We start from the raw sequence: 55686 nt of genomic DNA, 5'->3' as shown, positions 1-55686 counted from the left end.
TCTCGACATCCGCGCGCGCGGCCATCGATCCTGCCAGCAGCGGGATCAGCACCGGCACCAGTTCCACTGCCGCATCGCCCTTCTGGCTGCGGATCAGCTGCGCCTGCTGCAACAGCAGCGCGCGCTGCCGGGTGATCGGCACATTGTCCAGCACCGGGCCGGGAACGCGCCTGGCCTCCAGCCAGTCGCCCAGCGCCTTGGTCGGCCCCGCCAGCATCGACGGACCGCCTTCCGCGGTCGAACAGCGCAGTTCCAGCCGCGTCACGAACCGGAACAGCGCCGGGATCTTATTCACGTCATCGGGCCGCCACGACCAGTCCCGCACCGCCCGCGCGAACGCCAGCGCCGACGGGCCGGGGCGCGATCCATAGACCGGCCGGGCATAGGAAACGGCACCACTGTCGCTGATGCCGAACTCCACCACGGCATAATCCTCGGGCTGGATGCCATCCTCGCCACAGCGCGGCAGCGCCATGTCCGCGCCCTGGGTGAAGTCCTGCTGCGGCATGCGCCCGGCACCGGTATAGACCAGATAATTGCGCGCCGTGTCGCGATGGCCGGCCAGCATGGCGGCGATCGACGCATCCGACCGGGTCACCAGATCATCGAAATCGACCCTGGTGGTCAGCCCGCCCTGCTGCTTCACCGCCCGTGCGAACAGTTTTTCCGCCGGGTCGAACTGGCCCAGATTGAGCAGCGCCCGCCCCCGGATCAGGTCGATATGCGCCAGCGACGCCTTGTCGAACATCTTGGGGTCCGCCACCGCAATGGCATTGGCCGCTTCGGCGGCCTTCAGCGCTTCGGCCGGATCGACGAACGTACCGGCCTGCGCCTGCCCCAGCAGCGCCTGGATGCGCGCCGCCGGTCCTTCCGCTTCGGCCAGCGCCGCGCTGAAATGGGCCAGCGCGCCGACATAGTCGAGGTCGCCCATCGACACGCGGCCAAGCGTATAGGCAGCACGATAGCGGTCGATCGACAGGCTGGCATCATCCCTGGGCAGGGCCGGCGCCGCCTGGTTCAGCAGGTCGCGCGCCTCGGCCCAGCGCGACAGTTCCGCCAGTACCATCGCCTTGCGCACCCGCACGATCGCCAGGCTGCGCGGATTGCGCACCACCCGGCCTTCGAGCGCGGTGAGGATTTCAAGCGCGCGGGGATAATCCGCCGCCTCGGTGGCTTGCGTCGATTGCTCGAACAATTGCTGGATCGTGCCAGTTGCGGGCGCGGGCGTTGCGGGCGTTGCGGGCGCCTTATCCTGCATCGCATGCCCGATTGCGGGCATGGCCGCCATCGCCATCAGCAAAGCCAGATATCTGTTACGCAAACCGAATCCCCCACGACCGCAGACCGGTTATTGCGATAACCTCGCAACAGGGGAAATGCCAGAGGGCCTGTAAGCCGGGTTCTGTCCACCCCCAAAGGGGGATAGGCGACCATTCCTCTAGGGGACGGATTGCTCCGTCCCTCAAGCAACCAACCCGGGCGGTCTCAGTCGAAACAGACCTAGCAGTCAAGCTGCGCGCCGCCCCTATTCGGTTTTGCTCCCGGTGGGGTTTACCGTGCCGTCTTGCGTTGCCGCAGACGCGGTGCGCTCTTACCGCACCCTTTCAATTTCACTGGGCCGAAGCCTTAGTGACCTGCTTTCTGTTGCACTGTCCCTTGGATCACTCCAGCCGGCCGTTAGCCGGCACCGTCATTTCGTGGAGCCCGGACTTTCCTCGCCGTGGAAGTTACCCGCCACGCCGCGGCCGCCCGGCCCTCTGGCACAGGCGCCTATAGGCGCAAAAATCGGGTCAGTCATCCCCTGTCGGCTTGGGCAGCAGCAGGGCGAGCAAAATCGCCCGGCATTCGCCGTCGATGACGCCGTCGATCAGTTCCGGGCGGAAGCGCCGCTGGAAGGCGACGACCGCTGGTTCCGGCTCGGCAATGTCATAGCCGAAGCGTTCCAGCGCCAGCATGAAGCCGCTGTCGGTCCAGTGCGGGTCCATCAGATTCTTGGTCGGTCGCGGCAGCGCCAGCCGCAGCCGCGCCAGTTGCCCCCAGGGGAAAAGTTCGCCCGGATCCTGCTTGCGCGCGGGCGCGATGTCGCTGTGCCCGACGATATTGCCGCGCGTGATCCGGTGGCGCTGGACGATGTCATGCACCAGCGGGATCAGCGACCCCATCTGCGCCTCTGGGAAAGGGCGATAGCCCCATTCATGCCCCGGATTGACGATCTCGATGCCGATGCTGGCGCTGTTCACATCGTCGATGCCGCGCCAGTGCGACCGGCCGGCATGCCAGGCGCGCTTGTCCTCGGCCACCATGCGGATGATCTGCCCATCCTCGGTCACGACATAATGGGCCGACACCTTGGATTCGGCATTGGCCAGCCAGTTGATGGCGCTCGCCGCGTCCGGCATGCCGGTATAATGGAGCACCAGCATGGTGATCGGCAGGCTGCGCTCGTCATAATTGGGCGACGGCGTCTCGATCATGGGGATGTCGGTCATCGCAAAGGGCCCGTCACCACGAAAAGTCCAGTCTCACGCCCTGTTCCGCCCTGCGTCGCGCCGCGTCATGCAGCCACGAACGGAATCATGGCCGAGACCGGCGCGGCAATCAAGCGTGGTAAATGGTCTCCGGACGATTAGCCCGCACGCCGGGCCGAATTGCCGGCATCGGTCGAAGGCCCCCGCCGCGCATAGCTGCCGCGAAATTCGGGATGCGGCACGAATTCCTCGCTCTGGCCGATCACCGTCTCGCCCGCGCCCAGCAACAGCACCGACCGGTCATGGCTGTGCCGGGCCAGCAGGTCGAACACGCTCTGGCGCCGTTCGGGCGAGAAATAGAGCAGCACATTGCGGCACAGCAGCAGGTCATAGGCGCCGGTCGGCACCCGCGCGGCAAACAGATTATCCTGACGGAAATCGATCATCCGCCGCAGCTCCGGGTTCGCCCGCCAGTCATCGCCCGCCGGCTCGAACCATTTGATCAGGTCGCCGATCGGCAGGCCGCGCTGCACGTCCATCTGCGAGAAAATGCCGCTGCGCGCCTGGTCGATCGCTGCGCTCGAAATATCGGTCGCCAATATCTCGATCCGCCAGCCCGCCCAGCGCGCCGCCTCGTTGCAGAAGCGGATCGCCAGCGAATAGGCTTCCTGCCCGGTCGAACAGCCCGCGCTCCAGATCCGCAGCACCCGGTCGCCCCGCGCCTCCTGGATACGCGGCAATATCTGCCGGTGGATGAGGTCGAAAATCTGCAGATCGCGGAAGAAGCTGCTTTCGTTGTTCAGCAGGGCGTTCACCACATCCTCGTCCAGGCGCGGATTGCGGCTGCGCAGCAGCTTGCCGGCCAGTTCGTCGATATCCTGCAGGCCATGGCCGCGCAGCACCGGTTTGAGCGCCGTCTCCATGCGCCAGGCCCGCCCCTCGGACAGAACCTGGCCGGTCCGCGCTTCCAGCAGACCTGTCAAAATCCGGGCAGCGCCCGATCCCATCCTGGAAGGGGGCAAAGCCATCAGTCGTTCATCTTTCCGCGTCGTGCGACAAAATCCATGATCGCATGGGGTTCCATCAGGGCACAGGTCAGCCCTGCCCCCGCGACCGATCCCGGCATCCCCCATACCACGCTGCTTGGCTCATCCTGGGCGACGATCCAGCCGCCCGCTGCCACGATATCCCGCGCCCCGGCCGTGCCGTCGCGGCCCATGCCGGTCAGCACGATCCCCGCCGCGCCCGCGCCATAGACATCGGCCATGGCGGCGAACATCGGATCGACACCCGGCAGATTGCCCGACGGCGTCCGTTCCGGGTCCAGCACCACGCTCACCCGGCCATGTAGCCCGCGCCGCAACAGCAGGTTGGCATCGCCCGGCGCAACATAGACGGTGTCGGGCGCCAGCTGGTCGCCGGCCTGCGCCACCTTGACCCGCAGGCTGGTCATGCGCGCCAGTTGCTGCGCGAAATAGACGGTGAAGCTGACCGGCAGATGCTGGGTCAGCAGGATCGGCACGCCCAGCGGCGCGGTCAGGCCGCTGAACAACTGGCTGAGCGCATGGATGCCCCCGGTCGACGCGCCGATGCCCAGGCAGGCGAGAGGTTCGACCGCTGCGCTGGGCGCATGGGCGGGCGGAACCATGGTCGATCGCTGCGTCGGTGCCGTCGGCGCTTCGCCGCCGAACAGCCGGCCGAGCCGATCGATCAATGCCTGTGGGAATTGCTCGCCAAAGCTGCCGCTGCCCGGCTTGGAGAGAATATCGCTCGCGCCCAGCGCCAGCGCCTCGACCGCCGCCGCACTGCCCTCCTCGCAGCGGCCCGACAGGATCGCCACCTTGCCCTGCGGGTTCGATCGCAGGATCGCGGGCAGCGCGGCCAGGCCGCTCTGCCCCGGCAGCTCGATGTCGAGCAGCACCAGGTCGACGCTATGTTCGGCCAGATAGCGCAGCGCATTTTCCGCGCTGTTGGTCTTGTGGACGACGGTAAAGCCGGGATCGGCGTTGAGGATGCGCTCGATCACCGTGCGCACCACCACCGAATCGTCAACCACCAGCGTGCGCACCGCAGGAGCGGTGTGGCTGTCGAGGCTGACCATGGTCGGCACGAAGGCGGTCATTGACGGGCTTTCAGAACGAAGAGGCTGGAAAAGACGGCGATATCCTCGAAGGGAGGGACCGGGCCTAGATGACCCCGACGATCGCCAGCTTGCTCTCCAGCGTCTCGCGGTCGAACGGCTTCATCACATATTCGTCGGCACCGGCCTCGACCGCCGCCTTGATATGGCTGATGCCGTTTTCCGTGGTGCAGAAGATGATCTTGGGCCGGGCCTCCATCTTGGTGGCCGACAGCGCCTGCAGAAATTCCATCCCGCTCATCACCGGCATGTTCCAGTCGAGCAGCACCACGTCGGGCAGGCTGGCCTCGCACTGGGTCAGGGCATCCTGCCCGTCCACCGCTTCGGTCACGGTCAGGTCCAGCGATTCCAATATGTGGCGTGCCACTTTGCGGATGACCTTGGAATCATCGACGACCAGGCAGTTCTTCATGAAGCGTCCCTTTGATTTTTACGTGCCGGGAGGAGAGGCGTAAACGCGAAAGGCGAGGAAATGGTAAACGACGCGGCCAAGCGATCAGGCCGCCTGTGCCTGGGCACCGGCCTCGATGAAGCCGGCCAGCGACACCAGCAGATGGGGCACGCCCTCATGCTCCACCACGCCGCGCGCAAAGGGCATCCAGGCCGGGTCGAGCTGTCCGCGCAGCGGCAGTTCGCCCTCGGGCACACGGCAGATATCCGACACGCCATCGACCATCAGGCCATAGCTATGGCCGCTGATATTGGCGATGATCGCCAGGTCGCGCTGGTCCGCCGGGGTCGCGCGCCCATGAATCAGCGCCGCGACATCGATGATCGTCAGCACGCGGCTGCGCAGTGCGGAAAGACCCGCGACATGCACGCCCATGCCGGGCACGGGCGATATCTCGGTCAGCTTGACCACCGCCTCGACCTCACTGGCATCGACCGCGATCCGGGCGCCGGCCAGCGTCGCCAACAGATAGAGTTGCTCCATCGCTCTTCCCCTTATCCGCGCGCGCCGGACAGCGCCGCCATCAGCGCGTCCTGGTCATAGCGGTAGATGCTGGCATCCATCGGCCCGGTGGCCCGCGGCGTGGCGCGCAGATGCACCACCCGACATCCCATGATCTCGGCCACCTGGCCGACATCGCCGGCCGAATAGAGCACGATATCCTGCGCATCGACGGCGTCGCCCGGCAGGCCCAGCACCACTTCATGCCCGGCCTGGCGCAGCAGCGGCGCCAATATCTCGCGGGTCCAGCCATCCTCCGCATCGGCCAGCAGGCAACGGCCCCGGCTGTGCGGCGCGATCGACTCCTGCGGCAGGGCGGCGAACAGGGCGAAGGGGTTGATGACCTCCAGATGCTCGCCATCGACCACCGCGACACCGCTCAGCATGCCGTGCATCGCCACCATGTCCGGCACCAGCGGCATCTGGACGATGTCCAGCACCGCCGCGACCGGGTAACAGGCTTCCAGGCTGCCATCGCGCAGGCGCAGCGCGCAGACCTTGTCCTCGGCAAAGGCGTGGCGGCCGTTCACCACCGGCACCAGCCGCTCGTCCAGCCGGACGAAGGCCTGGCCGCCGGACCGGCCGAACAGCGTGGCGTCGATATCCTCGACCCGTTCGATCAGCGACAGGCGCAGCAGGCGCCGTTCGCCCGACAATTCCTCGAAACGCAGTGCCGCCACCATTTCGACGCCGGCTTCCTGCGCGGCGGCATCCGCCACCGCCCCATGGGCGCGATCGTCGATCAGGTTCGGCAGGCGCGCCGCATTGGCCAGGCCCGCCGCATCCAGCAGCAGCATCGGCTTGCCATTGTCGGGCAGGGTCATGCCGGCATAGACGCCGCTCGCCATCACCAGCGGCGATGCGGGACGGATCACCAGTTCCTCATGATTCTCGACCGCGGACACACCCATGGCAAAGGGCACGCCGGTCGCCGATCGCACCACCATCACGGCGCGCGGTCCGATCTGCTGCGGCTTGTCCATGCCCAGCACATCTTCCAGGTCGATCATCGAATGGCGGAGCGACCGGATCGTCGCGATCTTGGCGCCGCCGACATCGGCAATCTGCATCATCTCGTTATTGTCGTGCAGTATCTCGACCACCGCCGCACGCGGGATCGCGAAATGCAGGCCGCCGGCGCGCACGATCAGGCCCGGAATGATGGTCAGCGTCAGCGGCACGCGCAGCGTGATGCGCAGCCCCTGCCCCGGATGATTGTCCAGCGCGATGACGCCGCCGATCCGTTCGATATTGGCCCGCACCACGTCCATGCCGACGCCACGGCCAGACACCGCCGTCACCTTGGCGGCCGTCGTCAGCCCCGGCTGGAAGATCAGGTCCAGCTTGTCCTGCTCGGTCATCCGCGCCGCCGCATCGGGCGTCAGCCGCCCGGCAGCAATCGCCTTTTCCACCAGCCGCGCGGTGTTGATGCCGGCACCGTCATCGCTGATCTCGATCACGATCTGGTTGCCCGACTGGCGCGCTTCCAGCCGCAACCGGCCGGCCTCCGGCTTGCCCGCCGCACGCCGCCGCTCGGGCGTCTCGATGCCATGGTCGATGCTGTTCCGCACGATATGAGTGAGCGGGTCGACGACCATCTCCACCATCTCGCGGTCCATCTCGACATCGCCGCCTTCCAGGCTCAGCTCGATCCGCTTGTCGAGATCGCGGCTCAGGTCGCGCACCATGCGCGGCATCGCCGCGAACAGGCGCTCGACCCGCTGCATGCGGGTCTTGGAAATGACGTCGCGCATGTCCGCGACACAGGTGGACAACCGCTCGAACGCGCTGTCCAGTTCGGGGTCGGCCGACCGGTCGCGCAGCTTGCGCGACAATTCGTTGCGCGCCAGCACCATGTCCGACACGCCGTTCATCAGCTGGTCGATCAGCGACAGCGGCAGACGAATGGTGCGCAGCGCCTGGCCCTGGCGCACCGCCGCGACCGGCGCCGCCGGCTCTTCGGGCTCCGCTTCCTCGGCTGGCGCCGCGGTCACCTCCACCTGCGTCAGCGCACCGATCAGATATTCGTCATTCTCGTTGGGCAATGCCGCGCCACGCGCCACCGCCTCGGCCAGTTCGCCGATCCGGTCCATGATCGCCAGCACCGCGCTGACGGTCGCGGGATCGGGCTTGCGATTGCCGGCGCGAATCTCCGACAGCACATCCTCGGCCGCATGGCTCAATTTCTCGAAGCGCGGCAGATTGAGGAAGCCGCAGCTCCCCTTGACCGTATGGAAGAAACGGAAAATGGCGTCCAGCCGCTGGCTATCGCCCGGATTGGCCTCCCAGGCGACGACTTCGCCCGCCAGGGCCTCCAGCGTTTCCTGCGTTTCGGATATGAATTCCTGAAGTAACTCGTCCATTCCCACGACCTTTGGATGCGCGCGAGGGCACCATGGCCGGCCGTGGTTAAGGGGCCGTTAAAGGCGCGGGCAGGCAAAGAAAAAGGGCGCCGCAAGCGCGACGCCCCTTTGGCCCGATGGTCGGTGCCGCAGCGGATCAGTGCTGCTTCTTCTCCACCGCGTCGGCGGCAGCCTCGCCCGCCTCGCGGGTGGCGTCGGCCTTGTTCTCCAGCGCGTCGGCCGCATTTTCGGCTGCGTTTTCGGCGTTGCCCGACAGGTTGTCGGCCATCGCTTCCATGTTCGCGGCCTGGTTGTCGAGAGCGTCCGCCTGATTCTCGTAGGCATTCTCGACCTTGTTTTCCTGCTTGGAATCGCACGCGGCGAGCGAGACCATGCTGGCAAGGCCAAGGATTGCGACGAAGCTTTTCACAGCGTTTTCTCCTGTTGCGCCCCCTCAGGGCAGACATGTTCGACACGAGGTCCGGGACGATCCATGCCATCCCGAACCCTGACGCCGATCAACCGGCCGCGCCCCCAATGGTTCCCACCGGGGCCTCGGTTCGTCGCAATCGCTTATTTTTTCAGCGAGTCGCGAATCTCGCGCAGCAGCACGATATCCTCCGGCGTGACGGCCGGCGCCGGCGCTTCCTCGGGCTTGGCCAGAACCTTGTTCACCAGCTTCACCAGCAGGAAGATGATGAAAGCCAGGATGATGAAATTGACCAGCACGGTCAGGAACTGGCCCCAGCCGAACATGGCGACGCCGGCCGCCTTCAGGTCGGCATAGCTGTTGGGATTGCCCTTGAACCCCTCGGGCAGGTCGCCCAGGCGCAGGAAGTAGCCCGAAAAGTCAGCACCACCGAAAAGATAGCCGACCACCGGCATGATCAGGTCATCGGTCAGCGACTTGGTGATGGTGGCGAACGCGCCACCGATGATGACACCAACCGCCAGGTCCATGACATTGCCGCGATTGATGAACGTCTTGAATTCCGAAATCAGCCCCATGATGAACCTCTTGTCCTGCCTTCGATAAACTCTGCATGGCCCGTTGCACGCCATCCGACAACGCCCTATTTCCGTCAGCGAAACAGAGCCGAGGATGTTCCATGCTTTTCCCGCGTCGCCTCTCCCGCCTTTTGCTGCCGGTCATGGGCGCGCTTGCGCTGTCCGCCTGCGGCATCAACAGCGTCCCCACTGCCGAGGAAAATGCCAAGGCCAAATGGGCTGACGTCCAGGCGCAATATCAGCGCCGCGCCAACCTGACCGGCAACCTGGTCGCCACGGTCAAGGCCGCCGGCAAGCAGGAACAGGCGACGCTGACCGCCGTGACCGAGGCCCGCGCCAAGGCGACCTCGATCCAGATCAACGCCGCCGACCTGTCCGATCCGGCCAAGGTCGCGCAATATCAGGCCGCCCAGGCACAGCTGAGCCAGGGCCTTGGCCGCCTGCTCGCCTCGGTCGAGGCCTATCCCGACCTCAAGACCAACGAGAATTTCCTCCAGCTCCAGTCGCAGCTGGAAGGCACGGAAAACCGCATCGCCGTCTCGATCCGCGACTATAATGAAGCGGTGCAGGCCTATAATACCCGCATCCGCACCTTCCCCGACGCGATCGGCGCCAAGCTGATCCATGGCGCAAAGCCCATGGCCCCGTTCCAGGCGGTCACGCCCGGCGCGGAAGAAGCGCCCAAGGTCGACTTCGGCAACTGAGCCGATAACGATGCTGAGGCGCCTGCTGCTGGTCCTTGCGCTGCTGGTCTTCATACCGGCGGCGCAGGCACAGACCTTCCCCAAGCTGACCGGCCAGGTGGTCGATGCCGCGAATCTGCTCTCGCCGCAGCAGGAGCAGGCGCTGACCGCCAAGCTGGCCGCGCTCGACAAGCAGAGTGGGCGACAGGTGGTGGTCGCCACCGTGCCCGATCTCCAGGGCTATGAGATTGGCGACTATGCCTATCAGCTCGGCCGCAGCTGGGGCATCGGCAGCAAGGAAAAGGACGACGGCACGATCCTGCTGGTCGCCCCGAACGAGCGCAAGGTGTGGATCGCCACCGGCTATGGTGTCGAGGGTATCGTCACCGACGCGCTTGCCTCGCGCATCTATCGCACCGCCATCATCCCGCGCTTCAAGGCGGGCGACTTTCCCGGCGGCATCGATGCGGGCGTCAACGAACTCGCCACCCTGCTGACCCTGCCGCCCGAGGAGGCGAAGGCGCGCGCCGCCGCAGCCGAGGCGGAAGAGCGTAAGGGCGACAATGGCGGCGGCGCCGTCATGCTGGTCTTCTGGGTCATCGTGATCGTCATCGTCGGCATATCGATGTTCGCCAGCCGCGGCGGTCGCGGACGGCGCTATCGCGGCGGTGCCGGCCCGGTCATCATCTGGGGCCCGTCCGACAGCGGATGGGGCAGCGGCGGCGGCTCGGGCTGGGGCAGCGGCGGCGGCTGGGGCGGCGGCGATGGCGGCGGCTTCTCCGGCGGCGGCGGCAGCTTCGGCGGCGGCGGTGCGGGAGGCAGTTGGTGAAGCCGGTACAGTTCAGCGAACGCGATCATGACCTTGTCTCGGCCGCCGTGATGGAGGCCGAACAGCAGACATCGGGCGAGATCGTGCCGATCGTCGCGCGCCGGTCCGACGCCTATCATGATGTCGGCCTGCACTGGGCGATCGGCACCGTCTTCGTCGCCCTCGCCTTTTTCGCCTTCTTCCCGGACTATCTGCGCGACCTGGCCGGCCGGCTGCTGGGCGACTGGGACCATCAGGTCGCCGACTGGAAGATGTTGACCATCCTGCTGGGCGACCTGATCCTCGACTTCCTGGTGGTGCGCTACCTGCTCGCGATCATGCCGCTCCGCATGGCGCTCACCCCGCGCGCGACCAAGGCGCGCCGGGTCCGTCGCCGCGCCATATTGCTGTTCCGTGCCGCTGCCGAGGCCCGCACCGCCGGCCGCACCGGCGTCCTCATCTATCTCTCGCTCGACGAGCATCGCGCCGAAATCGTCGCCGACAAGGCGATCAATGACCGCGTCACCCCCGAAGCCTGGGGCGAGGCAATGGCGCTGCTGATCGATGCGGTGCGCGACGACCGGCCGGGCGAAGGGCTTGCCCTCGCCATCGGCCGGGTCGGCGCGATTCTGGCGCCGCACTTCCCCCGCGCCGCCGACGACATCAACGAACTGCCGGACAGACTGATCGAATTATGAGCGATAATGACTGGAATGCGCCTGAGGAAACCATGTGGACCGGGCGCTTCATCACCGCGAAGAAGCGCGGCAAATGGGAATATGTCGGCCGCGCCCGCGGCATCCGCGCCGCCGTCATCCTGGCGATCGACGAGGACGAAGACGGCCGCCATGTCCTGCTGGTCGACCAGTATCGCGTACCGCTCGGCAAGCGCTGCATCGAACTGCCCGCGGGCCTGGTCGGCGATCATGACGCTGGCGAGGACGCCAGCCTCGCCGCCAGCCGCGAACTGGAGGAGGAGACCGGCTATCTCCCCGGTCGCCTCGAATCGCTCGGCGAATTTTTCAGCTCCCCCGGCATGGTCTCGGAAAGCTTCACCCTGTTCCGCGCCCATGACTTGGTGAAGACCGGCGAGGGCGGCGGCGTCGACAGCGAGGATATCCGCGTCCACCGCGTCCCCCTCGCCACCCTGCCGGACCAGATCGCCGCCTGGCGCGAACAGGGCTTTGCCATGGACGTGAAGCTGCTCCTGCTCCTCGGCGCAGGGTTCATCGCCTGAATGCAAACATACCTCGCCCCTCCCTTCCAGGGAGGGGTTGGGGTGGGTAGCGAGCGCAGCGGGGTTCGTGGCCTAGGCGCTACGCGCCGCTGCATATTTATTCCGTTCGCCCTGAGCGAAGTCGAAGGGCATGACTGAGCGAAGGCGAAGTCATCGCCTCGCGCCGCTCGGCCGAAGGCTTCGACTTCGCTCAGCCCGAACGGTTCATTTAGCCCCCCCTCACCCCACCCGATACCAGTCCGCCACCCGGTCGAGCGCCAGCCCCAGCACCAGCTTGCCCGCGCGGCTGGGCCAGCCCAACGCCCGCTCCGCCGGTCCCAGCCCCTCGCCCGCGCACACCACGCGCCACAAGATATCGGCCAGTCCCGGCCCAGCCGCCCGCACCGCGCCGTCGAACCGCTCGCGCGCCGACAATTGCGCGGCGCTCGGATTGGGCATCGCCGCTGCGCCGCCCCGTCGCCGCTCCGCCGGTGCCCCGTCCCAGCGCATCGTCACCCGCGCGCCCAGCCCCGCCTGCTCCCAGTCGCGCCGCAGCCTCTCCCCCGCCGCCAGCTGCCGGTCGCTCACATGGCCGCGTGCATGCAGCCAGCCGAGCGGCGATTCCCCCAGATGCAGCTTCACCGCCTGCATCTTACCGGCAGGGTCTTCGATCATCTGGTCGACAAACTGGGCGGCCATGGCGGCATCTCCTGACAGGGTGGGAAAGGCCGGGGGCTTGCCACGACGGATAATCTGTAGGAAAGAGAAAACCAAATAGGTTATCAACCCGAGGACAGCCATGATCACCCGCATCCGCGAGGTCCGCAAGGCCAAGGGCCTGACGCTGGAACAGGTGGGCTTGCTCTGCGTGCCGCCCACCACCGCCCAGACCATCGGCCGGCTCGAAACCGGCACCCGCACCGTCTCGGTCAAATGGCTGAACCGGATTGCCGATGCGCTCGGCGTCACCAGCGCGGAACTGGTCGCCCTGCCCGGCCAGAGCGAAGTGCCGGTCGCCGCCCTGCTCGGGCCAGAGGGCGCGCGCGCGCCGGTCCGCGCCCTGTCCTTCCCGCCGCCCGTGCCCGCCGACGGCATGATCGGTATCCAGGTCAATGCCAGCATCGGCGACTATCGCAGCGGCGACGCCATCTGGTGCCGCCGCATCGCCCCGGCCGATTTCGCCAGCGCCTTGAACCGCGACGTGCTCTTCCCCCGCCCCGCCGGCCGCTTCCTGTTCGGCCGCCTCATCGGCCGCGAGGGCGACCGGCTCCAGATATTGCCGCTCGGCCATGGCGCCCGGCAACAGGTGCTGACCGACCCACCCTGGGGCGCGGTGGCGGTGCAACTCGTCCGACGGCTATAGCCAAGCGCCCCCGCCACGCCTAAGCCTCGCTTAACCGACATGCAGTAGGGAGGGCCCATGACACTCAACGTCCTCACGCTTTCCACGCTCTTCCCGGACATGAGCCGGCCCAATTTCGGCGTTTTCGTGGAGCGACAGGCGCGCGAACTGGCGAGCCGCCCCGACGTCAGCGTCACCGTCGTCGCCCCGATCGGCATGCCACCCTGGCCGCTGTCGCGCGCCGGCCGCTATGCCCCGCTGCGCGCCCTGCCACCCAAGGAAAGGTGGAAGGATCTGACCGTCTATCGGCCGACCTTCCCGATCATCCCGAAATTCGGCGGCCGCACCAACGTCCTCACCATGACCCGCGCCATCCTGCCGCTGGTCAAGCGGCTGCACGCCCAGACCCCGTTCGACGTGATCGACGCCAGCTTCTTCTTCCCCGACGGCCCGGTGGCCCAGCGCCTGTCGAAGGCGCTCGGCATCCCCTATTCGGTCAAGGCGCGTGGCGCCGACATTCATCATTGGGGCACGCAGCGCGGCACGAAGAAGATGGTGAGGCGCGCTGCCGACGGCGCCGCCGGCCTGCTCGCCGTGTCGGCCGCGATGCGTCGTTCCATGGGCCGGATGGGCATCGATGCCGACAAGATCCGGGTCCATTATACCGGCGTCGATCTCGACCGCTTCGAAATCGCCGACCGCGATCAGGCCAAGGCCGCGCTCGGCTTCGAAGGGCCGCTGATCCTCTGCGTCGGCGCGCTCATCCCGCGCAAGGGCCAGGATATTCTGGTCCGCGCCCTGCCCCAGCTGCCCGGCACCACCCTGCTGCTCGCCGGTCAGGGCCAATATCGCCGGATGCTCGAAAATCTCGCGCAGGAACTGGGCGTCGAACGGCGCATCGGCTTCCTCGGCTCGGTGCCGCACGACCGGTTGCCGCGCCTCTATGCTGCCGCCGACGTGATGGCGCTGCCGTCGGAATCCGAAGGGCTCGCCAATGCCTGGGTGGAATCGCTCGCCTGCGGCACGCCGATCGTCATCACCGATGTCGGCGGCGCCCGCGAGCTGCTCGATCGCCCCGAAGCCGGCAAGATCGTCGATCGCGAACCCGAAGCTCTGGCCGAAGCGATCGCCGACATATTGGCCGACCCGCCCGAACGCGACGCCGTCCGCGCCGCCGCCCTGCGCTTCACCTGGACCGCCAATGGCGACGCCCTGCTCGATCACCTCACCGGCATAGCGCGAGGCTGAAGCTTTCCAGAATATGCCTTCGGCCCTCCGCTGGGAGGACAATATTGGGTGTTTCCTGCCATCCCCCTCCCGTAAACGGGAGGGGTAGCGAGACTTGCGCGCGCAGCGCGTTAGTCGCAGCGGGGTGGGCTATGGCAACGTCCAGCCCACCCCCTTGATGGGAGTCACGCGCCTCCCATGTTCCCCCTCCCGCCTGCGGGAGGGGGAACATGGCCGCTCTTGGTCGGTAGCAGCCCCTTCGCTTTCCTACTCTCGCCCTTTCTGTTCCACATGCGTCGATGGAACGCCGCACCCTTTCCCGCCTCCACTGCCGCCACCCACGCGACACTGTCGCGTCGCTGTCCTTTCCCTGTCGCCTCGCTGTCGCGTCGCAGGCGCGACACCGGCGCCTGATCGTCGCGCGGCCATCATCCCGCGCCGACCGACCTGACGCCAATCCGCCAAAAGACGCGCCACCACATGCCGCACAACGGTGTGAACTTTCTACTGTCGCGTCGGCGCCCCGTCGCCCGGCGATCTACCGCCTAGGACAGGGGCAGCAGGCGGGCCTTGCCGTCCGGCGTCGGGAAGCGCCCCTCGTCGAACGGCAGCTCGCCCCAGCGCCACGGGGTCAGTTCCTCATAGGCGGGGTTGGAAATCGGGGCATGACGGCGCAGGTTGAGCAGCCGCGCGCCGTCATTGCCATAGGCGGTCAGGCGCACATGCTCGCGATAGATTTCCGCCGCCCATTCATAATGGAAGGCCGCCTGCCAGCCCATGGCGCGCGCGACCTGGGTGACGATCCACCAGTCGGGCTTCGCTTCGCCGGGCAGCGGGAACAGCCGGCGCTGGCGGCTGATCAGCCGGTCCGCGCCGGTCAGCGTGCCGTCCTTCTCGACCCAACTGGCCGATGGCAGCACGACGCCGCGCCCGTCCCGCTCGGGATCGGCCCAGGGCGTGGAGCGGATCGCCAGCGGCACCACGTCCAGCGCCGCGCACAACCAGGCCGGATCAATGCCGTCGCCGCTTATGCTCAACAGCGCGCGGATGCGCCCGTCCCGCACCGCCTCGGCCAGTTGCGCGCCATCCAGCCCCGGCCCGGTCGCCATCGCCTCCGCCGACCAGAAACGGGCTATTTCGGCCATCGCCTCTGCCGTGAAGCCGCGATGCGCCGCAAGCCCCGCTGCATGGCAGCCGACCTCGCGCCCACCCATGCCATTGGCCGCGGCCGTCATGGCAAAGGGCGCCGCCCCCGGCCTGCCGATCCGCCCCGTCGCCAGATGGAAATCGATCACCGCCCGTGCCAGCCCCTCGTCCGCGCCGCCAAACAGCGTCACGATCCGCGGCACCGCGGCGATCCGGTCATAGAGCGCGCGCAGGTCCACCGGCGACAGACCACAACTGCGCGCCACCGACCACAGATCATGGCGGGTCCGCAGTTGCGCCCAGAAATCATCGGGCACGCTGACGCTGCGCGCCAGATAGTCGCCATCGGTCGCGCCGACATCATGGCAATGGCGCAGCAGTCCGGCGATCCAAGCCGCCATGCCGTCGCGCGGCACGTCGATGCGCAGGTCGGCCTCGATGCTCGTCCCCTCGCCCGGCGCCGCCAGCAGCAGCAGTTCGACGCCCTGCTCGGCCCGCGCCGCCGCGATCCGCGCGCCCAGCACCGGATGATCCTGCGCCAGATCCGCGCCGATCATCAGGATCAGCTCGGCCCGCTCGATATCCTCATAGGCGGCGGGCATCACATCCTCGCCATAGGCCGCGCGCTGCGCCAGCGCCGCGCCGTCATTCGCCGCCCAGCCCGCATCGACATGGGCCGAACCGATGAAGCCCTTCATCAGCTTGTTGGCGACATAATAATCCTCGGTCAGCAGGCCGCCGCCAACCTGCAGCGCCACGCTGTCCGCACCATGCTGGGCGACCACCGCCGACAAGCGCCGCGCGACCTGTGCGATCGCCTTCTCCCAGCGTTGCGGCCGACCGTCTATCATCGGCTGGAGCAATCGCCCTTCCAGCCCGACCTCTTCCGCGATCTCCAGCCCGCGCCCGCACAGCCGCCCGGCATTGGCCGGATGCATCCGGTCGCCCTCGACCATCAGGTCGCGATCCTCGCCGGTGATGGCCCGCAGGCCACAGCCGACGCCGCACCGGCCGCAAAGCGTGCGTATCACTGCCATGTCAAAGGGCTGCGCGGGTCCGGCCGGAACGGACGAAGGGGGGAAGGATCGGCATCACCGGCGCCTGCTTAGCGGATCAGGCGCGGCGACAAAAGCATGTGCCGACAATTGCATGGCCGCGGCGCCGGGCGCACAAGGCGTCCATGCGCTTCCTTCATCCGATTCCGCTCCTGCTGCGCGCGCTCGCGCTCCTGTCACTTTTGCTGTCACCATCCTGGGCAACTGCTCAGGACAAGCGCGGGCCACTGGTTCTTGCCGCCGCCAGCCTGCAGGAATCGATGAATGCCGCCGCCGATGCCTGGGCGCGGCAGGGCCATGCCCGCCCCGTCCTGTCCTTCGCCGCCTCCTCGGCACTGGCCCGGCAGATCAAGGCCGGTGCCCCCGCCGACCTGTTCGCCTCCGCCGACGAGGATTGGATGGACGATATCCAGAAGGCCGGCTTCGTCGCGCGCGGCAGCCGCGCCGACATGGCCGGCAACCGGCTGGTGCTGGTCGCCCCGGCCGGCAAGCCGGTGCGGCTGCGCATCGGCCGCAACATGCCGCTCGCCGCCGCGCTGAACGGCGGCCGCCTCGCCATGGCCGATCCCGACGCCGTACCGGCGGGCAAATATGGCAAGGCGGCGCTCACCGCGCTCAATGTCTGGCCCTCGATCGCGGACAAGGTCGCGCGCGGCGACAGCGTGCGCGCCGCCCTCGCCCTGGTCGAACGCGGCGCCACCCCGTTCGGCATCGTCTACGCAACCGACGCCCGAGCCTCGAAATCGGTACAGACGGTCGGGAGTTTCCCGACCGGCAGCCATCCGCCGATCCGCTATCCGGTGGCGCGGCTGACCGCCAGTCGCCACCGCGATGCGGAAGGCTTCCGCCGATTCCTGCTGTCGGCGCAGGGCCGGGCGATCCTTGGCCGTTACGGCTTCAGCGCACCCTGATCGCCGATTGTTTTTCTACGGATCGCGCACACCATCATCTCAAAGCCCCGCCCCATCTCCGGTTTTCGACGGACGGATCGAGACAAGGTCGGCTCCCAGCGCCTCCAATTCTGCACGATCGTGACTGACATAAAGAATCGGGATCGATGTGGCCGCGTGCAACTTGCGTATAAGCTCCAGTATCTGGTCCTTCAGGCCCTGGTCCAGGCCCGTCAATGGCTCATCCATCAACAAAAAATGAGGATTGGCTAGCAAGGCACGCCCAATCGCCACGCGCTGCGCCTCCCCCCCGGAGAGAGAATGTGGCCGGCGCTCAAGCAGATCGCCGATGCCTAACATGTCGACGACAGCTGGCATATCAAGCGCGCTTCTTCCACTATGCCTTCGGCCATAAATAAGGTTCCGGCGCACGCTCATGTGCGGAAAGAGGCGCAGATCCTGAAAAATATAGCCGCAATGCCTCTGCGCGATGGGCAGGTCTACGCCGACGGCGCTGTCAAACAACGTGCCCCCGGCAATCGCGACACGACCTTCATCGGGACGTAATAGACCGGCCACCATGTTGAGCAGGCTGCTCTTACCTGCCCCAGATGGACCAAATAGGCCGACGATCGCACTGGAACTGGCAATGTCTATGGCCAGATGATTGGCTCCCAGTCGGCGACGGACATGGATGTCAAAGGACATGGTCGCCCCTGCCCATGCGTCTCGCGAGCCATTCGGATGCCATCAGCGCGCCGAGCGACAGCGCAATCGAAATCAGTGCCAGCCGCAATACCGCATTTTCGCTGTCCGGCAGTTGCAGCGCGGAATAGATGGCGATCGGCAGTGTTCGGGTCTCCCCTGGTATATCGGATACAAAGGTAATGGTGGCGCCAAATTCCCCGATCGATCGAGCAAAACCCAGGATCATGCCAGCCAATATGCCCGGAACCGCGAGTGGCAACGAGATGGTGCAGAAGACCCGGATACGGCCGGCTCCGAGCGTCTGGGCGACAGCCTCCAATCGTCGATCGATTGTCTCAATAGACAGCCGGATAGCGCGCACCATCAGCGGCATCGCCATGATTGCTGCCGCGAGCGTTGCGCCCGTCCAGCGAAACAACAGACTGATGCCAAACCAGCTTTCCAGCCAATAACCAAAGACACCCTGCCGACCAAACAGAAGCAGCAGTAGCCAGCCGGTGACCACCGGTGGCACCACCAACGGCAAATGCACCAGTGCATCAAGCATCAGTTTGCCAGGAAAACGATAGCGCGCGAGCAACCATGCCAAGGCAAAAGCTATCGGCAGCATCGCGAAGACCGCTGTCAGACTGACCCGGAGCGAAAGCCCGATGATCGCCCATTCTTCAGCACTGATCGATGACAATAGCATGTAGTCACCGATTCACTTCGGCAAGATTGCGCATTCGCCGATCAATGGCGATGGTCACCAAAATTGTCCTTTAGCGTACTCCACGTAACGCCGTGCCCTTTTGCATTGTCCATCGTGGGGCCCGGCCTCTGTCTGGCCGGATAATCTGCGCAGGCGCCCGCAACAGCCGATCAACCGCGTTGCTGACGAGCATCTGCAGCCCTTCCTCGCTCAGAAGCCCTCCGCGAATGAGGCAGCGATCGACCAGAACTCGCCGAAACGCTGAATAGAGCGTCATGTCCGGCTGGCGCGGCGCCGACCAAAAATCATCAAGGCTCGACTGATGCACCACTCCTGGCACCTTGTAGACTGCGTGCCCCAGAACCACGACAGGCTTGCCGGCATTGAGCGCCAACGTGCCTACAGTGCTGTTCACCGTCACTACGCCCAACGACTTGCCCACCACTTCGGCAATGTCCCAATCGGCCAGATAGACGACACGGTCCTTTACGCCATAATGAGCGGCCAGCCGGCGAGTCAGTCGGTCCCAGGCGACAAGACCGGGGTCCAGCGGATGGCGTTTCACCACAAGAGAGACATGATCAGGCGCATGCTGCGCAAAGCTCTTGATAGCGAAACGCAGCGCAGCGCGCATGTTACCGAATGGCGAATGAACGCGAATCTGATAATCGGAGTTGAGTTGCAACGGGAGCGCGAAATAGGGCTTATCCTTGACCGTATCCCACGCCTTGAAAGACCGGCGCCCGTCACCGCGACGCATGACCAGCTTGCGACACCAGGCGACCGATTCCATCAGGAAACTATGCGGTCGGTGGGTTCGGTAGAATGGGAAATAGGGCCGCATGAATGCAGCGGCCAGACCATTGCGCATCGTGTTGCGCGCACGGGCATTGAAGGTCGAGGGCACGGGCGGCAGATTATCGATATAGTCCGGCAAGCCCCGGACCTGGTCTAGATACCATTGTGGGTCCAGCGGCAGAGTCGAATTGCCGTTAACGCCATCGTCCTGCAATGTCAGAAAATCGGGTCGAATATACCCTTCCTCCACGACATGAACATGCAAGTTGCGCAGCCGTGCCATGCCATGTGCCGAGGTATGGTAGGGACGGCAATCACCATAGAGAATCAGATCCGTAACGCCATGATTGACGATAAAATCGTCAAAGAAGAGCGGCCAGTTACGAAATGTTCCACGATAATCGGTGGCATCTCCTGGCCAATCGACCTTGTCGCCACCATTGATGTTGATCCGCAGAGCAGAATGCCCGTGCTTGCGCAACGCGTCCGCAAGCATCGAGAAATAGGGACCATGCGGCCCCTGCAGGAACAAGAATGTTTTCGACGTTGGTTCAGCCATGAAGGAACTCAGCGGACAATGTCATAAATCTTCGTAGCTTCCCCTGTAGCGCGCGCAGCCGGATGAGCCATGTCATCGGCGGCGTCGATCCACTCGCTAGGCGGTCCACCATCAGTTCGGGACCACAAGGCAAGCGCGTCACGGGATCGATGTAGCGAGGATAGAGAATGAGTGCGGCCGCGACAAGTCGATCCACGTCGAGTTGTCGCCCCCGTCGCGGAGAGGATTTGGCAAGGTCGCGAGTCAGCCCCCAACCAGCGTAGAAAGGCATGCCATGCACCGTAACGGAACAGCCGCGCATCAACGCCTCAAAGCCTGTCAGCGATGACAGGACATGCACTTCGTCCACCGCCTGCACCAACGCCATCAGGGGCGCGCCGCTGTCGATCTCGTCGGCATGTTCCAGCACGACAGCGTCGCTCAAATGCCCCTTGCGGTGGCCGGCCTGCACATCGGGGTGCGGGCGATAGATGATCCAGGCGTTCGGTTCTGCACGGCGCACTCGCGCCAGAAAGTCGAGATTGCCATCGACCCCGGCCCCGCCCAGTTGCACCGACATGTCGTCATCGACCTGCCCCACCGCCAGTACCGTGCGCCGGCCGGGCGGCAAGTCGATCATTTGGCCCGCCTCGGCACCATATTTGGTGACACCGGCATCACAGACCCGCGCGCGCAGCAGCCGCGCGCGTTCGACCAGGTTCGGCGAAAATACATGCGTGGCGAGCAAGCTTTCCAGATCGCTTGCCCCGCGCGCATTATAATAGATGCCGCATCGATCGATCACCACCGATCCGGGCGGATGCAGCGCCGCGCCAAGCCCCCGTGAACGCAAAAACCCGTCCTCGACGCGTGCCAAAGCAACGCCGGCAGCAGCCGCATCTGCTGCGATGGTCACGGGCACCCGCGATGGCCAGATCGCCAGCGCGCCCGCTTCCCGCCGTGCCCGCGCCAAGCCGCGTGCAGGTGGCAGGAAGGGCGGTGAGCGGACTCCATCCCACAGGAAATGACGCATCGCTTCCCGCTTCCAGAATGCCATGCCGCTTGCCGCCGCAATTCCTCTGTTGCCGTCCACATGCCGTCGCCAATCGGCCAGTTGCGCAATTGCATGTGCGGCATCGACCATTTCGCCACTGAAGCAATCGCGATAGCTGGCGCTGGCCAGCCGATAACGGGCCGCTTCCTTCAACTGCTCTGAAGAGAACGCCGCACCATCCGGCCCGAAGACCGCAATGCCCAACAAGCCGGCAACGATGGCCAGGTCATCGTCCACCTCGGCATGGACAGTACGCGCGTCGGCCAGCAACGCCCAGGGATCGCAGACCGAAGGCAGCCAATGCCCGACTGCTGGCGCTGGCCCACGCTTCGCGCTAACATCAGCGGGCACAACGCCGATCTGCCCGGCAACAAGACCGACGCAGATGGAGGGATCGATGCGCACGCCTTCGCGCGCGACCAGCAGCAGACCTTTTGGCCGATATCCCCAGAAATCGCCGCCCACCCGTGCCAGCCGCAACGCATCCAGTAACGCGTCGGATATGGGCGCCAAGAAGCCGCCCTGGTCATCCTGACTGATGGCCGCAACGGCGGGATCAATGCCGGGGAAAGGCGGCGACCGCAGGAACGGAACACGGTCTGCGCGACGGCAGGCTCTGACTCCCGCGTCGGCCATTTCCGCCATGTCCACATACCCCCGACGACGCCCCCCAGGCCTACCAACGCCAAGGAGGGAAATTGCATTCAACCCATTCCATGATCGCCTGAAAATTCCAGGTCAAGGAACAGTAGCAGTCACATCTTCCAATAGCTGCGCCACTATGTCGAAATAGTCACGCCAGGTCGGCGCGTGCCATCCGCCGATCCGTGCAAGCTGCGCCGCCCGCTGCGGCGAATCCGCTGCGGCATAGGCGTGGATCATCCGCATCCAGCCCATGCCATCGAGCGGATCGATATAATCGGGCGCATCCCCGCCCACCTCGCGATGGGCTGAAATGTCACTGCAGATCACCGGGACGCCGGCGCACAGCGCTTCGACCACCGGCATGCCGAACCCTTCGGCAAAGGACGGCATCAGCATCGCCCGCGCGCCCGCGACCAGATCCTGCATCTGGTTGTCGGGCAGCTCGCCCGCCTCGACCACATGGCCGCGCAGCGCCTCGCCCCGCTCCAGCATGTCGATGACATTCTCATTTTCCCAGCCGCGCCGACCGATCAGCACCAGCATCGGCGCCGCATCGCCCAGTTCGTCCACCATCCGCCGCCAGATATTGAGCAGCAGCAGATGGTTCTTCCGCGGCTCGATGGTCGACAGATAGACGAAATAGGGCCGCTCAGGGATCGCCGTGCCGGACCCGCCAAACACATCGGGCGGGTCGGCGCCGAAATGGGCGACGCATGTCTGGCGATCGGCCAGGCCGTTCGACAGATGCGGTTCCAGCGCGTCCAGCGTCGCCTGGCTATTGCCGATGATGCCGGTTGCATAAAGATCGATGCTGCGCAGCCGGCGACGATGCTCGTCTGCCCCTTGCGGCCGGGCGAACTCGGGATGGCTCAGCGGAATGACGTCATGCACCAGCGTGACGAACTTCGCGCCTTCCGCCCGCAAAATCGCCCCTACCTGCGCCGCATCGTCCAGATGATGGGGCGATGCCTGCAGATAGATGCGCGGCCCCTTGGCCTTGGGCACCGGGCGCGGGCGTGTCGCGAACATGTGGCGGATCACCGCCGCCCGCTCCTTGCGCTCGTCGGGCGAATCCACATTGCGCCATTTCGCGGCGGTGAAGGCCAGGAACTGGCGCACCGCGGCATGGTTCAGGCGGCCATAATAGCCGCCGGCGGGGTGAACGGCGGCGAAGGCCAGCCGGTCCGGCATCCGCTCCAGCAATTCGCGGGCATAGACATATTCGACCCGGTCGATGCCGGTCGGCGTCGGGTGGAAAGCGCGCGAGAGCAGACGCGAGATGTCGAGGATCACCTCGGCTCCACCCCGATCGCCGGTCAGATAGCTGTTGGCGGGCTTGGACCGCAGCGCCAGCCGCGCGCCCGGCGCCTTGAAGGGTTTGAGTGCCACGTCAGAACTGCGCGCGAATCTCTTCGGCCAGCGCCGCCAGCGCATCCTTGTCCGCCTGCGCGCCGGCGCCATGGGCGGCGAAGCCCTTGGGGTCGCCCTCCCAGCGCGGCAGGATATGGACATGCAGGTGGAAGATCGTCTGCCCCGCCGGCGCGCCGTTATACTGGGCGATCTGGATACCGTCGGGGTTCAGCGCCTTGCGGATGGCGGTGGCGACCTTCTTGGTGGTCGCCATCACCTCACCCAGCGCCTCATCCTCCATCTCCAGCAGGTTGCGGGCCTTGGACCATTTGGAAATGACCAGTGCATGGCCCCGCGTCTGCGGCATGATGTCGAGGAAGGCGAAGGTGTTCTCGTCCTCGTACAGCTTGGTCGACGGGATCTTGCCCTGCAGGATCAGGGCAAAGATATTGGCTTCGTCATAGGTGCCGTCGAGGCTCATGAAACGCCCTTAGCTGATATAATGGGCGGTCGTCTTAGCAGCGACTTCCTCCGCGGTCACGCCCGGTGCCCGTTCAATGAGCTTGAACGGGCTGTCATGGTCGGCGCGCTGGAAGACGCACAGGTCCGTGACGATCATGTCGACCACATTCTTGCCGGTCAGCGGCAGGGTGCAGGCCGGGATGAACTTGGGATCGCCATTCTTGGATGTATGCTCCATCACCACGATGATCTTCTTGACGCCCGCGACCAGGTCCATCGCGCCGCCCATGCCCTTGATCATCTTGCCGGGGATCATCCAGTTGGCGATGTCGCCATTCTCGGCCACTTCCATCGCGCCAAGGACGGTGAGGTCGATATGCCCGCCACGGATCATCGCGAAACTGTCGGACGAACTGAAATAGGCCGATTGCGGCAGCTCGCTGATCGTCTGCTTGCCGGCGTTGATCAGGTCCGCATCCTCCTCCCCCTCATAGGGGAAGGGGCCGATGCCCAGCATGCCATTTTCGCTCTGCAGCGTCACTTCGACGCCATCGGGAATATGGTTCGCCACCAGCGTCGGGATGCCGATGCCCAGATTCACATAGAAGCCGTCCTCCAGCTCCTTCGCCGCACGCGCGGCCATCTCGTCACGGGTCCAGGCCATTATCACTTCTCCCCTTGGGCGGGCGGTGCCCACCTCTTGTCGGCAGGAAAAACATCGTCGAAGCCGCCCTTGAGGCCGCTGCCATAAACGGGGTTGGGCAGGACGAACCAGCCCGCGCCCCAGAGTTTCGCGATCGCCGGGCCTTGCGTCGCGGCGCGGCGCGCCGGCACGCTCTGCCCGACATTGAACAGGTCCGTGAAATCGCCCAGCTGATCGCCGCCCAGCGCGATCACGCAATAGCTGCGCGAGATCGTCCAGCGCCGGCCATCCTTGCGCGATCCCATCGCGTCGTCGCCGGCCAGATACAGCGTCTGGCCATGCACCGCCTCGCCCAGCCCCGCCGCCTTGATCGCGCGCGCGGTCGCGTCGGCATTGGCGGCCGAGCGGTTGGTGTTGAAGATCACGGTGACACCCATCGCCCGCAGCGCGCTGAGGCCGCTGTCCGCGCCCGGCACCGGCCCGACCGCGCCTTCGCCGGTCTTTTCCCACGCATCCCAGTCGGCGGCATCATAGCCCTTGCCGGTCTTCGCATCATGATATTCGAAGCCGGTGTTCAGCATCACCGTCTCGTCGACGTCGAACACGGCGGCGAACGGCCGGTTGCCGCACGGCACATATTTGGGCGCATCCAGGCTCGCGCCTTCGGCCAGCACGACAGAATCGGCCGGCCGTGCCTTCACGACGGCAGCGGCATGAGCGACCAAAGCGGTCCAGGCCTGGCGCGACAGCGCCGCCGCCTCGCCCGATCCGTAGAGATATTGCATGCCCGCCGGCGGCACCGCCGGTCCGGTCGGAGTCACCGGCGCCGGACCCGTCGCACTTGTCGTCGCGGTGGTAGTTGCACAGGCCGCCAGCGGCGCCAGCAACAGCGCCGGCGCAAGCCGCATCATCGTCGCCATCAGGCCGCGTCCCTCTGGCGCACGGTGCGGAACTCGATCTTCTTGTCATAGGGCGCGCCGACGATCATCCGCTTGACGTAGATGCCGGGCAGATGGATCGCATCGGGGTCCAGGCTGCCGACCGGCACCACTTCCTCCACCTCGGCGATGCAGATCTTCGCCGCGGTCGCCATCGGCGCGTTGAAATTGCGCGCGGTCTTGCGGAAGATCAGGTTGCCGCTCTCGTCCGCCTTCCAGCCCTTGATGATCGCGACATCGGCAAAGATGCCGCGCTCCAATATATAGTCCTGGCCGTCGAAATTCTTGACCTCCTTGCCTTCGGCCACCGCCGTGCCGACGCCGGTCTTGGTGTAGAAGCCGGGAATGCCCGCCCCGCCCGCGCGGCAGCGCTCGGCCAGCGTCCCCTGCGGACAGAATTCCACCTCCAGCTCGCCGGCCAGATATTGCCGCTCGAACTCCTTGTTCTCGCCGACATAGGAGGAGATCATCTTCTTGACCTGGCGCGTGCGCAGCAGCTTGCCCAGCCCCTCGCCGTCGATGCCCGCATTGTTGCTGGCGATGGTCAGGTCCTTGACCCCCGAATCGCGGATCGCGTCGATCAGCCGTTCGGGGATGCCGCACAGGCCAAAGCCGCCCGCGCACAGATGCATGCCGTCGAACAGCAGCCCCTCCAGCGCAGCGGCGGCATCGGGGTAGAGCTTCTTGGCCATCGGCATCCATCCTTTTGAAATTTCAGCGCAGACTAGGCAGGCAAACCGATCAATACCAATGATTTGTTTTTTCAGTTAAACCCAAACAATGTCTATCAATCGCATCGCCTTCTACCACCTCGAAACCCTGCTCTGGATCGCGCGGCTGGGCACCTTCGCGGCGGCGGCGGCGCGCCTCAACACCACCCAGCCAGCCATTTCTGCGCGGGTGCGCGAACTGGAAAGCCATCTGGGCACCGCGCTCTTCCGGCGCGAGGGGCGGACGATGGCCCTCACGCCCGCCGGGCGCGAACTGGTGCGGGAAAGCGAACCGCTCTGGGCGCGTTTCCAGGGCGTGCTGATGGGGTGCAGCGACATATCCGGCGCGACCGGCATCATCCGCATCGGCGCGGGCGAGATTGCCGCCGCCAGCTGCCTGCCCGGCTTCGTCGCCCAGCTTGGCCGCGACCTGCCCCATGTCAGTCTGGAGGTCGACATCGCGCTCACCGCCGACCTCATCCAGCAGCTCGCTTCGGGCCATGGCGACCTCGCCTTCGCCGCCGGCCGCATCGCCCATCCGATGCTGCGTACCGCGCCGATCGGCAGCGTCGACCTGCTCTGGCTCGCCAGCCCCGCAACCGTCGCGACGATGGCAGACATCCGCCCGCCGATCTGGTCGCTTACCAACCTGTCGCCGCTCTACCGCATCATGAAGGACGCGATCGCCGCGTCGGACCTGGCCGACTGCCCGCTCAACCTGTGCAACAATGTCCGCACCATGATCGACATCGTGCTGGAAGGCGGCGGCATCGGCATCTTCCCCCGGCCGATGGCCCGCCAGCAACTGGCCGAGCGGCGCCTGGTCCCGGTGCCCGGCGCCCCGCTCATGCCCCCGGTCGACTTCCACGTCGCCGTCCGCGCCGCCGAAGCAGACCCGCTGGTGCTCGCAATCTTCGACCGAGCCAGCCGGCTGGCGTTGCGGGGTGAGGAATGAAAAACTAGGGATGGGGTCGCGGTCAACCTGATCGGTTAAATAATGGGCTTCCGCCCCTCCCTCACAACGTCATGCTGAACTTGTTTCAGCATCCATCCAGCCCAATAGTCCATTGGCCTGCTGGGACAAATGGACCCTGAAACAAGTTCAGGGTGACGATGCTGTTAGCGACAGCTTCCGCCCCTCAACCGCGCTGTCCTACACGCGTTTCTTCTGATTTATTCTGAGGGATGGAACATCCGCCCCCAAGCAACCGGCCATGCGCCGCCCAGGCGTCGCTTCCCTGTCGCCCCAATGTCGCGTCATTGTCGCGTCATTGTCGCGCCGAACGCGCGCGATCGTGACCCGATTGTCGCGCGACTGTCGCTTCGCTGTCGCGTCGCGGGCGCGTTCCTGGCGCATTGGCCCGGAATCACCTCCACGACACTGTGAACTTCGACTGTCGCGTCGAATCCCGCGCCGCGACGCCCTGGAATCAGATCAGGCCGGCAAGCGGGCTCGACGGGTCGGCATACATGCGCTTGCCCATGCGGCCGGCGCGATAGGCCATGCGGCCGGCCTCGACACCCGCCTTCATCGCCGCCGCCATCAGCACCGGGTCCTTCGCCTCGGCAATGGCTGTGTTCATCAGCACGCCGGTGCAGCCCAGCTCCATCGCCTGCGCCGCTTCAGACGCGGTGCCCACGCCCGCATCGACCAGCACGGGCAGCTTGGTGCCTTCCACGATCAGGCGGATCGTCACCTTGTTCTGGATGCCCAGGCCCGACCCGATCGGCGCGCCCAGCGGCATGATCGCGACCGCGCCGGCATCCTCCAGCCGCTTGGCCGCGATCGGATCGTCGACGCAATAGACCATCGGCTTGAAGCCTTCCTTGGCCAGCACCTCGGTCGCGCGCAGTGTTTCGACCATATCCGGGTAGAGCGTCCGCGCTTCGCCCAGCACTTCCAGCTTCACCAGTTCCCAGCCGCCCGCCTCGCGCGCCAGGCGCAGGGTGCGGATCGCCTCCTCACCGGTGAAGCAGCCGGCGGTGTTGGGCAGGTAGGTGACCTTTTTCGGGTCGATATAGTCGGTCAGCATCGGCGCGTTGGGATCGGACACATTGACGCGACGCACCGCCACGGTGACGATCTCCGCCCCCGACGCGACCAGCGCGGCGGCATTCTGCTCGAAATTCTTGTATTTGCCGGTGCCCACGATCAGGCGCGAGCGGAAGGTCTTGCCGGCCACCGTCCAGCTGTCATCGTCAACGGCGGTCACATCGCCACCACCAACAAAATGCACGATCTCCAGTTCGTCGCCATCCTCGACCTTCACATCGGCCAGAGTCGAACGCGGCACCACTTCCAGATTGCGCTCCACCGCCACCTTCTCTGGCGCGAAGCCCAGTTCGCTCGCCAACTCGGCCAAGGTCAGGCCGTCGCGGATGCGGCGATGCTCGCCATTGATGTGGATGGAGATGGTGCCGTCGATGCTCACTACATTATCCCGTTCGTGGCTGGAAACGTGTCTCGACTTGGCGCGACACGAAGGGCTAAAGATCAGCGCGCATATAGGGGCGGCGACGCCGCGCCCGCAACAGACAAGTCTCGACCGACTGGGGGATCGCCATGGCGGACACACGCAAAATCTATGTTCTGAACGGCCCGAACCTCAACATGCTCGGCACCCGCGAACCGGAAATCTACGGCTATGACACGCTGGACGACATTGCCGAGCGGATGGAGGATGCCGCACACCGCGCCCATGTCGAGATCGACTTCCGCCAGTCCAATCATGAAGGCCATCTGGTCGACTGGGTGCAGGAGGCGCATCGCGAGGGCGCCCACGCCATCATCATGAATCCCGGCGCCTATACCCACACGTCGATCGCGCTGCATGATGCGATCAAGAGCATCACCGTGCCGGTGATCGAGATCCACCTGTCCAACCCGCACACGCGCGAGGCCTTCCGCCACAAATCCTATGTCGGCATGGCCGCCAAGGGCACGATCGCGGGCTTTGGCGCCATGTCCTACATGCTGGCGCTCGAAGCAGCCCTGGAACTGTAGAACGCACAAAAGTTGCGCTTTGGCGCAAATGAGCATAGGCGCTGGCCGCCAGAACGCATTTTGAAAGACGACAAGGGTCAAGCATGAACGACAAGCATGACAAGGGCGCGATGCAGGTGGACGTCACCCTGGTGCGCGAACTGGCAGCTTTGCTGGACGACACCAACCTGACCGAGATCGAGGTCGAGGACGGCGATCGCAAGATTCGCGTGGCGCGCAAGATCGGTGGCGGCGCCCCCATCTTTGCAGCGCCCGCTGCCGTAGCGGCACCCGTCGCTGCCCCGGCTGCGGCACCGGCCGCTGCCCCCGCCGCGGCGGCCGAGCCCGCCCTGCCGGCCGGCAATGTGGTGAAGTCGCCGATCGTCGGCACCGCCTATCTTTCGGCAGAGCCGGGCGCAGCCCCCTTCGCGCGCGTCGGTGCGCAGGTGAAGGCCGGTGAAACCGTGCTGATCGTCGAGGCCATGAAGGTGATGAACGCGATTACCGCGCCCGTCGCCGGCACCGTCAAGGCCGTGCTGGTCGATAACGGCCAGCCGGTCGAATATGACCAGCCGCTGATCGTCATCGAATAAGGCCGCGATCCCATGGCCATCGAAAAACTGCTGATCGCCAACCGGGGCGAAATCGCGCTGCGCATCCACCGCGCCTGCCATGAAATGGGCATCAAGACGGTGGCGGTCCATTCGACCGCCGACGCCGATGCCATGCATGTGCGCCTCGCCGACGAGGCGATCTGCATCGGGCCGCCCGCCGCCAAGGACAGCTATCTCAACATCGCCGCGATCATCTCTGCAGCCGAGATCAGCGGCGCCGACGCGATCCATCCGGGCTATGGCTTCCTCAGCGAAAACGCCAAGTTCGCCGAGATCGTCGAGGCCCATGGTCTCGCCTTTGTCGGTCCCAAGCCCGAACATATCCGCACCATGGGCGACAAGATCGAGGCGAAGCGTACCGCTGGCGCGCTCGGCCTGCCGCTGGTGCCCGGTTCGGACGGCGCGGTCAGCGATGTCGAGGAAGCGCGCGCGATTGCCGATGCTGCCGGCTATCCGGTGATCATCAAGGCCGCGTCCGGCGGCGGCGGTCGCGGCATGAAGGTCTGCACCTCGCCCGACCAGCTCGAAACGCTGATGCAGCAGGCCGGTTCGGAAGCGAAGGCCGCGTTCGGCGACGCCACCGTCTATATCGAGAAATATCTCGGCAATCCGCGCCACATCGAAATCCAGGTATTCGGCGACGGTAATGGCAATGCCATTCACCTCGGCGAACGCGACTGCTCGCTGCAGCGCCGTCACCAGAAGGTGCTGGAAGAAGCGCCCTCGCCCGTCCTGAGCCAGGCCGAGCGCGAACGGATCGGCGGCATCTGTGCCAAGGCGATGGCCGACATGGGCTATCGCGGCGCGGGCACCATCGAGTTCCTGTGGGAAAATGGTGAATTCTACTTCATCGAGATGAACACCCGCCTGCAGGTGGAGCATCCGGTGACCGAGATGATCACCGGCCTCGACCTGGTGCGCGAACAGATCCGCGTTGCCGAAGGCAAGCCGCTGTCGGTGAACCAGGAAGATATCCGCTTCACCGGCCATGCGATCGAATGCCGCATCAACGCGGAAGATCCCAAGACCTTCGCGCCGTCGCCGGGCACCGTCACCAGCTATCATGTTCCGGGCGGCATGCATGTCCGCGTCGATAGCGGCCTGTATCAGGGCTATAAGGTGCCGCCTTACTACGACTCCATGATTGGCAAGCTGATCGTCTATGGCCGCACCCGCGAGGGCGCGATCATGCGCCTGCGCCGCGCGCTGGAGGAATATGTGATCGAAGGGATGAAGACCACCATCCCGCTGCATCAGGCGCTGCTGAAGGATCCCGAATTCCTCAACGGCGACTATACGATCAAGTGGCTCGAAGAGTGGCTTGCCCGTGAGGATGGCCAGTGAAGGCCACCATCTGGCACAATCCCAAATGCGGCACGTCGCGCAAGACACTGGCGATCCTTGAGGAAACGCCAGGCGTCGAGGTGGAGGTGGTCGAATATCTCAAGACCCCCTTCACCCGCGACAAGCTGGTCCAGCTGTTCGCCGACGCCGGGATGACCCCGGCCGAAGCGGTCCGCAAGATGGGCACCGATGCCGAGGAACGCGGCCTGCCGGACATGACGGCGGATGCGATCCTGGACGAGATGACGGCCAATCCGGCCTATGTGAACCGCCCCTTCGTCGAAACCGAAAAGGGCGTGCGCTTCTGCCGCCCCCAGGACAAGGTTCTGGAAATCCTCTGAATATCAGCCGCTTGTCACGCCCATGTCACAAGCGGCTGATTTGAGCCCTTGCTTTGACGGGGGGAAGCCGTAGCTTCCTCTCCCATGGCAAAGGAACCGGCATTGGCGACCATCGCCGTCTACAGCCTCAAGGGGGGCGTTGGCAAAACCACCTTTTCGGTCAACCTCGCCTGGGCGTCGGCGAGCATATCGAAGCGGCGCACCCTGCTCTGGGATCTCGACCCGCAGGCCGCGTCGAGCTGGCTCCTCTCCACCGATCTTGAAAGCCGCGATGCGGCCCAGGCCATCTTCAGCAAGGATGTCGAGGTCCGCAAGCTGATCCAGCCCACCACCGTGCCGGGCCTGGACCTGATCGCCGCCGACACCTCGCTGCGCAGCCTAGACCATCTATTCCGCGAGATGGACAAGAAGAAGCGGCTGGCCAAGCTGATCGACAGCCTGGGCAAGGATTATGACCGCATCATCCTCGATTGCCCGCCGGGCCTCACCGAAACCAGCGAGCAGGTGCTGCGCGCCGCCGACCTGATCGTCATCCCGGTCATCCCCTCTCCCCTGTCACAGCGCGCGATGGGCGAGGTGGCGCGCTATCTGGTGCAGCGCGGCGGCAATCATGCGCCGATCCTGCCGGTCTATTCGATGGTCGACCGCCGCCGCAGCCTGCATCGCAAGGCACTGGATGAACAGCCCGGCTGGGGTGCGATCCCTATGGCCAGCACGATCGAGCAGATGACGGTCCGCCGCAAGCCACTGGGCGCCTTCGCCCCCGCCTCCCCCCCGGCCCAGGCCTTCGGCGCGCTATGGACGATGGTCGAGCGGCAGGTTCAGCAGGGCTGAGGCCCTGCCTCAGCCAACGGCGCAGGCCTGCGCCGGCGGATCGGGGAACACGCGCGCCGCATCCTGCGGCAGCATCGGCCGGCCATAATAATAGCCCTGCACCTTCTTGCAGCCCAGCCGGCGCACCATGTCCAGTTCGGTCGCGGTTTCCACTCCTTCCGCCGTGGTCGACATGCCCAGGCTTTCCGCCAGCGTCACCACCGCCCGGATGATCGCCAGATTCTCTGGCGTGTTATGCGCCGCCCCGACGACGAAGCTGCGGTCGATCTTGATCGTGTTGAAACGGGTGCGGCTGAGATAACCGAGCGAGGAATAGCCGGTGCCGAAATCGTCGAGCGATAATTGTATGCCCATCGACTGCAACTGATCCAGTACGCGCAGCGCGCCGTCATCCTCGTGCATGAACACGCTTTCGGTGACCTCCAGCTCGAGCCGCCGCGCATCGAGCCCGCTCTGGGCCAGCGCATTGATCACCGCGGATATGAAGTTGGACTGGTGCAGCTGTTCCGCCGACACGTTGACGGCAACCCTTATATGCGCGGGCCAGCGCATCGCCTCGCGGCAGGCGGTCCGCAGCACCCATTCGCCGATCGGCCCGATCAACCGAGCCTCCTCGGCCACCGGCACGAATTTCGACGGCGGGATCGGCCCCAGTTCGGGATGGGTCCAGCGCGCCAGCGCCTCGAACCCCGTGATCACGCCTGAGGTGGCATCCACGACCGGCTGATAGAGAAGATGGAGCTGATCCTTCTCCAGCGCCTCGCGCAGCGCCTGCTCCAGCCGCTGCCGTTCCTCGGCCTTGGCATGCAATTGGGGCTCATAGGGGCAATGGACGCCGCCGCCTTCGTCCTTGGCGCGATAGAGCGCCAGATCGGCGCTGCGAATGATCGATTCGGACTGGTGCCCGTCGATCGGCGAGACGGCCGAGCCGACCGACGCCCCGACATGCAGCACATGCTGATCGATCTGATAGGGGGCCGACAGCGCGTCGATGATCGCGATCGACAGGCGCGCCACCGCCCGGTCGTCGTCGATCCGCGCGATCACCACGCCAAATTCATCGCCACCGATACGACCGCAAAAGCCGGCACCGCCACAGACAAGGCGCAGGCGCTGCGCCACCTGGCTGAGCAGCTGGTCGCCGACCTGATGGCCCAGGCTGTCATTGATCGCCTTGAACCGGTCGAGATCGAGCATCAGGAACGCGCAGCCGGGCCGGCGATTGCCGGTGTCGGCCATGGCCTGGTCCAGCGCATCGCGCAGATGGGCGCGGTTGGGCAAGCCGGTCAGCGTGTCGAACCGCGCCAGCTGGGCGATCTTGTCGGCCGATTCCCGCTGGACGGTGATATCGGACCCGACACCGCGAAAGCCCTGAAAATTGCCATTGTCATCATAGCGGGGCGAGGCCGACAGCTCGAGCCAGCGCGTGCGCCCCTGCACATCGACGGGCAACGCCAGATTGCTGAAGCTCTCCCGCCGCTTGAGATGATCCGCCAGGCTATGCAGGCTGGAGGCAAAGCGGCCGCTTTCCCATCCGGCGCCGGCCAGAACCTGGACCAGCGGCGCCCCTTCCAGCGCCTGCGGCGTCATGCCGACGCTTTCGGCGAAACGCTGGGTTACGCCGCTGATCCGGCGCAGCGCATCGGTCTGCCACAGCCAGTCGGATGCGCCCTGCTCATATTCGCGCAGCAACAGGCTGACGACCTCGGTCTGCTCGGCCAGTTGGACCGTGGTGCTGTGCTGGCGCGCGAAGGTGCGGGCATAGATGAGGCAGCCGACCAGCAGCGACAACGCATAGCTGGTGGCCAGCGCCCGCAGCGGCAACAGGGTTTCGCCGTCGAACATCGCCGACAGGCCGACGATGCAGGGGACCAGGAAAGCGATGGCGGCCAGCGGCGTCGCCGCATAGCTGATTGCGCCGCACACCATGATGCAGCTGATGAGGGTCCAGAGCGCCACCAGATGCTCGGCCCCCTCTCCCCTCGAAAAAAGCGTCATGCAGGCGGCCCAGACCAGGCCGTGCAGCAGGCCGGTCAGCGCATGACGGCGCAGGTCACGCGCCTGCGGCACGCCGCCGGCGCCGATCTTCCGGCGATGGATCAACAGGGCGCTGATGGCAACGGCACCGATCAGCGCGACGCTCCAGCCAATCATGACGGTCGCCGAAACATGACTGCCGAACACGCGCCAGAGGAACAGCAGGCCGAACACGTTCATCGCCAGACGCAGCAGCGCGACGCTGTCTGCCGACTGCAACTGGGCAGTCAGGACGCGCATATCGGCTTCATCGACGAGGCGTGCGAGCCCCATCATCGCCCTTAGCGAGCCCCGTCCCTGTCGGTCGGTTTCGGATTGCCCTTGCTCGATACCCACATGCCCGGCCTAGCAGGCAATGGTTATCAATCGGTATGCGTCGCCCGATCAGGCAGCGATATCGTAAGGACGGATCTCGCCGGTCAGATAGAGGTTGCGTGCCTTGGACCGGCTGAGCTTGCCCGAGCTGGTGCGCGGCAGGGTACGCGGCGGCACCAGTTCGACGACGCAGTTCATGCCGGTGATGGCACGGACCCGCTCGCGAATCTGGTCGCGCAGGCGCGAACGCTCCTCATTGTCGGAGGTGCGGCAATGGACCAGCACAGCCGGCGCTTCCTCGCCGCCCGGCGTGGTGATCGCGAAGGCGGCAATGTCGCCCTGCTTGAAGCCTGGCAGCTGCTCCACGGCCCATTCGATATCCTGGGGCCAGTGATTCTTGCCGTTGATGATGATCATGTCCTTGGCGCGGCCGACAATGTAGAGATAGCCATCGGACAGATAGCCCATGTCGCCCGTGTCCAGCCAGCCATCCGCCATGCAGGCCTCGGTCGCTTCGGGATCGCGGAAATAGCCGACCATCAGCGAGGGGCCGGTGGTCCAGACCTTGCCGATCTGGCGCTCGTTCATCAGGCCGCCATCCTCGTCGCGGATCTCGACGATCATGTCCTTGGCGGGCTTGCCGCAATTGACGATCGAGCGGAAACGCTGCGGACGACCTTCCGGCGCGGCACCGCCCGACAGGTCGGTTTCCTCCACCAGTTCGACGATGATGCCTTCGCCCGGCGGCATGATGGTGACCGCCAGAGTGGCTTCGGCCAGGCCATAGCTCGGCAGGAACGCCTTGGGGCTGAAGCCAGCATCGCCGAACGCATCGACGAAGCTCTGCATCACGTCGGGGCGAATCATGTCGGCGCCGTTGCCGGCCAGACGCCAGCGCGACAGGTCGAAACGGTCGGCCGCCTTGGTCTGGCTCGACATGCGACGCGCGCAGATGTCGTAGCCGAAGGTCGGCGAATAGCTGATCGAGGTACCCTCGTTACGGCTGATCAGGTCCAGCCAGGCCAGCGGACGGCGGGCGAAATCCTCGGTCTTCATATAGTCGGTCGACACCTGATTGGCGACGACCGACAGGAAGCAGCCGACCAGGCCCATGTCATGATACCAGGGCAGCCAGCTGATGCAGCGATCGCTTTCCTGCACTTCCATGCCATGGCTGTGCGCCGACAGGTTGGACAGCAGCGCATGGTGCGTCACTGCGACGCCATGGGGGAAGCGGGTCGAACCGCTCGAATATTGCAGATAGGCGATTTCCTCGCCCTTGGCCTGCGGCAGGTCGCAGGGGACCGCCTCGCGGGCGATGAAATCCTCGAAGGCGATGCTCTCGACCGACTTCTGGCGACCGGATTCGCCCGCCATGTCCTCCAGTTCCTTGGGGAAGAGGAACAGCATCGGGTCGCAGCTCGACAGCTGGACATTGAGCTGGTCGATATAGCTTTCCTTGCCGCCGAAGCTGGTCGGCAGCGGCAGCGGCACCGGCCAGGCGCCGGCATAGACGATGCCGAAGAACAGCATGGCGAAGTCGGCGCCGGTTTCGGCGACCAGGGCGACGCGGTCCTCGGGCTTCACGCCATGGGCGATCAGGCGATGGGCACAGGCGATCGCGTCCTCGCGCAGTTCGCTGAACGGATAGGGCCGCGCCAGATTGCCGCGCGCATCATGGAAATTGAGGCCGCGCTTGCCCTGCGCCGCATAGTCCAACGCTTCGCCCAACGTCTCGAAATCCGAGAAGCGGCGCGGAAGAACATCGTTGGTCGGCGTTGGTGCCATCATAATCTGCGAACCCGTCATATTGGTGTCACCCAATGTCATATCTGTCATATTCCGGCGGCCGCTATCAGTTTTGACGTCGACTTGCACCGGATAGTTTCAATCCAGCCTGTGCTTCTAGACCATAAGGCGCGGTAAAATTCCGGCCCGACTGTGGCATAAAGATGGCGCTTAGCGCATGATGGTGCACAATGCACGACCGGTCATGACCAGCAAACGCCCGCCCCCACCCCTGGATGAAGACGCATTGCGCGAATTGGCGCTGCGCTATGTCGGCCGGTTCGCGACCAGCCGCGGCAAGCTGCTCGCCTATCTGGCGCGCAAATTGCGCGAGCGGGGATGGGGCGGGGAAGCGCCGGCCGATCCCGAAGCGCTGGTCGCCCGCTTCGCGGAGCTTGGCTATGTCGACGACAGCGGCTTTGCCCTGATGAAGAGCGCGGCGCTCGGCCGGCGCGGCTATGGCGCCCGCCGGATCAACGAGACATTGCGCGCCGCCGGCATAGAGGAGGCAGATCGCAGCGCCGCCGATGCCCAGGCACAGGCCGATCGCTGGGCGGCAGCTGACCGATTCGCGCGACGCAAGCGGATCGGCCCCTATGCGATGCAGGCGCCCGATCCCAAGGGGCGGGAGAAGGCGATCGCCGCCTTCCTGCGCGCCGGCCACGACTATGCCCTGGCCCGGCGCTGGGTCGACGCAGCACCCGGTGACGTCCCCGAAGCGGAGGATTGAGGGTTAACCCTCTCCCGCACCTCCCCGAAACCCGCTAGGCAGGATCGCATGATCTTTACCCGACTGCTTCTCGCCGCCGCCCTGCCCGCGCTGCTCCTGGCCTGCTCCGCCAAGCCCGATGCCGGCGCCGATGCTGCAAATGACAGCGGCAATGTGCAGGCCGCCGCACCGCAGGGCGCACTGCTCCCTCTCGTCATCCACACGGCGAAGGGCGCGCATCGCTTCGACGTGGAAGTCGCCCGGACCGAGGCGGAGCAGGAACAGGGGCTGATGTTCCGCAAGGCGCTGGATGCCGACAAGGGCATGCTGTTCCCGATGGAGCCGCCGCGCACCGCCAGCTTCTGGATGAAGAACACGATCATCCCGCTCGACATGCTGTTCATCCATACCGACGGCACGATCGCCTTCATCGGCGCCAATGTCGCCCCCTATTCGCGCGAGCCGGTGTCCGCCGGCGTGCCGGTGGTGGCAGTGCTGGAACTGCGCGGCGGCCGCGCCGCGGAACTGGGCATCAAGGAAGGCGACCGCCTGGCCTGGGGCAAATGCGCAACAACCGACGGCAAGAGCGCGATCGACCTCGATTTCTGCCCGACAACCGCCCGTTAGGGCCATATCGTCCTTGCCCACGTCAATCCCAGCGGCTAAGCGCATCGGCCATGGGTATCCTGGCAAACATCTTCACCTGGTGGAATGGCGCCACCTTCGGCACCTGGCTCTTCACGGCCCGCAAGGGCACGAAAGTGGGCGAGGACCATCAGGGCAATGTCTATTATGAAGGCGGCGTCGATCCGAACGGCCTGACGCGCCGCTGGGTGATGTATAACGGCGCCAATGATTCGAGCCGCGTGCCGGCCGAATGGCATGGCTGGCTGCACCACTCGATCGAGGGCACGCCCGAAAGCTTCCTGCCGCCGCCGCGCATCTGGGAAAAGGAATTCACCCCCAACGCGACCGGCACCGCCAACGCCTATCGCCCCTCGGGCGCGCTCGAAAAGGGCGGCCAGCGCCAGAAGGCGACCGGCGATTACGAGGCATGGAGCCCCGACGCGGCATGATTCGGCGTCCGGCGGGGGGATTCCCGCCGATCCTGCTTGGCGCGCCGCTTTTGGGGTGTGCGCTGCTGGCGGCCTGCGGTCGCAATGATGCGCCGGAAGCGAATCAGAGCGGCCCGGTGAAGATCGAGGGCCAGCCTATCCGCAACGCGGACGAGGCCAGCCTGTCCGGCACGCCAATGGCCGAGCGCACCGCCGTCATCGGCCTGCTCAACAAGCGCAACGGCCTGACCCGCGACCTGACGATGAAGCCCGGCGAGGCGCTGCGCGTCGGCGACGCCATCGTCCGCCTGCAGGCGTGCGAGACCACGGCTCCGTGGGAAAATGTGCAGGAAACCGGCGCCTTCGTGCAGTTGGACGTGCGCAGCAGTTCCGACGGCAAGTGGCGCCGCAATTTTTCCGGCTGGCTGTTCCGCGAACGGCCCGACCGCAATGTCGTCCAGCACCCGGTCTATGACGTCTGGGTCAAGAGCTGCACGATGGAATGGCCCGAAAGCGGTCCTGCCACGGTCAAGCTGGGCGACAAGGGCAAGGTGCCTGCTGCCGCATCGCCGGCCAGCAGCGCAAACGCCAGTTCGGCCGCCACGCCCGAGCCGGCCGACAGCACCGCGTCGCCCGCTCCCAGCGGCACGTCGCCGACGGCAACGCCCAACAACTGAAGATAGTCGCGCTGGCTGATTTCCTGCGCGCCCATGCTGCGCAGATGATCGGTCATGAACTGGCAGTCGAGCAGGCTGAAGCCGCCAAAGCGCATCCGCGCCACCAGCCAGGCCAGCGCCACCTTTGACGCATCGGTGCGGCGCGACACCATGGACTCGCCGAAAAAGGCACCACCCAGCGCCACGCCATAGAGGCCGCCGACCAGTTCATCCCCGTCCCAGCATTCGATCGAATGGGCAAAGCCCAGTTCGTGGAGATGACGGTAGGCGCGCTCGATCGGGCCATTGATCCAGGTCGACGGACGATCGGGCGCGGCTTCCGCACATAGGGCGACGATGCCGGCAAAGGCGCGGTTGGCGGTGACGCGAAACCTGTCCTGCCGGATCGTCTTTGACAGCGAACGTGACAGGTGAAGGCCATGGAGCGGCAGGATCGCCCGCCTTTTGGGCTCGACCCAATAGACATCGTCGGCCTGCCGGTCATCGGACATCGGGAACACGCCGATGGCATAGGCCTGCAGCAGCAACAGCGGATCGATCGTCATCGATTCAAGAGTCTAGCCAATGTCGTACCCGCCCGCCAGCCGCGATTGACTTGATCCGTCGCCCCCCTAGTCTCCCGCGCCATGATATCCCTCCGCCTCGCAGCCCTGCCGCTGCTCCTCGCCACCGTCGCCCTCCCCTTCGCCGCCTCGGCCGCGCCCGCATCCGATCCCTATGCCGCGCGAATCGCCAAGGTGCTGAAGGCCACCCCGCTGATCGACGGCCATAATGACTGGCCCGAAGCGATGGCCGGCAAGGCCGGGGACGCCCGCTGGACCATGCCGCTCGACCGGCTCGACCCCAGCCAATATCATACCGACATCACCCGCCTGCGTGCCGGGCAGATGGGCGGGCAATTCTGGTCCGTCTGGGTGTCGGCCGACCTGCCCGAACTGCAGCAGGTGAAGGATACGGTCGAGCAGATCGAACTGGTCCACAGCCTCGCCCGCCGCTACCCGCAGGATTTCACCCTCGCCACCACCGCTGCCGAGGTCCGTGCCGCGCACAAGGCCGGACGGATTGCGTCGATGATCGGGGTCGAGGGCGGCGGCCAGATCGACGGCAGCCTGGCCGTGCTGCGCGCCTATCATGAGCTTGGCGCCGGCTATCTGACGCTGACCCACAGCCGGACCATCGCCTGGGCCGACAGCGCCACCGACAATCCCCAGCATGACGGCCTCACCCCGTTCGGCGAGGCGGTGGTGCATGAACTCAACCGCCTGGGCATGCTGGTCGACCTCGCCCATGTCAGCGAAGGCGTGATGCTGGACGCACTGAAGATCAGCAAGGCGCCGGTCATCTTCTCCCATTCCAGCGCGCGCGCGCTGTGCAACACGCCGCGCAACGTGTCCGACGCGATCCTGCAGCAGGTCGCGGCCAATGGCGGCGTGGTCATGGTCAATTTCGCGCCGCAATATGTGTCGGAGGCCCGCCGGGTCTGGAGCGCGGCGCGCAGCGCGGAAATGGCCCGCTATAACGCCCCGCCCTTTGGCGGCCTTTATATCGGTGATCCCGAGGGCGCGAAGAAGGCGCTGGCGGAATGGGAAAAGGCCAATCCCGAGCCGGTCGTCACCCTGTCGATGGTCGCCGACCATATCGACCATATCGCCAAGGTCGCGGGCGTCGACCATGTCGGCATCGGCAGCGATTTCGACGGCGTGGGATCGCTGCCCCAGGGGCTGGGCAGCGTCGCCACCTATCCCGCGCTGCTGGCCGAACTGATGCGCCGCGGCTGGAGCGATGCCGACATCGCCAAGCTGGCCGGCGAGAATGTGCTGCGTGTCATGACGGCCGCCGAGAAGGTTGCCGAGGGGATGAAAGGCGAGCCGATCGGCAATGGCACCGTCGCATCGCTGGACGGCGCCAAGCCCGCAACAAAGGAATAGAGCCTGATTCACGCCATCGCTGGAAGCGCGGAGCGCTTCCAGCTCAAACGATCAGGCTCTAACTGACAGCCGGCTCCAGCAACCGGATCGTACCCGCGTCCGCGTCGATTTCGGCGCGGGCGCCGACCGGCAGGCTGAACTGGTTGGCGATATGACCGAACAGCGCGCCCTGGAAAGCGGGGATGCCGAGCGGCGCCAGATGCTGCTGCAGCACTTCCGACAGGGTGAAGCCGCCATAGGACACGCCTGTGGCCGTGCAGCTGGTGCATTGGCCGAAGACGAAGCCGGCGAGCTTTGGCAATATGCCCGCCAGCGACAATTGGGTCAGCATCCGGTCAATGCGATATTCCGCCTCGTTGGTTTCCTCCACGAACAGGATCGCGCCGGTGAAATCGGGCAACCAGGGCGTGCCCATCAAGGCCGTCAACACGGTGAGATTGCCACCCAGCAACCGCCCGCTCGCCTTGCCGCCGCCAAAGGTGCGGATGCGGCCGCTGCGCGGCACCAGCCTATCCTCCGTCCCCACCGGATTGACATAGGTCGGCGTCGCCCCGTCAAACGCCACCGCGCGGAAGCTGTCCCAGCTGAGCTTGCCCCAGCCGCTCGCGGCATTGGGGCCGTGGATTGTGGTGAAGCCGGCGCGGGCCGCGAAGGCCAGGTGCAGCGCCGTGATATCGGAAAAGCCGGTCAACAGCTTGGGATTGGCGCGGATCGTCTTGAAGTCGAGATAGGGCAGCATGCGCGCGCAGCCCCAGCCGCCGCGCACCGCAAACACCGCCTTCACCTCCGGATCGGCATACATGGCGTTGATGTCGGCGGCGCGGTCGGCATCCTTGCCCGCCAGATAGCCATAGCGCTCGACCAGATGCGGCGCGGCCTTGGGCTTCAGCCCCATCGCCCGGATCGTCTCCTTGACCAGGTCCAGGTCGAAGGCGTCATCGGTAAAGCCCGCCGGCTCCACCAGACCGACCACATCCCCTTCACGCAGGCGCAGCGGCCGGATCAGCCCACCCGGCGCCGCTGCCGAAATCGAGGGCATGCCCGCCGCAACCACAGCACCACTTATGCCGGCCAGCAACCCACGACGATCCATCATGCAAAAACGCTCCCATCCTTGTGGCGATAGACCCCACCGGACAGGTGCAGATCGATATCGGGATAATGGCAATCACTGACAGACGGACGGCCAAAGGCAAGCAACACGCAGTCCGCGTCACTTTCATTGCGCAGATGATGGCCGTTGGCCACGCCCTTGGGAAAGGCCGCCATGTCGCCCGCGACCATCGGCGTGCGCCCACCCTCCTCGACCAGCACCGCCTCGCCCGACAGCAGGACGACAAATTCGTCCTCGCCCTCATGCCAGTGGCGTTGCGATGACGCTGCGCCGGGTTTCAGCACGACATGGCTGACACCGAAATCGCCAAGACCCGTCGCCGGGGCCAGCCGGCGATAGAAGCGACCGGCGACCGCCTGTGCATGGTCGCCCGGATAACCGGTGGCATTGCTCTGGGGAATGGCGGCAAGATCGATCTTCGGCATGGCCCCTCTCCTCTGCGCTGGTCAAGAAAGTCGGCTTTCGCTAACGCTCCCCCATGACCAAGACCAGCACCAATCATGACGCCCTGGCCCTGGCCGAGCGCCTGCTCGCCTGCCCCTCCGTCACCCCGGCCGTCGGCGATGTGTTCGCCGAGCTGGAAGCGATGCTGGTTCCGCTGGGCTTCACCGTCGACCGCTTCGTCAGCGGCGTCGCGCCCGACGGCCCGGTCGAAAATCTGCTCGCCTGGCGCACCACCGGCGCGGGGCCGCATTTCGCCTTTGCCGGCCATCTCGATGTCGTCCCGCCCGGCCATGGCTGGGCCAGCGATCCCTTCACCCCGGTGGTGCGCGGCGACCTGCTCTATGGCCGCGGCGCGGTCGACATGAAGGGCGCGATCGCCGCCTTCGTCGCGGCGCTGCACGAATTGCCCGACAGCCTGCCCGGCACGATCAGCCTGATCATCACCGGTGACGAGGAAGGCCCAGCCACCTATGGCACGCTGGCGCTGATGGACCGGATGGTCGCCCATGGCCTGCACCCGGACATGTGCCTGGTCGGCGAGCCAACCTCCTCGGCCCGGCTGGGCGACGTGGTGAAGATCGGCCGGCGCGGCTCGGTCAACATGTGGATCAAGGTGGCGGGCACGCAGGGCCATGTCGCCTATCCGCACCTGGCCGACAATCCGATTCCGGCGCTGGTCCGTATCCTCGCCAAAGTGGATGCCGAAGTGCTGGACGAGGGCACCGACTGGTTCCAGCCCAGCAATATCGAGATCACCGACCTGGAAGTCGGCAACCCGGCGCATAATGTCATTCCGGCCGCAGCCACGGCGCGCATCTCGATCCGTTTCAACGACCAGCATAGCGGCGCATCGCTGATCGATCGGATCAGCGCGATCGCGGCGAGCGAGGGCGGCAGCGTGGAGGCCAAGATCAGCGGCGAGCCGTTCCTGACCCAGCCGGGCACGCTCTCCACCCTGATCAGCGATGCGATCCGCGACGTGACGGGCCTCGACACCGAATTGTCGACCACCGGCGGCACGTCGGACGCGCGCTTCCTCTCGCGCATCTGCCCGGTGGCGGAATTCGGCCTCAACAATGCGACGATGCACAAGCTGGATGAGGCCGTCGCGGTCGCCGATCTGCACGACCTGACCCGCATTTACCGGCTGATCACGGAACGGGCGCTGCGGGGCTAGATTAACCGTCTGCCTGGAAGCAATTCGTCCAGAGCGGGCGCCCAAGCCCGGCATGACGAGTGAGAATGATCACATCTTGAACAGGGGAGCAGTTGCCCTTTGCTCCACGATCATTCCTCTTCGGGATATCCGCATGCGCATTTCGCAGGCTCACGCCAATCGGCGGTAAGTTCCTCGACCTTTGCGATCTGCGTGGAGCAGGACGGGCACCAGACCCCGAATTCATCGACATAAGACCAGCTAGTATCGGGCCAGCAGACTTTCTGATTCATCAAATTTCTCCGTGGCGCACCGTTTGGAGCGATCCACGAAGAGACACCAGTTAAAGAAGGGTAATCTTGCTACGTGGCGGCCTGTAGCTTGGCCTTACTTGACGAAGGCCGGACCGATGGCTCGCTCCTACTCCTTGTCTCCTGATCGCGATGCTCCGGACAGGAGGCAAGAACAATATTATGAAAAATCATGATAAAAATTGCCGCAGCAATCAATTGGCATCATTTTTCCCCGTATCTTCACGTAAATTGAAGCCAACAGGCGTCGCGCCTAGTCGATCGATGATGCGGGTCACCCCCATGTCGGCGGTGACATTGCCGACGGTGCGGAAAATGTCCGGCACGGTTTCGACGGCGAGCAGCAGCGGCAGTGCCTCGACCGGGACGCCCATGGCGAGGCAGATCGGGCCGGTGGTGGTGAAGAAGGTGATCTGGCTGGGTAGGCCGACCGCTGCCAGGCTGACGATCGCGGCGACCGCAACGCCCAACATGATCTGCACCGGGCCGAGCGCCACTCCGTTAATCGCCGCCACATAGAGGGCAACGCCTAGATTGGCCGGCGGACTGGTGATGCGGAACAACGAGATAGCGAGCGGCAGCACGATCGAGCGCGTGCTTTCTCGCACCGCCAGCGGGCCGTCGCTTGCTGCGATCATGGCGGGCAGCGAGGCGATCGAGCTTTGCGTCGAAAAGGCGATGAGCTGGGCCGGCAAGGCCGCACGGGCGAAGCGGCCGGGCGCGATCCGGCCCAGCAGGATCACCAGCGGATAGACCAGCGCCGTCACCGCCAGGCAAATGAGGACGATGAAGCCGATATAATGGAGCAGCGCGCCCGCCGTCGCGAGGCCGGAGCGGCTGCCGGCGACCAGCGCCAGCGCGAAAACGCCGATCGGTGCGAGCCAGAGCACCCAGCCGACGACGATCAGCAGCGTATCGACTAGCGCGGCGAGGAAGCCCGTCAGCGCGGCGCGCCGCTCCTCCGCCACCCGCGTCACGGCAAAGCCGAAGACGAGGGCGAAGAGCACGACCGCGACCACCTGCCCTTCGGCCGCACTGCGGATCGGGTTGGCCGGAATGAAACCCAGCAACCATTCGGCGGACGGGCGAACGCCGGGCACCTCGCTGGCCGGCCCCGCCCCGGTAAGCGCCCCCACAGCGCCAGCCGGCACTGGCCAGAATTGCAGCAGCAACGGCCCCAGCAGTGCCGCGACCGCCGCGGACGCCGTAAGCAGCAGCGCAAAGAGGATCAGCGTTCGGGTCGCCGTGCCGCTGGTCCGCGCCGTGCAGGCCGCAGAGGCGACGCCCGTGACCAGCAGCGCAAAGATCAGCGGGATGAGCGGCATCTGAAGCCCGTTGAGCCAGGCCTTGCCGACCGGCTGGGCGATATCGACGATGCGCGCATCCAGCGCACCGCCAAATTCCGACAGGGCAATGCCGCACGCCAGCCCCGCGACCAGCGCTATCATGATCCTGACCGTCAACGACATGTGCATTCCCCCTGATGCATGACGGCATCGCTCCCCTACCGATCAGCCTAAAAGCTTGCAGGCAAAAAGAAAGCCCGGCGATCGCAGGGATCGCCGGGCAATTTTGGTCTGGCTGGGAGCCGACCGTATCCTTGCTGCTCAGCCCTTCTTTTCGGGCGGCAGGGTGATCTTCACATCCTCGCCATTCTGGCCAGGGAAATTGGTGAACATCGCGTCGATCAGGTTCGGCACCAGATATGTGAGCTTGTTGGACAGCGACTGGGCGCTGGCCTTGCCCTCGAACAGGCGCAGATTGTCGGCCGCACGATCGATCTTCATGCTGAGATCGCTGGTGTAGACGGTGTAGCTCGACACGTCGTTGAAGCCGGCGCCGCCGAACAGCCAGGGATCATAGAAGCCATAGCCCCAAGGACGGCCCCAACGGCCATAGCCCCAGCCGCCGCCGAAATAGGGGCTCGGGCCGAAACCACCGGTCGAGCGCACACGCTCACGGCCATTGTCGACATCATAGGCGACACGCACGATGAGGTCGGCCTTGGCCGGATCGCCGGCGGCGACATAGCCGGTCTGGGTCAGACGCTGGCCGACCATCTGGGCATAATGGGAAAATTCGAGCCCACCGGCGAGCTTGGGATCGTCGGCGACGATCGTGTAGCTCTGCCCTGCGGGGGCGGGGAGCTGCTGGAAACGGGCGACGTCCGCCTTGAACGACGTGGCGCAGCCGGACAGGGCCACCAACGCCAGCGCGGGCGCTGCGAAAAGGCCGATCTTGCTGAAAGCTTTCATTTTTTCGCGTCCTGAATCAGGCGGATGCCTGTTAGTCTTCTTGCGCCCTGCTCTAGCAAAACGCAACTGAACATCGTTTGAACGCACCAACCCGTCGATTGGACGCAAGCCATGTCCGGTCAATGAAGGGACGGAGCGGCAGCGCCCATTCCGTATGCCTGCCACAGGGGATGGACCCTTTCCCCGCCCCCTGTGGCATCAGGGCATCACTCAGCGCATCAGGCCCATGGCGTCATAGGCCGCGCGCAGGGTCGGTTCGGCCGCCGCCGCCGCCTTGGCCGCGCCCTTGTCGAGGATCGCATCGAGTGCGGCATCGTCGGTGCGCAGTTCCACGAAGCGCTCGCGCATCGGCCGCAGCGTTTCGACCAGCAATTCACCCAGCGCCGGCTTGAACGCGCCGAAGCCCTTGCCGGCGAACTGCGCGCAGACCGCGTCAGGTGTGCTGTTCGACAAAGTGGCGTAGATACCGATCAGGTTGGTCGCTTCCGGACGACCGGCCAGGCCTTCCGACGTTTCGGGCAGCGGTTCGGGATCGGTCTTGGCCTTCTTCACCTTGGTCATGATCGCATCATCCTCGTCGGTAAGGTTGATGCGGCTCATGTCCGAAGGATCGGACTTGGACATTTTCGCCGTGCCGTCGCGCAGCGACATGATGCGCGCCGATTCCTTGGGAATGATCGGGGCCGGCAGGGTGAAGACATCAGCGCCGAAATCGGTGTTGAACTTGGTGGCGATATCGCGCGACAGCTCCAGATGCTGCTTCTGGTCCTCACCCACGGGGACATGCGTCGCCTGATAGAGCAGGATGTCGGCCGCCTGCAGCACCGGATAGACGAACAGGCCGACCGACGCGCCCTCGCGGTCCTTGCCTGCCTTGTCCTTGAACTGGGTCATGCGGTTGAGCCAGCCGATCCGCGCGGTGCCGTTCAAGAGCCAGGCGAGTTCGGCATGAGCCGGTACGCGCGCCTGGTTGAAGAGGACCGAGCGATCGGGATCGATGCCCGAAGCGACCAGGGCGGCGGCCATGTCGCGCACATTGCGGATGCGCTGTTCGCGCCCTTCATGCACGGTGATCGAGTGCATGTCGGCGAGGAAGAAGAAGCACTGGCTGCCTTCATCCATCTCGTCCTGCATCTTCACCCAGTTGCGGATCGCGCCAAGGTAGTTGCCAAGGTGCAGATTGCCGGTGGGCTGGATGCCGGAAAGGACGCGCATTACTCTAATCCATTCTGTTGATTATGGGGTGCCTCGCCGCCGCATCAGCGCCTTGAGGTCGGATAGGCGATAGGCGCCGGTGACGAAGCATGCCAGCCCGTACAGCGCGACGCCCGCGCCGACAAGCAGGGCAAGCCCGATATAACGGCTGACCATCGGGCCCGAGAGCATCGGATCGAGCAGATCCTCGCCCGCCCAGAGCGCCAGCCCCATCACCACCGCCGCCACGGCAAGGCGCGGGATGCGGCGGCGCAGCTGCGGGTCGGCGGTGAAATGGCCACGCGCGACCAGCGTGCGATAGAGCATCGCGACATTGACGGTAGAGGAGAGCGCGGTGGCGAGCGGCGGGCCGATATGGCCAAGCGTGGGGATCATGGCGAGGTTGCCGACGATGTTGATGGCGATCGACAGCATCGCATAACGCACCGGCGTCTTCGTATCGCCGCGCGCATAATAGCCCGGCGTCAGTACCTTCACGAGCACATAGCTGGGCAGGCCGATCGAGAAGGCGGAGAGCGCCCAACCACAGCGCATCGCGTCCTCCGCACTGAAGCGGCCATATTGGAACAGGCCGCGCACGATCGGTTCGGCCACGGTGATGAAGGCGACGGTCGCCGGCAGGGTGAGGAACAGGGCGAGTTCGATGCCCCGGTTCTGCGTCTCCATCGCCGCCTGATCCTCGCCCTTCGACAACATGCGCGAGATGGTGGGGAGCAGGATGGTGCCCAGACCGATGCCGATCAGGCCGAGCGGCAACTGATTCAACCGGTCGGCATAATAGATATAGGTGATAGAGCCCGAGGCGAGCAGCCAGCCCGACAGCGCCGTGGAGATCAAGAGGTTGATCTGCGACGCGCCGGCGCCGGCAGCGGCCGGCACGATCAGGCGCAGCAGCTCGCGCACATCGGCGTCGAGGCGCGGACGCTTCAATTTCATCGACACGCCGGCCCGCTTGCAGGCCCAGATCAGCCAGAGCAGTTGCAGCGCGCCGCCGACCGTGACCGACATGGCCTGCACCCGCGCGGTTTCATATTCGTCGGCGCCGTGGAAGAACCACAGGCCCGCGATCATCGCGACGTTGAGCAGGATCGGTGCGGCCGCATTGACCCAGAATTTGTCGAGCGAGTTCAAGATTCCGCCCAGCAGCGAGGCCAGGCTGATCAGCGCCAGATAGGGAATAGTGATGCGCGACAAGGTGACGGCGAAGGCAAACTGGTCCGGCGTCGGATTCTGGCGCGAGAAGCCGCCAGACAGCGCCCAGGTGATCGGCCAGGCCGCCGCCAGCAGGACGATCGTGAACAGGATCAGCACCGGCAACAGCACGGCCAGCGCCCGCTCGGCGAAATGATAGCCGTCCGCCATGCCGCCCGGCCCGGCCGCCTTCTTGTTGAAGAGCGGGATGAAGGCGGCGGAGAAGGCGCCCTCGGCAAAGAGCGCGCGGAACATGTTGGGCAGGCGGAAGGCGACACCGTTGAAGGCGTCCGACGCGAAGCCGGCGCCGACATAACGGGCGGCGAGCGAATCGCGGACCAGCGCCAGCACCCGGCTGGCGAGCGTCAGCCCGCCGACCGAGCCAAGGGCCTTCACCAATTTCATGCGGCGGCCCTCCATGCCGTTCGGGCTTCGACAGGCTCAGCCCGAACGGACATCAGAAGCATAAAGCGATCAGGCGTGACCGGCGGGTTCGCCCGTGGTTACCTGCATCTGTTCGGCCTGCTGCAGATAGAGCGCGCCGAAATCGATCGGATCGAGCAGCAGCGGAGGGAAGCCGCCGTCGCGGATCGCGTCGGCCAGCACGCGGCGGGCGAAGGGGAAGACGAGGCGCGGCGCTTCGGCCAGCATGAAGGGCTGGATCTGATCCTCGGGCACGTTGCGCATGCCGAACAGCGCGGCATAGACCAGTTCGACGGCAAAGGCGGTGCCCTGCGGCGCGACGGCCTTCACTTCGATCTTCAGCGCGATTTCCAGCACTTCGTCACCGACGCGATCGGCGCCGATGTTGAACTGGACGTCGATCTGCGGCTGGTCCTGCCACTGATAGACGGCCGGGGCGTTCGGATTTTCGAACGACAGATCCTTCACATATTGGCTGATCAGCGCGATCTGCGGCGCGGTGTCGGCGCCATTGCCGGTCACGTTGGTCTGGATGGTGTCGGCTTCGTCGGCCATTGTCCTCAAATCCTTGCTGATCGTTCGTTGCTCGAAGGGCCGGAACGGCCCGCGATATCGATCCGCGCGCTTAGCAGTGGCGAAAGATCAGGGCAATGCCGCCCGACAGGAAGCAGCGTCGGCCAATTGCTGCGCATTACAGGGCAAGCCGATATTTGAAGTATCGTGCAAACATGCCTATGTTGATGGAACATCATCCCGAACAAAGGGTATTTGCCTCCGTGTACGTGATCGTCATCCTCGCCATGATTGCCGGCTTCCTGGCACTGCGGCTCTATTCCGTTCTTGGAAAGCGGACGGGCCATGAGCAGGAGCCTGCGCTGCGTCCGGCGGAGGAACGCGCCAAGGTGGGTGGCTTGCAGCCCCGCCCGATGCCGGAAGCGACGGGCGATTCGGTTCGCCTGGCAGAAGGCCTCATTACCCCGGCAGGCGAAGCCGGCGTGCGCGCGCTGATCAGTACCGATCGCAGCTTTGACGTGCCGCAATTCGTCGAAGGCGCCAAGAGCGCCTACAAGATGGTGCTGGAAGCCTTCTGGCGCGGTGATCGCGACGAACTGGCCTGGCTGTGCGACGCCGATGTTCTCGGCTCCTTCGAGGAAGCGATCGCGGCGCGCGAAGCCGAGGGCCATGTACTCGACAATCGCCTGGTGCGGATCGAGAAGGCACAGATCGTCGATGCCAGCGTCAATGGCCGCATCGCCGAAGTCTCGCTGCGGTTCGAGGCGGACATTGCCGCCGTCACCCGTGATAAGGAAGGCAATGTCATTGCCGGGTCGCTGACCGACGCGGTCGGCACCAACGACATCTGGACCTTCACCCGCGACATCCGCAGCGCGGATCCCAACTGGAAGCTCAGCGAAACCGACGAGGCGGCGTGAGCCTGCGTCATTCGGGGGGAGCGCTGCTTGCAGCGCTGATGCTGTCCGCCTGCGCGGGCGGCGTCATTCCGCCATCGGCCGGCGGCCCTGCGCCAAGCCGGCCGAGCGGTAGCGGCGAAGGCGCGACCCGGCCGGTCCCGGCCACGCCCCGCCCCACCCTGCCCCCGAAACTGCCGACCGTATCGCCGGACGACCTGTCCACGGATCAAGCCAATGCCGCCGGCTTGGGCGTCACGCCCGGCCCCGACATTGCCAGCCTGATCCCGTCCGGTGAGCGCGCCCGCGCCGCCCTGCAGGCCTTTCGCATTTCCTGTCCGACGCTGATGAAGCGCACCGACCAGAGCGGGCTGACGCACGGATCGGACTGGAACAGCGCCTGCAGCGCGGCGTCGAGCTGGCCCGAAGCCACCGCCGCCGAATTCTTCTCCCGCTATTTCGAGGCGGTGCAGGTGGGCGAGGGCAAGGCCTTCGTCACCGGCTATTATGAGCCGGAAATCGCCGGGTCGCGAACCCGCCAGCCCGGCTATCAGGTGCCGATCTATCGCCGCCCGGCGGAACTGATCGACGTCAACCTTGGCCTGTTCAGCGACAGCCTGAAGGGCCGCACCATTCGCGGCAAGGTGCAGGGCAGCAATTTCGTGCCATTCGACGAGCGATCGCAGATCGTCGACGGATCGCTCGCCGGCCGCGGGCTGGAACTGGCCTGGGCGGCGGACCCGGTCGAATTCTTCTTCCTGCAGGTCCAGGGCAGTGGTCGGCTGACCCTGCCCGACGGCGGGGTGATGCGGATCGGCTATGACGGGCAGAATGGCCGCGACTATACCGGCATCGGCAAGCTGATGAAGGATCGCGGCCTGATCCAGGCCGGGTCGATGCAGGACATCATGCAATATCTGCGCGCCCACCCCGCCGAGGGCGCGGCGATCATGAACGAGAATAAGAGCTTCGTCTTCTTCCGTGAATTGACCGGCGCAGGACCGATCGGCGCGTTGGGCGTGCCGGTGACGGCCGAGGCCACGGTAGCCGCCGACCCCAAATATATTCCGCTAGGCGCCCCTGTCCTGCTGTCGCTCGACCGGGCCGAACCCAATGGCATCTGGATCGCCCAGGATACCGGCGGCGCGATCAAGGGCGCCAACCGGTTCGACAGTTTCTGGGGCGCGGGCGCCCGCGCGCGCGGCATTGCCGGCGGCATGTCAGCCCGCGGCAGTGCCTTGATATTGCTGCCGATCGGGTCCGCCGCACGGCTGGCGCGCCCGTGATCGCGCGCCATGCGACGCCGGACCCTATCTTCTGAAGAGCAGGCGCTCTGGGGCGCATTGACGCGTTCGGTCCGGCCGCTGCGGCCGGGGATGATGCGCCCGCCCCTGCCCGTTGTCGCCCCGGCGCCGACCCCGGAAACAAGGTTAACGCCGCAGCCTGCCAAGGCGGTGCCGATCACCCCCGCCCGCACGCCAGCGGCCGTGCTCGACACTGGCTGGGAAAAGCGAATCCGTAGCGGCAACATCGCCCCCGACATGTCGATCGACCTGCATGGCCATAATCTGGCCGGCGCCCATGTCAGGCTTAATCAGGCGCTGGCGGCGGCGATTGCCCGTGATGTGCGGGTGCTGCTGGTCGTGACCGGCAAGCCGCCGAAAGCCAGCAGCCACGGGGATTCGAGCCGGCGCGGCGCGATCCGGGGCGAGATCGGTCATTGGCTGGAAACCAGCCCCTATGCCGATCGCATCGCCAGCGTGCGCATCGCCCATCCCCGCCATGGCGGCGACGGCGCCATCTACCTGATCCTGCGCCGCAAAAAATGACGCAATTTGCGCAGCCACTGACCTTTTCTTAACCACTGTCCTTCATATCCGCCTGATCCAGCAGCACCGATTATCGGGGGCTTTGAGCAGGCAGGGAGGCACATGCAGGGCGTGACAGTGAAAAGCCGCGCTGCTGCCTTTGCCTGTGCGGCTGGCGCGCTCGTCTTCATCCTGTCGCTGCTATTGGGCCATGGCGCGGCCGACGATCTGGTCGATGTCGGCCGATCCCTGATCATCGCGATCCTGTGCGGCACGATGAGTTGGGCATCGGCCCAGCGCACCATCGCCGCTACTGCAAGCGCCATCGATACCGCGACCGAGCGGCTGCTGGCCGCCGCCCATGGCGATCTTCATTCCCATGTCCCCGCCGAGATCGGGTTGGAGCTGCCCGACCTGTCAGTCGCGATGGAAAGCCTGTTCAGCCAGGTCCGCACCAATCTGGACCATGTCCAGACATTGGCGCTGTTCGACCAGGTGACCGGCCTTGCCAACCGCACCAGCTTTTGCCGGCAGGTCGAACGCCTGCTCGTCGAACGCAGCGGCATGGGACCGGCCGCCTTGTTCTTCATCGACCTGGACGGCTTCAAGGCGGTCAACGATACGCTGGGCCATGCGGCCGGCGACCAATTGCTGGCGCGGGTGGCGGGCCGCCTGCGCGAAGTGGTGATGGCGCAGGTCAGCGCGGGTCTGGGCGACGCCGTGATCGGCCGCCTGGCCGGCGACGAGTTCACCATGTTCTTCCCCACCCTGCCCAGCCGCGAGGCAGCCACGCGCATCGCACGTGCCATCCAGTTCGCGCTGGGCGAGCGATTCGAACTGGGCAGCCAGCATGTCGATCTGGGCGCGTCGATCGGCATCGCCTGCTATCCCGACCATGGCGACAGCCTGTCCGCGCTGCTGCGATCGGCCGACATCGCCATGTATCATGCCAAGCATGAAGGGCGGGGCCGCGCCGAGATGTTCACCGCCGAACTGGCACTGGAGGCGGCGGATCGGGCCGAACTGGAACGCGACCTGCTGCTGGGGCTGGAGCGTGACGAATTTCTGCTGGAATTTCAGCCGCAGATCGAAATGAGCCATGGCGGCGTGGCGCAGGCGGTCACGGCCGAGGCGCTGGTACGCTGGGTCCATCCCGAACGCGCGCTCATCATGCCCGGCGCGTTCGTGCCGGTTGCGGAGGAAAGCGGCATGATCGTCGCGCTGGGCGACTGGGTCATGAGCCGGGTATGCGAGACCGCGGCGCGCTGGGCGCGATCAGGCGTGCATCAGCGAATCGCGATCAACATTTCGACCCGCGAACTGGCACAGGCCGATTTCTTCTTGCGCCTGCGCCACGCCATGGCGACGCACCAGACCCCGCCGACCATGCTGGAGCTGGAGATCACCGAATCGCTGGCGATGGACATGGACGAACGCGTGCTGGGACAGCTCAGCGCGCTGCGACAGGATGGCGTGCGAATCGCCATCGACGATTTTGGCACCGGCTATTCCAACCTGGCCCGGCTGCGCGAATTGCCTGTCGACCGGGTGAAGATCGACCGCAGCCTGGTGCGCGACATCGCGACCTCCGCAGAGGCGCGGACGATCTGCAGCGCCGTCGTCGGCCTGATTCAGGGCCTTGGCATGGAAGTGGTGATCGAAGGGGTCGAGACGCAGGCGCAGATGGACATGCTGCGCGTCATCGGCTGCACCCTGTTTCAGGGCTATCACCTCGCCCGACCGATGGGCGAGGCGCAATATCTGGATCGATATGCCACCGCGCCCGCCGTCGAACCGACGGAACGACGCAGCCTTTAAGCCGGACGATTCAGGGCAGGCGCCGGGCCGACAGGATCTTGACCGTCGGCTCCAGCATCTGCCCCTTCATCACGCCATTGCCGGCGGTGGGCGATTTCGGACCGGCCTGGATGGCCTTCACGATATCCAGCCCCTCGACCACATGCGCGAAGACGGCAAAGCCCTGATTGTCGCCGGCCGATTCGGGATGCGCGTCCATCGCCGGCATCTTGCCCAGCACGATGAAGAAATCCCCGGTCGCGCTGCCCGGTGCATAGCGCGCCATCGACAGCGCACCGTCATCATGGGTGAGGCCCGTCTGGTTCGTGGGCTCATGCTTGATCGGCGGCAGGACGCGCTTGGGATCATTCTGTGTCCCGCCCTGGATGAAGCCATAGTCCGGGCCGCCGACGGCGCGGTAGAAGACGGTGCCGTCGAACCGCTTCTGGTCGACGTAACGCAAGAAATTGCCGGCCGTGACCGGTGCCTTGTCGGGATGCAGCGCCACTACGATGCGTCCGGCACTCGTATCGAGCGCCACCCGCACATCGCTTGACGCAACGGGCGTTGGAGACTGGGCCAGCAGCGGACCGGAGGCCAGCGCGGCAAGAAGGAACAGGGCCAGGGTGCGGATCATGGCATCAAGCCTAGTCCAACCACCCTGCCCTGTCAGCCCATGGAGTCAGCCCATGGTTGGGGCTGCTATCAGCCTTCCAACTGGCGCATCAGGGCGCGGACGTCGGCGTCCATGTCCGGATGGCTCTCGCGCAGCTTCTCGATCGTGCGCACCGCGTGAATCACCGTGCTGTGATCGCGACCGCCAAAGGTGCGGCCGATTTCCGGCAGCGAGCGCGGCGTCATCTTCTTCGAGATATACATCGCCACCTGACGCGGACGCGCGACAGCGCGCGCACGGCGCTTCGACTTCATTTCCGACAGGTCGATCTTGAAATGCGCGGCACAGGCCTTCTGGATCTCGTCGATGGTCAGGCGACGCACATTGGCGCGCACCGCATCGGCGAGCATGGTCTGGGCAAATTCCAGATCGATCGAGCGACCGGTCAGCTGGCCATAGGCCACCAGCTTGTTGAATGCGCCTTCCAGTTCGCGCACGTTCGAACGGATCGAACGGGCAAGGAAGTCGATCACCGCATCGGGCACCGGCGGATCGCCGGCATGGGCGCGGCGCGCTTCCAGAATCGCAAGGCGCAGGTCGAGACCGGCCGGACGGATATCGGCCACCAGACCGCCCGCCAGACGCGACAGGATGCGCGGATCGATGCCGTCCAGCATCTGCGGCGCGCGGTCGGCGGTCACGGCGATACGGGCACCGGTATCGATCAGGTCGTTGATCGTGTGGAGGAATTCTTCCTGGGTCGAGCCCTTGCCGGCGATGAACTGGATATCATCGATCAGCAGCAGGCGCGCGGCGCGCAGGCGGGCCTTGAACGCCATCGTCTCGTTCGAGCGCATCGCATTGACGAACTCGACCATGAAGCGTTCGGCCGACATGTAGAGCACCGGTGCGCTCGGCGAATGGGCCGAGAAGGCCCGCGCGATCGAGTGCAGCAGGTGCGTCTTGCCCTGGCCGGTGCCGCCATGGATGAAGAGCGGCGTGAAGCGCGGCTCCGCCTCCCCCGCCATCGCCAGCGCCGCCGAATAGGCGAGCTGGTTGGTCTCACCCGGAACGAACTGGTCGAAGGCGTGGCGCGGCTGGAAATTGCAGGCGACGGTCGGCGCAGCGGCAACGATCGCCGGCGCCGTCACGGCTGCGGCCACGTCGCGCTTCACTTCCAGCAGGCGCGGGCCCGACGAATCGGGCGCACGGCGCAGGCGCACTTCGCGCACGCCGGCACCCGAACAGCGCCAGGCCATGCGCAGGCGATCGCCAAACTGGCCGGAAACGAAATTCGCGCTGAAATCCGACGCAAAATGGAGATCCAGCGTCTGCGAATCGGGGCAATAGTCACCCAGGCGCGCAGGCTTCAACCATTGGTCGAACATGCGCGCGCCGATGTCGCGGCGCAGACCGGTGCGGATGGTCGTCCAGGCGGATTCCAGGCGGGCCATATCTGCCGCTGCCTCTCCGTCCTGAATTCCAAGCACCGCCGCATTATCCTTCAT

Annotated in this window: 55 protein-coding genes, 1 other RNA gene and 1 pseudogene (1 of these 57 only partly in view); 23 read left to right on the top strand and 34 right to left on the bottom strand. The window is 65.6% G+C overall.

The window, feature by feature from the left end:
- From ACI6S0_RS00285 to mscL, 10 genes are all read right to left on the bottom strand, one after another.
- Nucleotides 1–1321, bottom strand: partial view of a hypothetical protein gene (locus ACI6S0_RS00285; protein ID WP_434404551.1) — the 5' portion only. 677 nt of this gene lie to the left of the window's left edge; the window shows 1321 of its 1998 coding nt (coding positions 1–1321); its start codon is at nt 1319–1321; its stop codon lies off the left edge, out of view.
- A 54-nt stretch (nt 1322–1375) separates the two neighbouring features.
- An RNA gene (gene rnpB / locus ACI6S0_RS00280) (RNase P RNA component class A) lies at nt 1376–1761 on the bottom strand.
- Nucleotides 1762–1790: 29 nt separating this feature from the next.
- Entirely contained in the window at nt 1791–2489 is a 699-nt protein-coding gene (locus tag ACI6S0_RS00275; RefSeq protein WP_004210419.1) for an N-acetylmuramoyl-L-alanine amidase, read from the bottom strand.
- A gap of 137 nt (nt 2490–2626) precedes the next feature.
- On the bottom strand, nt 2627–3496 hold the full coding sequence (locus ACI6S0_RS00270) for a CheR family methyltransferase (protein ID WP_434404550.1): 870 nt from the start codon (nt 3494–3496) through the stop codon (nt 2627–2629).
- A complete protein-coding gene (locus ACI6S0_RS00265) occupies nt 3496–4590 on the bottom strand; it encodes a chemotaxis protein CheB (protein WP_434404549.1) in 1095 nt (364 codons plus the stop codon). The genes ACI6S0_RS00270 and ACI6S0_RS00265 overlap by 1 nt, the downstream gene beginning before the upstream one ends.
- Before the next feature lie 64 nt (nt 4591–4654).
- Complete coding sequence (locus ACI6S0_RS00260; protein WP_004210416.1) at nt 4655–5020, bottom strand: response regulator; 366 nt, start codon at nt 5018–5020, stop codon at nt 4655–4657.
- 84 nt (nt 5021–5104) lie between these two features.
- Nucleotides 5105–5542 carry a chemotaxis protein CheW gene (locus tag ACI6S0_RS00255; protein ID WP_017500268.1) on the bottom strand — a complete coding sequence of 146 codons (438 nt, stop codon included), beginning with the start codon at nt 5540–5542 and terminating at the stop codon, nt 5105–5107.
- An 11-nt stretch (nt 5543–5553) separates the two neighbouring features.
- A complete protein-coding gene (locus tag ACI6S0_RS00250) occupies nt 5554–7923 on the bottom strand; it encodes a chemotaxis protein CheA (RefSeq protein ID WP_434404548.1) in 2370 nt (789 codons plus the stop codon).
- Between the two features lie 136 nt (nt 7924–8059).
- Nucleotides 8060–8332, bottom strand: a complete 273-nt coding sequence (locus ACI6S0_RS00245) for a hypothetical protein (protein ID WP_004210413.1) — start codon at nt 8330–8332, stop codon at nt 8060–8062.
- A gap of 143 nt (nt 8333–8475) precedes the next feature.
- Nucleotides 8476–8910: a large conductance mechanosensitive channel protein MscL gene (mscL, locus tag ACI6S0_RS00240; RefSeq protein WP_004210412.1), complete on the bottom strand. Its 435-nt coding sequence runs from the start codon at nt 8908–8910 to the stop codon at nt 8476–8478.
- Nucleotides 8911–9011: 101 nt separating this feature from the next.
- On the opposite strand from mscL, the gene ACI6S0_RS00235 reads away from it, so the two are divergent.
- The 4 genes from ACI6S0_RS00235 to ACI6S0_RS00220 are packed head-to-tail and all read left to right on the top strand — an operon-like array spanning nt 9012 to nt 11638.
- Entirely contained in the window at nt 9012–9614 is a 603-nt protein-coding gene (locus ACI6S0_RS00235) for a LemA family protein (RefSeq protein ID WP_004210411.1), read from the top strand.
- Nucleotides 9615–9624: 10 nt separating this feature from the next.
- Nucleotides 9625–10422 (top strand): TPM domain-containing protein, encoded by a 798-nt coding sequence (locus ACI6S0_RS00230; RefSeq protein ID WP_434404547.1) that lies wholly within the window; start codon nt 9625–9627, stop codon nt 10420–10422.
- Nucleotides 10423–10472: 50 nt separating this feature from the next.
- Complete coding sequence (locus ACI6S0_RS00225; RefSeq protein ID WP_180275849.1) at nt 10473–11099, top strand: TPM domain-containing protein; 627 nt, start codon at nt 10473–10475, stop codon at nt 11097–11099.
- The gene (locus ACI6S0_RS00220; protein WP_434404546.1) at nt 11096–11638 is read left to right on the top strand and encodes an NUDIX hydrolase; all 543 of its coding nucleotides are present in this window, start codon (nt 11096–11098) and stop codon (nt 11636–11638) included. Before ACI6S0_RS00225 ends, ACI6S0_RS00220 begins: the two co-directional genes overlap by 4 nt.
- Nucleotides 11639–11857: 219 nt before the next feature.
- Here ACI6S0_RS00220 and ACI6S0_RS00215 read toward each other — a convergent pair whose 3' ends face one another.
- Nucleotides 11858–12316 carry a DUF6456 domain-containing protein gene (locus tag ACI6S0_RS00215; protein WP_434404545.1) on the bottom strand — a complete coding sequence of 153 codons (459 nt, stop codon included), beginning with the start codon at nt 12314–12316 and terminating at the stop codon, nt 11858–11860.
- Between the two features lie 100 nt (nt 12317–12416).
- On the opposite strand from ACI6S0_RS00215, the gene ACI6S0_RS00210 reads away from it, so the two are divergent.
- Nucleotides 12417–12980, top strand: coding sequence for a helix-turn-helix domain-containing protein (locus ACI6S0_RS00210; RefSeq protein ID WP_048938403.1), 564 nt, complete (start codon nt 12417–12419; stop codon nt 12978–12980).
- 57 nt (nt 12981–13037) lie between these two features.
- Nucleotides 13038–14207, top strand: a complete 1170-nt coding sequence (locus ACI6S0_RS00205; protein WP_125997180.1) for a glycosyltransferase — start codon at nt 13038–13040, stop codon at nt 14205–14207.
- A 524-nt stretch (nt 14208–14731) separates the two neighbouring features.
- Here the strand turns inward: ACI6S0_RS00205 and ACI6S0_RS00200 are convergent.
- Nucleotides 14732–16369, bottom strand: coding sequence for a molybdopterin oxidoreductase family protein (locus ACI6S0_RS00200; RefSeq protein WP_434404544.1), 1638 nt, complete (start codon nt 16367–16369; stop codon nt 14732–14734).
- Nucleotides 16370–16512: 143 nt separating this feature from the next.
- On the opposite strand from ACI6S0_RS00200, the gene modA reads away from it, so the two are divergent.
- Complete coding sequence (gene modA / locus ACI6S0_RS00195) at nt 16513–17298, top strand: molybdate ABC transporter substrate-binding protein (RefSeq protein ID WP_434404543.1); 786 nt, start codon at nt 16513–16515, stop codon at nt 17296–17298.
- A 39-nt stretch (nt 17299–17337) separates the two neighbouring features.
- On the opposite strand, the gene ACI6S0_RS00190 is transcribed toward modA, so the two are convergent.
- From ACI6S0_RS00190 to ACI6S0_RS00150, 9 genes are all read right to left on the bottom strand, one after another.
- A complete protein-coding gene (locus ACI6S0_RS00190) occupies nt 17338–17985 on the bottom strand; it encodes an ATP-binding cassette domain-containing protein (protein ID WP_169859759.1) in 648 nt (215 codons plus the stop codon).
- Entirely contained in the window at nt 17975–18676 is a 702-nt protein-coding gene (gene modB, locus ACI6S0_RS00185) for a molybdate ABC transporter permease subunit (protein ID WP_037506164.1), read from the bottom strand. Before modB ends, ACI6S0_RS00190 begins: the two co-directional genes overlap by 11 nt.
- Nucleotides 18677–18746: 70 nt before the next feature.
- Nucleotides 18747–20033: a capsule biosynthesis protein gene (locus ACI6S0_RS00180; RefSeq protein ID WP_313391962.1), complete on the bottom strand. Its 1287-nt coding sequence runs from the start codon at nt 20031–20033 to the stop codon at nt 18747–18749.
- Entirely contained in the window at nt 20026–21711 is a 1686-nt protein-coding gene (locus ACI6S0_RS00175; RefSeq protein WP_434404542.1) for a capsular polysaccharide export protein, LipB/KpsS family, read from the bottom strand. Before ACI6S0_RS00175 ends, ACI6S0_RS00180 begins: the two co-directional genes overlap by 8 nt.
- Before the next feature lie 93 nt (nt 21712–21804).
- Nucleotides 21805–23100: a glycosyltransferase family 4 protein gene (locus tag ACI6S0_RS00170; protein ID WP_333883996.1), complete on the bottom strand. Its 1296-nt coding sequence runs from the start codon at nt 23098–23100 to the stop codon at nt 21805–21807.
- 1 nt (nt 23101) lies between these two features.
- A complete protein-coding gene (locus tag ACI6S0_RS00165; RefSeq protein WP_434404541.1) occupies nt 23102–23542 on the bottom strand; it encodes an HIT family protein in 441 nt (146 codons plus the stop codon).
- A 9-nt stretch (nt 23543–23551) separates the two neighbouring features.
- Complete coding sequence (locus tag ACI6S0_RS00160; protein WP_434404539.1) at nt 23552–24187, bottom strand: CoA transferase subunit B; 636 nt, start codon at nt 24185–24187, stop codon at nt 23552–23554.
- Between the two features lie 2 nt (nt 24188–24189).
- Nucleotides 24190–25086 carry an HAD family acid phosphatase gene (locus ACI6S0_RS00155; RefSeq protein ID WP_434404538.1) on the bottom strand — a complete coding sequence of 299 codons (897 nt, stop codon included), beginning with the start codon at nt 25084–25086 and terminating at the stop codon, nt 24190–24192.
- Nucleotides 25086–25796 (bottom strand): CoA transferase subunit A, encoded by a 711-nt coding sequence (locus tag ACI6S0_RS00150; RefSeq protein WP_048936425.1) that lies wholly within the window; start codon nt 25794–25796, stop codon nt 25086–25088. Before ACI6S0_RS00150 ends, ACI6S0_RS00155 begins: the two co-directional genes overlap by 1 nt.
- A gap of 88 nt (nt 25797–25884) precedes the next feature.
- On the opposite strand from ACI6S0_RS00150, the gene ACI6S0_RS00145 reads away from it, so the two are divergent.
- Complete coding sequence (locus ACI6S0_RS00145; RefSeq protein ID WP_434404536.1) at nt 25885–26769, top strand: LysR family transcriptional regulator; 885 nt, start codon at nt 25885–25887, stop codon at nt 26767–26769.
- Nucleotides 26770–27244: 475 nt separating this feature from the next.
- On the opposite strand, the gene thiS is transcribed toward ACI6S0_RS00145, so the two are convergent.
- Nucleotides 27245–28246 carry a sulfur carrier protein ThiS gene (gene thiS / locus ACI6S0_RS00140; RefSeq protein ID WP_136186450.1) on the bottom strand — a complete coding sequence of 334 codons (1002 nt, stop codon included), beginning with the start codon at nt 28244–28246 and terminating at the stop codon, nt 27245–27247.
- A gap of 131 nt (nt 28247–28377) precedes the next feature.
- Between thiS and aroQ the strand changes: the two genes are divergently transcribed.
- From aroQ to ACI6S0_RS00115, 5 genes are all read left to right on the top strand, one after another.
- Nucleotides 28378–28818, top strand: coding sequence for a type II 3-dehydroquinate dehydratase (gene aroQ / locus ACI6S0_RS00135; protein WP_004210356.1), 441 nt, complete (start codon nt 28378–28380; stop codon nt 28816–28818).
- An 83-nt stretch (nt 28819–28901) separates the two neighbouring features.
- Nucleotides 28902–29390 (top strand): acetyl-CoA carboxylase biotin carboxyl carrier protein, encoded by a 489-nt coding sequence (gene accB / locus ACI6S0_RS00130; protein ID WP_004210355.1) that lies wholly within the window; start codon nt 28902–28904, stop codon nt 29388–29390.
- Nucleotides 29391–29402: 12 nt separating this feature from the next.
- Entirely contained in the window at nt 29403–30755 is a 1353-nt protein-coding gene (accC, locus tag ACI6S0_RS00125) for an acetyl-CoA carboxylase biotin carboxylase subunit (protein WP_004210354.1), read from the top strand.
- The gene (locus tag ACI6S0_RS00120) at nt 30752–31096 is read left to right on the top strand and encodes an arsenate reductase family protein (RefSeq protein WP_434404535.1); all 345 of its coding nucleotides are present in this window, start codon (nt 30752–30754) and stop codon (nt 31094–31096) included. The genes accC and ACI6S0_RS00120 overlap by 4 nt, the downstream gene beginning before the upstream one ends.
- 84 nt (nt 31097–31180) lie before the next feature.
- Complete coding sequence (locus ACI6S0_RS00115) at nt 31181–31930, top strand: ParA family protein (RefSeq protein ID WP_017500882.1); 750 nt, start codon at nt 31181–31183, stop codon at nt 31928–31930.
- Nucleotides 31931–31939: 9 nt separating this feature from the next.
- Here the strand turns inward: ACI6S0_RS00115 and ACI6S0_RS00110 are convergent, their stop codons facing one another.
- Both ACI6S0_RS00110 and ACI6S0_RS00105 read right to left on the bottom strand, forming a co-directional pair.
- Nucleotides 31940–34243 (bottom strand): putative bifunctional diguanylate cyclase/phosphodiesterase, encoded by a 2304-nt coding sequence (locus ACI6S0_RS00110; protein WP_434404534.1) that lies wholly within the window; start codon nt 34241–34243, stop codon nt 31940–31942.
- Between the two features lie 108 nt (nt 34244–34351).
- Nucleotides 34352–36112, bottom strand: coding sequence for a fatty acyl-AMP ligase (locus tag ACI6S0_RS00105; protein WP_097382184.1), 1761 nt, complete (start codon nt 36110–36112; stop codon nt 34352–34354).
- Between the two features lie 163 nt (nt 36113–36275).
- Here ACI6S0_RS00105 and ACI6S0_RS00100 point away from each other — a divergent pair, with 163 nt between their 5' ends.
- The 4 genes and pseudogenes from ACI6S0_RS00100 to ACI6S0_RS00085 all read left to right on the top strand — a co-directional run.
- Complete coding sequence (locus ACI6S0_RS00100; RefSeq protein WP_434404533.1) at nt 36276–36800, top strand: regulatory protein RecX; 525 nt, start codon at nt 36276–36278, stop codon at nt 36798–36800.
- 48 nt (nt 36801–36848) lie between these two features.
- On the top strand, nt 36849–37406 hold the full coding sequence (locus tag ACI6S0_RS00095) for a DUF192 domain-containing protein (protein ID WP_434404531.1): 558 nt from the start codon (nt 36849–36851) through the stop codon (nt 37404–37406).
- 50 nt (nt 37407–37456) lie between these two features.
- Entirely contained in the window at nt 37457–37855 is a 399-nt protein-coding gene (locus tag ACI6S0_RS00090; protein WP_004210347.1) for an NADH:ubiquinone oxidoreductase subunit NDUFA12, read from the top strand.
- A pseudogene (locus ACI6S0_RS00085) lies at nt 37834–38268 on the top strand (DUF2155 domain-containing protein); the annotation flags it as partial. The gene ACI6S0_RS00090 and the pseudogene ACI6S0_RS00085, both read left to right, overlap by 22 nt.
- A gap of 35 nt (nt 38269–38303) precedes the next feature.
- Here ACI6S0_RS00085 and aat read toward each other — a convergent pair.
- Nucleotides 38304–39056 (bottom strand): leucyl/phenylalanyl-tRNA--protein transferase, encoded by a 753-nt coding sequence (gene aat / locus ACI6S0_RS00080; protein ID WP_434404530.1) that lies wholly within the window; start codon nt 39054–39056, stop codon nt 38304–38306.
- 81 nt (nt 39057–39137) lie between these two features.
- Between aat and ACI6S0_RS00075 the strand changes: the two genes are divergently transcribed.
- Complete coding sequence (locus tag ACI6S0_RS00075) at nt 39138–40439, top strand: dipeptidase (RefSeq protein WP_434404528.1); 1302 nt, start codon at nt 39138–39140, stop codon at nt 40437–40439.
- 58 nt (nt 40440–40497) lie between these two features.
- Here ACI6S0_RS00075 and ACI6S0_RS00070 read toward each other — a convergent pair whose 3' ends face one another.
- Nucleotides 40498–41535, bottom strand: coding sequence for a S66 peptidase family protein (locus ACI6S0_RS00070; protein WP_434404527.1), 1038 nt, complete (start codon nt 41533–41535; stop codon nt 40498–40500).
- Nucleotides 41532–41978 carry a cupin domain-containing protein gene (locus ACI6S0_RS00065; RefSeq protein WP_434404526.1) on the bottom strand — a complete coding sequence of 149 codons (447 nt, stop codon included), beginning with the start codon at nt 41976–41978 and terminating at the stop codon, nt 41532–41534. Before ACI6S0_RS00065 ends, ACI6S0_RS00070 begins: the two co-directional genes overlap by 4 nt.
- 53 nt (nt 41979–42031) lie before the next feature.
- Between ACI6S0_RS00065 and dapE the strand changes: the two genes are divergently transcribed.
- Complete coding sequence (dapE, locus tag ACI6S0_RS00060) at nt 42032–43174, top strand: succinyl-diaminopimelate desuccinylase (RefSeq protein ID WP_434404525.1); 1143 nt, start codon at nt 42032–42034, stop codon at nt 43172–43174.
- Between the two features lie 484 nt (nt 43175–43658).
- Here the strand turns inward: dapE and ACI6S0_RS00055 are convergent, their stop codons facing one another.
- The 5 genes from ACI6S0_RS00055 to secB all read right to left on the bottom strand — a co-directional run bounded on the left by ACI6S0_RS00055 (nt 43659) and on the right by secB (nt 49103).
- Complete coding sequence (locus tag ACI6S0_RS00055) at nt 43659–44933, bottom strand: dicarboxylate/amino acid:cation symporter (RefSeq protein WP_434404524.1); 1275 nt, start codon at nt 44931–44933, stop codon at nt 43659–43661.
- Nucleotides 44934–45071: 138 nt separating this feature from the next.
- Complete coding sequence (locus ACI6S0_RS00050) at nt 45072–45719, bottom strand: DUF4136 domain-containing protein (RefSeq protein WP_004210337.1); 648 nt, start codon at nt 45717–45719, stop codon at nt 45072–45074.
- 210 nt (nt 45720–45929) lie between these two features.
- A complete protein-coding gene (gene trpS, locus ACI6S0_RS00045; RefSeq protein WP_434404523.1) occupies nt 45930–46934 on the bottom strand; it encodes a tryptophan--tRNA ligase in 1005 nt (334 codons plus the stop codon).
- Between the two features lie 21 nt (nt 46935–46955).
- Nucleotides 46956–48530 (bottom strand): murein biosynthesis integral membrane protein MurJ, encoded by a 1575-nt coding sequence (gene murJ, locus ACI6S0_RS00040; protein WP_004210333.1) that lies wholly within the window; start codon nt 48528–48530, stop codon nt 46956–46958.
- Between the two features lie 69 nt (nt 48531–48599).
- Nucleotides 48600–49103, bottom strand: coding sequence for a protein-export chaperone SecB (secB, locus tag ACI6S0_RS00035; protein ID WP_048936411.1), 504 nt, complete (start codon nt 49101–49103; stop codon nt 48600–48602).
- A gap of 221 nt (nt 49104–49324) precedes the next feature.
- Here secB and ACI6S0_RS00030 point away from each other — a divergent pair, with 221 nt between their 5' ends.
- From ACI6S0_RS00030 to ACI6S0_RS00015, 4 genes are all read left to right on the top strand, one after another.
- Entirely contained in the window at nt 49325–49981 is a 657-nt protein-coding gene (locus tag ACI6S0_RS00030; RefSeq protein ID WP_434404522.1) for a Tim44/TimA family putative adaptor protein, read from the top strand.
- Nucleotides 49978–51243 (top strand): murein transglycosylase A, encoded by a 1266-nt coding sequence (gene mltA, locus ACI6S0_RS00025; RefSeq protein WP_434404521.1) that lies wholly within the window; start codon nt 49978–49980, stop codon nt 51241–51243. Before ACI6S0_RS00030 ends, mltA begins: the two co-directional genes overlap by 4 nt.
- A 9-nt stretch (nt 51244–51252) precedes the next feature.
- A complete protein-coding gene (locus ACI6S0_RS00020) occupies nt 51253–51786 on the top strand; it encodes a Smr/MutS family protein (protein WP_037490930.1) in 534 nt (177 codons plus the stop codon).
- A 102-nt stretch (nt 51787–51888) separates the two neighbouring features.
- Nucleotides 51889–53583, top strand: coding sequence for a putative bifunctional diguanylate cyclase/phosphodiesterase (locus tag ACI6S0_RS00015; protein ID WP_434404520.1), 1695 nt, complete (start codon nt 51889–51891; stop codon nt 53581–53583).
- A 10-nt stretch (nt 53584–53593) separates the two neighbouring features.
- Here the strand turns inward: ACI6S0_RS00015 and ACI6S0_RS00010 are convergent, their stop codons facing one another.
- Nucleotides 53594–54199 (bottom strand): peptidylprolyl isomerase, encoded by a 606-nt coding sequence (locus tag ACI6S0_RS00010; RefSeq protein ID WP_434404519.1) that lies wholly within the window; start codon nt 54197–54199, stop codon nt 53594–53596.
- A gap of 68 nt (nt 54200–54267) precedes the next feature.
- Complete coding sequence (dnaA, locus tag ACI6S0_RS00005) at nt 54268–55686, bottom strand: chromosomal replication initiator protein DnaA (protein WP_434404518.1); 1419 nt, start codon at nt 55684–55686, stop codon at nt 54268–54270.

Origin of the sequence: Sphingobium sp. DN12, from assembly GCF_051058005.1 — a bacterium.
GTDB lineage: Bacteria > Pseudomonadota > Alphaproteobacteria > Sphingomonadales > Sphingomonadaceae > Sphingobium > Sphingobium yanoikuyae.
Note: the sequence above shows the minus strand (reverse complement) of the source record. Positions and strands in the feature narration are given on the sequence as shown.

Excerpts from the sequence above, each read along its gene's own strand:
- ACI6S0_RS00235 (WP_004210411.1), top strand. The coding sequence starts at position 9,012 with ATGCTTTTCCCGCGTCGCCTCTCCCGCCTTTTGCTGCCGGTCATGGGC.
- mscL (WP_004210412.1), bottom strand. The coding sequence starts at position 8,910 with ATGGGGCTGATTTCGGAATTCAAGACGTTCATCAATCGCGGCAATGTC.
- ACI6S0_RS00180 (WP_313391962.1), bottom strand. The coding sequence starts at position 20,033 with ATGGCTGAACCAACGTCGAAAACATTCTTGTTCCTGCAGGGGCCGCAT.
- aat (WP_434404530.1), bottom strand. The coding sequence starts at position 39,056 with ATGACGATCGATCCGCTGTTGCTGCTGCAGGCCTATGCCATCGGCGTG.
- ACI6S0_RS00260 (WP_004210416.1), bottom strand. The coding sequence starts at position 5,020 with ATGAAGAACTGCCTGGTCGTCGATGATTCCAAGGTCATCCGCAAAGTG.
- ACI6S0_RS00250 (WP_434404548.1), bottom strand. The coding sequence starts at position 7,923 with ATGGACGAGTTACTTCAGGAATTCATATCCGAAACGCAGGAAACGCTG.
- ACI6S0_RS00175 (WP_434404542.1), bottom strand. The coding sequence starts at position 21,711 with ATGGCGGAAATGGCCGACGCGGGAGTCAGAGCCTGCCGTCGCGCAGAC.
- ACI6S0_RS00220 (WP_434404546.1), top strand. The coding sequence starts at position 11,096 with ATGAGCGATAATGACTGGAATGCGCCTGAGGAAACCATGTGGACCGGG.
- modB (WP_037506164.1), bottom strand. The coding sequence starts at position 18,676 with ATGCTATTGTCATCGATCAGTGCTGAAGAATGGGCGATCATCGGGCTT.
- ACI6S0_RS00105 (WP_097382184.1), bottom strand. The coding sequence starts at position 36,112 with ATGACATTGGGTGACACCAATATGACGGGTTCGCAGATTATGATGGCA.
- ACI6S0_RS00255 (WP_017500268.1), bottom strand. The coding sequence starts at position 5,542 with ATGGAGCAACTCTATCTGTTGGCGACGCTGGCCGGCGCCCGGATCGCG.
- trpS (WP_434404523.1), bottom strand. The coding sequence starts at position 46,934 with ATGCGCGTCCTTTCCGGCATCCAGCCCACCGGCAATCTGCACCTTGGC.
- accC (WP_004210354.1), top strand. The coding sequence starts at position 29,403 with ATGGCCATCGAAAAACTGCTGATCGCCAACCGGGGCGAAATCGCGCTG.
- ACI6S0_RS00070 (WP_434404527.1), bottom strand. The coding sequence starts at position 41,535 with ATGATGGATCGTCGTGGGTTGCTGGCCGGCATAAGTGGTGCTGTGGTT.
- ACI6S0_RS00095 (WP_434404531.1), top strand. The coding sequence starts at position 36,849 with ATGATCTTTACCCGACTGCTTCTCGCCGCCGCCCTGCCCGCGCTGCTC.
- ACI6S0_RS00050 (WP_004210337.1), bottom strand. The coding sequence starts at position 45,719 with ATGAAAGCTTTCAGCAAGATCGGCCTTTTCGCAGCGCCCGCGCTGGCG.
- ACI6S0_RS00115 (WP_017500882.1), top strand. The coding sequence starts at position 31,181 with ATGGCAAAGGAACCGGCATTGGCGACCATCGCCGTCTACAGCCTCAAG.
- ACI6S0_RS00230 (WP_434404547.1), top strand. The coding sequence starts at position 9,625 with ATGCTGAGGCGCCTGCTGCTGGTCCTTGCGCTGCTGGTCTTCATACCG.
- modA (WP_434404543.1), top strand. The coding sequence starts at position 16,513 with ATGCGCTTCCTTCATCCGATTCCGCTCCTGCTGCGCGCGCTCGCGCTC.
- ACI6S0_RS00225 (WP_180275849.1), top strand. The coding sequence starts at position 10,473 with ATGGAGGCCGAACAGCAGACATCGGGCGAGATCGTGCCGATCGTCGCG.
- ACI6S0_RS00065 (WP_434404526.1), bottom strand. The coding sequence starts at position 41,978 with ATGCCGAAGATCGATCTTGCCGCCATTCCCCAGAGCAATGCCACCGGT.
- ACI6S0_RS00270 (WP_434404550.1), bottom strand. The coding sequence starts at position 3,496 with ATGGCTTTGCCCCCTTCCAGGATGGGATCGGGCGCTGCCCGGATTTTG.
- ACI6S0_RS00275 (WP_004210419.1), bottom strand. The coding sequence starts at position 2,489 with ATGACCGACATCCCCATGATCGAGACGCCGTCGCCCAATTATGACGAG.
- ACI6S0_RS00100 (WP_434404533.1), top strand. The coding sequence starts at position 36,276 with ATGACCAGCAAACGCCCGCCCCCACCCCTGGATGAAGACGCATTGCGC.
- ACI6S0_RS00015 (WP_434404520.1), top strand. The coding sequence starts at position 51,889 with ATGCAGGGCGTGACAGTGAAAAGCCGCGCTGCTGCCTTTGCCTGTGCG.
- ACI6S0_RS00265 (WP_434404549.1), bottom strand. The coding sequence starts at position 4,590 with ATGACCGCCTTCGTGCCGACCATGGTCAGCCTCGACAGCCACACCGCT.
- ACI6S0_RS00205 (WP_125997180.1), top strand. The coding sequence starts at position 13,038 with ATGACACTCAACGTCCTCACGCTTTCCACGCTCTTCCCGGACATGAGC.
- ACI6S0_RS00055 (WP_434404524.1), bottom strand. The coding sequence starts at position 44,933 with ATGTCGTTGACGGTCAGGATCATGATAGCGCTGGTCGCGGGGCTGGCG.
- dapE (WP_434404525.1), top strand. The coding sequence starts at position 42,032 with ATGACCAAGACCAGCACCAATCATGACGCCCTGGCCCTGGCCGAGCGC.
- ACI6S0_RS00200 (WP_434404544.1), bottom strand. The coding sequence starts at position 16,369 with ATGGCAGTGATACGCACGCTTTGCGGCCGGTGCGGCGTCGGCTGTGGC.
- ACI6S0_RS00155 (WP_434404538.1), bottom strand. The coding sequence starts at position 25,086 with ATGGCGACGATGATGCGGCTTGCGCCGGCGCTGTTGCTGGCGCCGCTG.
- accB (WP_004210355.1), top strand. The coding sequence starts at position 28,902 with ATGAACGACAAGCATGACAAGGGCGCGATGCAGGTGGACGTCACCCTG.
- ACI6S0_RS00010 (WP_434404519.1), bottom strand. The coding sequence starts at position 54,199 with ATGATCCGCACCCTGGCCCTGTTCCTTCTTGCCGCGCTGGCCTCCGGT.
- ACI6S0_RS00090 (WP_004210347.1), top strand. The coding sequence starts at position 37,457 with ATGGGTATCCTGGCAAACATCTTCACCTGGTGGAATGGCGCCACCTTC.
- ACI6S0_RS00210 (WP_048938403.1), top strand. The coding sequence starts at position 12,417 with ATGATCACCCGCATCCGCGAGGTCCGCAAGGCCAAGGGCCTGACGCTG.
- ACI6S0_RS00160 (WP_434404539.1), bottom strand. The coding sequence starts at position 24,187 with ATGGCCTGGACCCGTGACGAGATGGCCGCGCGTGCGGCGAAGGAGCTG.
- dnaA (WP_434404518.1), bottom strand. The coding sequence starts at position 55,686 with ATGAAGGATAATGCGGCGGTGCTTGGAATTCAGGACGGAGAGGCAGCG.
- ACI6S0_RS00145 (WP_434404536.1), top strand. The coding sequence starts at position 25,885 with ATGTCTATCAATCGCATCGCCTTCTACCACCTCGAAACCCTGCTCTGG.
- ACI6S0_RS00165 (WP_434404541.1), bottom strand. The coding sequence starts at position 23,542 with ATGAGCCTCGACGGCACCTATGACGAAGCCAATATCTTTGCCCTGATC.
- ACI6S0_RS00190 (WP_169859759.1), bottom strand. The coding sequence starts at position 17,985 with ATGTCCTTTGACATCCATGTCCGTCGCCGACTGGGAGCCAATCATCTG.
- aroQ (WP_004210356.1), top strand. The coding sequence starts at position 28,378 with ATGGCGGACACACGCAAAATCTATGTTCTGAACGGCCCGAACCTCAAC.
- murJ (WP_004210333.1), bottom strand. The coding sequence starts at position 48,530 with ATGAAATTGGTGAAGGCCCTTGGCTCGGTCGGCGGGCTGACGCTCGCC.
- ACI6S0_RS00215 (WP_434404545.1), bottom strand. The coding sequence starts at position 12,316 with ATGGCCGCCCAGTTTGTCGACCAGATGATCGAAGACCCTGCCGGTAAG.
- ACI6S0_RS00020 (WP_037490930.1), top strand. The coding sequence starts at position 51,253 with ATGCGACGCCGGACCCTATCTTCTGAAGAGCAGGCGCTCTGGGGCGCA.
- secB (WP_048936411.1), bottom strand. The coding sequence starts at position 49,103 with ATGGCCGACGAAGCCGACACCATCCAGACCAACGTGACCGGCAATGGC.
- ACI6S0_RS00075 (WP_434404528.1), top strand. The coding sequence starts at position 39,138 with ATGATATCCCTCCGCCTCGCAGCCCTGCCGCTGCTCCTCGCCACCGTC.
- ACI6S0_RS00110 (WP_434404534.1), bottom strand. The coding sequence starts at position 34,243 with ATGATGGGGCTCGCACGCCTCGTCGATGAAGCCGATATGCGCGTCCTG.
- ACI6S0_RS00150 (WP_048936425.1), bottom strand. The coding sequence starts at position 25,796 with ATGGCCAAGAAGCTCTACCCCGATGCCGCCGCTGCGCTGGAGGGGCTG.